Source organism: Cytobacillus sp. Hm23 (genome assembly GCF_051842895.1).
Lineage (GTDB): Bacteria > Bacillota > Bacilli > Bacillales > SM2101 > Nanhaiella.
Genome location: NZ_JBPXRQ010000021.1, coordinates 1 through 57,671, shown reverse-complemented (window position 1 = coordinate 57,671; position 57,671 = coordinate 1). Strand labels below are relative to the sequence as shown.

At 31.8% G+C, this 57,671-nt stretch carries 54 protein-coding genes and 1 pseudogene (1 of these 55 running past the window's edge); 45 read left to right on the top strand and 10 right to left on the bottom strand.

The window, feature by feature from the left end; all coding sequences use genetic code 11:
• From ACSVDA_RS14370 to ACSVDA_RS14300, 15 genes and pseudogenes are all read left to right on the top strand, one after another.
• Positions 1 to 559 carry the 3' portion of a response regulator gene (locus ACSVDA_RS14370; protein ID WP_485884156.1) on the top strand. It extends 143 nt beyond the left edge of the window, so the window shows 559 of its 702 coding nt (coding positions 144–702); its start codon lies off the left edge, out of view; it ends in the stop codon at positions 557 to 559.
• A 122-nt stretch (positions 560 to 681) separates the two neighbouring features.
• On the top strand, positions 682 to 1,530 hold the full coding sequence (locus ACSVDA_RS14365) for a sensor histidine kinase (RefSeq protein ID WP_485884125.1): 849 nt from the start codon (positions 682 to 684) through the stop codon (positions 1,528 to 1,530).
• Positions 1,531 to 1,700: 170 nt separating this feature from the next.
• Positions 1,701 to 2,474: an ABC transporter ATP-binding protein gene (locus ACSVDA_RS14360; protein ID WP_485884124.1), complete on the top strand. Its 774-nt coding sequence runs from the start codon at positions 1,701 to 1,703 to the stop codon at positions 2,472 to 2,474.
• Complete coding sequence (locus tag ACSVDA_RS14355; protein WP_485884123.1) at positions 2,449 to 4,317, top strand: FtsX-like permease family protein; 1,869 nt, start codon at positions 2,449 to 2,451, stop codon at positions 4,315 to 4,317. Before ACSVDA_RS14360 ends, ACSVDA_RS14355 begins: the two co-directional genes overlap by 26 nt.
• Before the next feature lie 37 nt (positions 4,318 to 4,354).
• Positions 4,355 to 4,699, top strand: a complete 345-nt coding sequence (locus ACSVDA_RS14350) for a YxeA family protein (RefSeq protein ID WP_485884122.1) — start codon at positions 4,355 to 4,357, stop codon at positions 4,697 to 4,699.
• Positions 4,700 to 5,095: 396 nt separating this feature from the next.
• Positions 5,096 to 5,476 carry an ACT domain-containing protein gene (locus ACSVDA_RS14345; protein ID WP_485884121.1) on the top strand — a complete coding sequence of 127 codons (381 nt, stop codon included), beginning with the start codon at positions 5,096 to 5,098 and terminating at the stop codon, positions 5,474 to 5,476.
• Between the two features lie 830 nt (positions 5,477 to 6,306).
• Positions 6,307 to 6,690: a BlaI/MecI/CopY family transcriptional regulator gene (locus tag ACSVDA_RS14340; RefSeq protein WP_485884120.1), complete on the top strand. Its 384-nt coding sequence runs from the start codon at positions 6,307 to 6,309 to the stop codon at positions 6,688 to 6,690.
• Positions 6,691 to 6,715: 25 nt separating this feature from the next.
• Positions 6,716 to 8,509, top strand: a complete 1,794-nt coding sequence (locus ACSVDA_RS14335) for a M56 family metallopeptidase (protein ID WP_485884119.1) — start codon at positions 6,716 to 6,718, stop codon at positions 8,507 to 8,509.
• An 880-nt stretch (positions 8,510 to 9,389) separates the two neighbouring features.
• A complete protein-coding gene (locus ACSVDA_RS14330; protein ID WP_485884118.1) occupies positions 9,390 to 9,896 on the top strand; it encodes an Rrf2 family transcriptional regulator in 507 nt (168 codons plus the stop codon).
• A 376-nt stretch (positions 9,897 to 10,272) separates the two neighbouring features.
• Positions 10,273 to 10,654: pseudogene (locus ACSVDA_RS14325) on the top strand (carboxymuconolactone decarboxylase family protein).
• A 222-nt stretch (positions 10,655 to 10,876) separates the two neighbouring features.
• Positions 10,877 to 11,287, top strand: coding sequence for a hypothetical protein (locus ACSVDA_RS14320; RefSeq protein WP_485884117.1), 411 nt, complete (start codon positions 10,877 to 10,879; stop codon positions 11,285 to 11,287).
• A gap of 19 nt (positions 11,288 to 11,306) precedes the next feature.
• Positions 11,307 to 11,888 (top strand): NAD(P)H-dependent oxidoreductase, encoded by a 582-nt coding sequence (locus ACSVDA_RS14315; RefSeq protein ID WP_485884116.1) that lies wholly within the window; start codon positions 11,307 to 11,309, stop codon positions 11,886 to 11,888.
• Positions 11,889 to 11,921: 33 nt separating this feature from the next.
• Entirely contained in the window at positions 11,922 to 12,506 is a 585-nt protein-coding gene (locus ACSVDA_RS14310; RefSeq protein WP_485884115.1) for a succinate dehydrogenase/fumarate reductase transmembrane subunit, read from the top strand.
• Positions 12,507 to 13,011: 505 nt separating this feature from the next.
• Positions 13,012 to 13,692 carry a Crp/Fnr family transcriptional regulator gene (locus ACSVDA_RS14305; protein ID WP_485884114.1) on the top strand — a complete coding sequence of 227 codons (681 nt, stop codon included), beginning with the start codon at positions 13,012 to 13,014 and terminating at the stop codon, positions 13,690 to 13,692.
• A 469-nt stretch (positions 13,693 to 14,161) separates the two neighbouring features.
• Positions 14,162 to 15,181, top strand: coding sequence for a hypothetical protein (locus tag ACSVDA_RS14300; protein ID WP_485884113.1), 1,020 nt, complete (start codon positions 14,162 to 14,164; stop codon positions 15,179 to 15,181).
• A gap of 386 nt (positions 15,182 to 15,567) precedes the next feature.
• Here ACSVDA_RS14300 and ACSVDA_RS14295 read toward each other — a convergent pair whose 3' ends face one another.
• The 3 genes from ACSVDA_RS14295 to ACSVDA_RS14285 all read right to left on the bottom strand — a co-directional run bounded on the left by ACSVDA_RS14295 (position 15,568) and on the right by ACSVDA_RS14285 (position 20,561).
• The gene (locus ACSVDA_RS14295; RefSeq protein WP_485884112.1) at positions 15,568 to 16,875 is read right to left on the bottom strand and encodes an MFS transporter; all 1,308 of its coding nucleotides are present in this window, start codon (positions 16,873 to 16,875) and stop codon (positions 15,568 to 15,570) included.
• A gap of 328 nt (positions 16,876 to 17,203) precedes the next feature.
• Positions 17,204 to 19,924 (bottom strand): class III lanthionine synthetase LanKC, encoded by a 2,721-nt coding sequence (lanKC, locus tag ACSVDA_RS14290; RefSeq protein WP_485884111.1) that lies wholly within the window; start codon positions 19,922 to 19,924, stop codon positions 17,204 to 17,206.
• Positions 19,925 to 20,456: 532 nt separating this feature from the next.
• Complete coding sequence (locus ACSVDA_RS14285; RefSeq protein ID WP_485884110.1) at positions 20,457 to 20,561, bottom strand: class III lanthipeptide; 105 nt, start codon at positions 20,559 to 20,561, stop codon at positions 20,457 to 20,459.
• Positions 20,562 to 21,259: 698 nt separating this feature from the next.
• Here ACSVDA_RS14285 and ACSVDA_RS14280 point away from each other — a divergent pair.
• The 20 genes from ACSVDA_RS14280 (at position 21,260) to ACSVDA_RS14185 (ending at position 39,148) form a co-directional block, all read left to right on the top strand.
• Positions 21,260 to 22,120, top strand: coding sequence for a LysR family transcriptional regulator (locus ACSVDA_RS14280; protein ID WP_485884109.1), 861 nt, complete (start codon positions 21,260 to 21,262; stop codon positions 22,118 to 22,120).
• Positions 22,121 to 22,575: 455 nt separating this feature from the next.
• Positions 22,576 to 25,122, top strand: coding sequence for a hypothetical protein (locus ACSVDA_RS14275; protein ID WP_485884108.1), 2,547 nt, complete (start codon positions 22,576 to 22,578; stop codon positions 25,120 to 25,122).
• A gap of 101 nt (positions 25,123 to 25,223) precedes the next feature.
• On the top strand, positions 25,224 to 25,385 hold the full coding sequence (locus ACSVDA_RS14270) for a hypothetical protein (protein WP_485884107.1): 162 nt from the start codon (positions 25,224 to 25,226) through the stop codon (positions 25,383 to 25,385).
• Between the two features lie 230 nt (positions 25,386 to 25,615).
• Complete coding sequence (locus tag ACSVDA_RS14265) at positions 25,616 to 26,200, top strand: TetR/AcrR family transcriptional regulator (RefSeq protein WP_485884106.1); 585 nt, start codon at positions 25,616 to 25,618, stop codon at positions 26,198 to 26,200.
• Positions 26,201 to 26,294: 94 nt separating this feature from the next.
• On the top strand, positions 26,295 to 27,644 hold the full coding sequence (locus ACSVDA_RS14260) for an SCP2 sterol-binding domain-containing protein (protein ID WP_485884105.1): 1,350 nt from the start codon (positions 26,295 to 26,297) through the stop codon (positions 27,642 to 27,644).
• 437 nt (positions 27,645 to 28,081) lie between these two features.
• Complete coding sequence (locus tag ACSVDA_RS14255; RefSeq protein ID WP_485884104.1) at positions 28,082 to 28,294, top strand: hypothetical protein; 213 nt, start codon at positions 28,082 to 28,084, stop codon at positions 28,292 to 28,294.
• Between the two features lie 836 nt (positions 28,295 to 29,130).
• Positions 29,131 to 29,826: a Crp/Fnr family transcriptional regulator gene (locus ACSVDA_RS14250; RefSeq protein ID WP_485884103.1), complete on the top strand. Its 696-nt coding sequence runs from the start codon at positions 29,131 to 29,133 to the stop codon at positions 29,824 to 29,826.
• A 96-nt stretch (positions 29,827 to 29,922) separates the two neighbouring features.
• On the top strand, positions 29,923 to 30,363 hold the full coding sequence (locus ACSVDA_RS14245; RefSeq protein WP_485884102.1) for a hypothetical protein: 441 nt from the start codon (positions 29,923 to 29,925) through the stop codon (positions 30,361 to 30,363).
• Positions 30,364 to 31,602: 1,239 nt separating this feature from the next.
• The gene (locus tag ACSVDA_RS14240; RefSeq protein WP_485884101.1) at positions 31,603 to 31,797 is read left to right on the top strand and encodes a hypothetical protein; all 195 of its coding nucleotides are present in this window, start codon (positions 31,603 to 31,605) and stop codon (positions 31,795 to 31,797) included.
• Entirely contained in the window at positions 31,794 to 33,959 is a 2,166-nt protein-coding gene (locus ACSVDA_RS14235) for a hypothetical protein (protein ID WP_485884100.1), read from the top strand. The genes ACSVDA_RS14240 and ACSVDA_RS14235 overlap by 4 nt, the downstream gene beginning before the upstream one ends.
• A 113-nt stretch (positions 33,960 to 34,072) precedes the next feature.
• Positions 34,073 to 34,297, top strand: a complete 225-nt coding sequence (locus ACSVDA_RS14230; protein WP_485884099.1) for a hypothetical protein — start codon at positions 34,073 to 34,075, stop codon at positions 34,295 to 34,297.
• A 14-nt stretch (positions 34,298 to 34,311) separates the two neighbouring features.
• Positions 34,312 to 34,683, top strand: coding sequence for an ABC-2 transporter permease (locus tag ACSVDA_RS14225; RefSeq protein ID WP_485884098.1), 372 nt, complete (start codon positions 34,312 to 34,314; stop codon positions 34,681 to 34,683).
• A 335-nt stretch (positions 34,684 to 35,018) separates the two neighbouring features.
• Positions 35,019 to 35,360 (top strand): sigma factor, encoded by a 342-nt coding sequence (locus ACSVDA_RS14220; RefSeq protein ID WP_485884097.1) that lies wholly within the window; start codon positions 35,019 to 35,021, stop codon positions 35,358 to 35,360.
• Between the two features lie 53 nt (positions 35,361 to 35,413).
• Complete coding sequence (locus ACSVDA_RS14215; RefSeq protein ID WP_485884096.1) at positions 35,414 to 35,701, top strand: hypothetical protein; 288 nt, start codon at positions 35,414 to 35,416, stop codon at positions 35,699 to 35,701.
• A gap of 39 nt (positions 35,702 to 35,740) precedes the next feature.
• Positions 35,741 to 35,944: a hypothetical protein gene (locus ACSVDA_RS14210; RefSeq protein WP_485884095.1), complete on the top strand. Its 204-nt coding sequence runs from the start codon at positions 35,741 to 35,743 to the stop codon at positions 35,942 to 35,944.
• Between the two features lie 68 nt (positions 35,945 to 36,012).
• Positions 36,013 to 36,672 carry a polysaccharide deacetylase family protein gene (locus ACSVDA_RS14205; protein ID WP_485884094.1) on the top strand — a complete coding sequence of 220 codons (660 nt, stop codon included), beginning with the start codon at positions 36,013 to 36,015 and terminating at the stop codon, positions 36,670 to 36,672.
• Positions 36,673 to 37,780: 1,108 nt separating this feature from the next.
• Positions 37,781 to 38,011: a polysaccharide deacetylase family protein gene (locus ACSVDA_RS14200; RefSeq protein ID WP_485884093.1), complete on the top strand. Its 231-nt coding sequence runs from the start codon at positions 37,781 to 37,783 to the stop codon at positions 38,009 to 38,011.
• A gap of 389 nt (positions 38,012 to 38,400) precedes the next feature.
• Positions 38,401 to 38,613, top strand: coding sequence for a hypothetical protein (locus ACSVDA_RS14195; protein WP_485884092.1), 213 nt, complete (start codon positions 38,401 to 38,403; stop codon positions 38,611 to 38,613).
• Between the two features lie 11 nt (positions 38,614 to 38,624).
• A complete protein-coding gene (locus ACSVDA_RS14190) occupies positions 38,625 to 38,855 on the top strand; it encodes a hypothetical protein (protein ID WP_485884091.1) in 231 nt (76 codons plus the stop codon).
• A gap of 155 nt (positions 38,856 to 39,010) precedes the next feature.
• Positions 39,011 to 39,148: a hypothetical protein gene (locus ACSVDA_RS14185; protein ID WP_485884090.1), complete on the top strand. Its 138-nt coding sequence runs from the start codon at positions 39,011 to 39,013 to the stop codon at positions 39,146 to 39,148.
• A gap of 181 nt (positions 39,149 to 39,329) precedes the next feature.
• Here ACSVDA_RS14185 and ACSVDA_RS14180 read toward each other — a convergent pair whose 3' ends face one another.
• Both ACSVDA_RS14180 and ACSVDA_RS14175 read right to left on the bottom strand, forming a co-directional pair.
• Entirely contained in the window at positions 39,330 to 40,181 is an 852-nt protein-coding gene (locus ACSVDA_RS14180) for an IS3 family transposase (RefSeq protein WP_485884089.1), read from the bottom strand.
• Positions 40,162 to 40,479 carry a transposase gene (locus ACSVDA_RS14175; protein WP_485884088.1) on the bottom strand — a complete coding sequence of 106 codons (318 nt, stop codon included), beginning with the start codon at positions 40,477 to 40,479 and terminating at the stop codon, positions 40,162 to 40,164. Before ACSVDA_RS14175 ends, ACSVDA_RS14180 begins: the two co-directional genes overlap by 20 nt.
• A 1,186-nt stretch (positions 40,480 to 41,665) precedes the next feature.
• Between ACSVDA_RS14175 and ACSVDA_RS14170 the strand changes: the two genes are divergently transcribed.
• From ACSVDA_RS14170 to ACSVDA_RS14145, 6 genes are all read left to right on the top strand, one after another.
• Positions 41,666 to 42,223 (top strand): DUF5412 family protein, encoded by a 558-nt coding sequence (locus tag ACSVDA_RS14170; RefSeq protein WP_485884087.1) that lies wholly within the window; start codon positions 41,666 to 41,668, stop codon positions 42,221 to 42,223.
• Between the two features lie 1,373 nt (positions 42,224 to 43,596).
• Positions 43,597 to 44,637 carry an alpha/beta fold hydrolase gene (locus tag ACSVDA_RS14165; RefSeq protein WP_485884086.1) on the top strand — a complete coding sequence of 347 codons (1,041 nt, stop codon included), beginning with the start codon at positions 43,597 to 43,599 and terminating at the stop codon, positions 44,635 to 44,637.
• A gap of 640 nt (positions 44,638 to 45,277) precedes the next feature.
• On the top strand, positions 45,278 to 45,748 hold the full coding sequence (locus ACSVDA_RS14160; RefSeq protein WP_485884085.1) for a hypothetical protein: 471 nt from the start codon (positions 45,278 to 45,280) through the stop codon (positions 45,746 to 45,748).
• A 67-nt stretch (positions 45,749 to 45,815) separates the two neighbouring features.
• Positions 45,816 to 45,995 (top strand): hypothetical protein, encoded by a 180-nt coding sequence (locus ACSVDA_RS14155; RefSeq protein WP_485884084.1) that lies wholly within the window; start codon positions 45,816 to 45,818, stop codon positions 45,993 to 45,995.
• 384 nt (positions 45,996 to 46,379) lie between these two features.
• On the top strand, positions 46,380 to 46,571 hold the full coding sequence (locus ACSVDA_RS14150) for a hypothetical protein (protein WP_320208906.1): 192 nt from the start codon (positions 46,380 to 46,382) through the stop codon (positions 46,569 to 46,571).
• A 73-nt stretch (positions 46,572 to 46,644) separates the two neighbouring features.
• On the top strand, positions 46,645 to 48,183 hold the full coding sequence (locus ACSVDA_RS14145; protein ID WP_485884083.1) for a glycosyltransferase: 1,539 nt from the start codon (positions 46,645 to 46,647) through the stop codon (positions 48,181 to 48,183).
• 336 nt (positions 48,184 to 48,519) lie between these two features.
• Here the strand turns inward: ACSVDA_RS14145 and ACSVDA_RS14140 are convergent, their stop codons facing one another.
• A complete protein-coding gene (locus ACSVDA_RS14140) occupies positions 48,520 to 49,293 on the bottom strand; it encodes an SDR family oxidoreductase (protein ID WP_485884082.1) in 774 nt (257 codons plus the stop codon).
• Between the two features lie 262 nt (positions 49,294 to 49,555).
• On the opposite strand from ACSVDA_RS14140, the gene ACSVDA_RS14135 reads away from it, so the two are divergent.
• Entirely contained in the window at positions 49,556 to 50,023 is a 468-nt protein-coding gene (locus ACSVDA_RS14135) for a GNAT family N-acetyltransferase (RefSeq protein ID WP_485884081.1), read from the top strand.
• Positions 50,024 to 50,313: 290 nt separating this feature from the next.
• Here ACSVDA_RS14135 and ACSVDA_RS14130 read toward each other — a convergent pair whose 3' ends face one another.
• Positions 50,314 to 51,696 carry a HAMP domain-containing sensor histidine kinase gene (locus ACSVDA_RS14130; protein WP_485884080.1) on the bottom strand — a complete coding sequence of 461 codons (1,383 nt, stop codon included), beginning with the start codon at positions 51,694 to 51,696 and terminating at the stop codon, positions 50,314 to 50,316.
• Positions 51,693 to 52,367: a response regulator transcription factor gene (locus ACSVDA_RS14125; protein ID WP_485884079.1), complete on the bottom strand. Its 675-nt coding sequence runs from the start codon at positions 52,365 to 52,367 to the stop codon at positions 51,693 to 51,695. Before ACSVDA_RS14125 ends, ACSVDA_RS14130 begins: the two co-directional genes overlap by 4 nt.
• 421 nt (positions 52,368 to 52,788) lie before the next feature.
• Here ACSVDA_RS14125 and ACSVDA_RS14120 point away from each other — a divergent pair, with 421 nt between their 5' ends.
• Positions 52,789 to 53,883 carry a carbohydrate kinase gene (locus ACSVDA_RS14120; protein ID WP_485884078.1) on the top strand — a complete coding sequence of 365 codons (1,095 nt, stop codon included), beginning with the start codon at positions 52,789 to 52,791 and terminating at the stop codon, positions 53,881 to 53,883.
• Positions 53,884 to 54,792 (top strand): pseudouridine-5'-phosphate glycosidase, encoded by a 909-nt coding sequence (locus tag ACSVDA_RS14115; protein WP_485884077.1) that lies wholly within the window; start codon positions 53,884 to 53,886, stop codon positions 54,790 to 54,792.
• Between the two features lie 123 nt (positions 54,793 to 54,915).
• Here ACSVDA_RS14115 and ACSVDA_RS14110 read toward each other — a convergent pair whose 3' ends face one another.
• The gene (locus tag ACSVDA_RS14110) at positions 54,916 to 55,767 is read right to left on the bottom strand and encodes a phosphotransferase (RefSeq protein WP_485884076.1); all 852 of its coding nucleotides are present in this window, start codon (positions 55,765 to 55,767) and stop codon (positions 54,916 to 54,918) included.
• 424 nt (positions 55,768 to 56,191) lie between these two features.
• Here ACSVDA_RS14110 and ACSVDA_RS14105 point away from each other — a divergent pair, with 424 nt between their 5' ends.
• Complete coding sequence (locus ACSVDA_RS14105) at positions 56,192 to 57,469, top strand: S-layer homology domain-containing protein (RefSeq protein WP_485884075.1); 1,278 nt, start codon at positions 56,192 to 56,194, stop codon at positions 57,467 to 57,469.
• Between the two features lie 115 nt (positions 57,470 to 57,584).
• Here the strand turns inward: ACSVDA_RS14105 and ACSVDA_RS14100 are convergent.
• On the bottom strand, positions 57,585 to 57,671 hold an 87-nt coding region (locus tag ACSVDA_RS14100; protein WP_485883345.1), incomplete at its 5' end, for an IS3 family transposase.

The window sequence follows — 57,671 nt, the reverse complement described above, 5'->3', positions numbered from 1 at the left end:
AGTCTTACTTGATATAAATTTACCATATTTTGATGGGTTTTATTGGTGCAGACAAATTAGGAAGCATTCAAGTTGTCCGATTATTTTTATTTCTGCTCGAGAAGGGACAATGGACCAAGTAATGGCGATTGAGAATGGAGGAGACGATTATATAACAAAGCCATTTTCATTTGAAATAGTGACCGCGAAAGTAAAAAGTCTGCTCCGACGAACAATGGGTGAGTATTCATCAAAGCACGAAGAGAGGATTACTAATTTTTGTGGTTTAAAGTATTACCCTGAAAAAATGGTTGTAGAGTTTCAATCTAAAACAGTAGAATTATCTAAAAAAGAAGCATTGTTAATTGAGCTCTTGCTTGAACGGGCTGACAAGGTAACTAGTCGGGATAGATTGATGGAACAGATGTGGGATACAGATACATTTGTCGATGAAAATACGTTAAATGTATACATCACTAGAATAAGAAAACGACTAGGTGAATTAGGGATACATGGAGCTATTGAGACAATTCGTGGTGCTGGCTATCGTATGAAAAAGACGTGGGATGTAGAAACATGAAGATATTTTTCCGTAGCCATTTAGCTCTTTTACTAATAGTTATCATTCAAGGAGGTTTTACTTGGCTGTATTTCTGGCTTCTGGGATTTCAAGGATGGGGTCATCTTATATATGTTTTCCTCATGCAATTATTATTGTTATTTGTTTACTTAGCTTATCGTTGGATTGAGGATAATAGGTTGTATAGATGGATACAATCCTTTGACACAACGAGATTTATTCCTAGATTTGGGTCGAGCTATTTTGCAAATAAGCTACACGAGAGAGTTCTTGAAGAAAAGTCTTTATTTGATCAAAAAATAATGAATAGCGAAGTAGCTATTCAAGAAAGAGTAACCTTTATGAATCAATGGGTACATCAAATGAAGACACCCATCTCAGTTATTTATTTAATGGTTCAAGATCAAGATGAACAAGTGTTCCAAGATATTCGAAAAGAACTCTTTCGCTTAGAACAAGGGCTCAAGACAGTTTTATATAGTTCGAGGCTATCAATGTTTGAAAAAGATTATGTAATTGATTCTTTTTCAGTCCAAACATTTTTAAAGGATCTTATGGAAGAGAATAAACGGTTATTTATTCAATTTGGTGTATTTCCGAACTTGATTTTAGAGCAAGAAGACACTTTGATTGTCTCAGATAAAAAATGGATAAAATTTGTTGTTGAACAAATACTATCAAACGCAGTGAAATACTCGTCTGGACGGTCAAATAAAGTAGATATTAGCATAGAGAACAGTAAAGATAAAGTACTGTTATCTATTAAAGATTATGGAATTGGTATTCCACCTCAAGATTTAAAAAGAGTGTTTGATCCTTATTTCACAGGAGTTAACGGTAGGAATTATCATGAATCAACTGGAATGGGTCTATATTTAGTAAAAGAAATTTTAGAGAAATTATCTCATCATTTCGAGATACATTCCGAGGTTGATGCTGGTACCTCATTCCTCATTAGCTTTAAGGTGTAAAAAAGGAACTATAAACAATAACTTTGGCCTTGCTTAAAAAAGTAAGGTTTTTTACATACCTTTTAGATTTTTCTCCTTACTAAACTGTAAGGGTGAAGTAAGAAAAAGATATCGATCTATATGTAGTTTCTTTTTACAATGCTCGTATAGTCATTCAAGGAGGTTTTTTAATGGAGCATGTACTATATGTGAATGGTGTAAACAAAGTATACGATGCAAAAATACCGTATCAAGCGATAACAAATGTAAATCTACATGTCGATTGTGGAGAATTTGTAGGAGTTATGGGTCCTTCAGGAGCAGGGAAAACAACACTGTTAAATCTAATATCGACAATTGACCGCCCGACTTCTGGTGAAATCACAATCAATGGGAAACAGCCACATAAATTTAAAAAAGAGCAGTTAGCTAAATTTAGAAGGCGTGAGTTAGGATTTGTGTTTCAGGATTTTAACTTGTTAGATACGTTGACAATTAAAGAAAATATCATCCTCCCATTGATTTTAGATAAACATAAATATTCAAAAATGGAGGAAAAAGTCGACCATATAGCTGAAAAATTTAGTATTAAGTCAATTTTGAATAAAAGAACATTTGAGGTTTCTGGTGGAGAAAAGCAACGTACTGCAATTGCAAGAGCGATTATTCATAAACCTGCCTTATTATTAGCGGATGAACCGACAGGGAACTTAGATTCTAAATCTTCAAAAATGGTAATGGAAACATTCCTTCATGCAAATCAAAAAGAACAAACGACAATGTTAATGGTAACCCATGACCCTTTTGCTGCCAGCTATTGTAAACGGGTTGTTTTTATAAAAGACGGAGAAGTATATAACGAAATATACAAAGGGGCTAATCAACAAGTTTTCTTTCAGCAAATCATTGATGTTCTGTCCATGCTAGGAGGGAATACGAATGAACTTCTATCAACTCGCTTGTAGAAATGTTTTGAGGAACATGCGCTCTTATTTAGCCTTCTACTTAAGCAGTTCCTTTGCTGCGATGACTTTCTATATGTTTGCAATGTTTATATTTCATCCTGCTTTAGAAGAAGGCTATATTAATAACATTGCTAAAAAAGGCATGATAGCGGCTGAATGGATCATATTCATTTTTTCTATTTTGTTTGTTCTTTATTCATTCAGTGCATTTTTACACATGCGCAAGAAAGAACTTGGTGTTTTAACGATATTAGGTGTATCCCCTAGACAAATGCGTCATTTATTAACAATTGAGAGCTTATTTATTGGTCTTGTATCTATTATTACGGGTATTGTAGGAGGCACGATTCTGGCTAAGTTATTTTTTGTAGCAGGAAGCTACATGATTGATATGGAGCCACTAGTTCTATATATACCCTTTAAAGCGATAGGTCTAACAATAGGTGTTTTTGTTTTGCTCTTTTTTACCATATCACAATTCACTTATTTCTTCACAAATACAAATGCAACTGTCAACTTATTAAAAGGCTCCAATAAGCCCCAAAATGAGCCCAAGGCATCAATAGTCTTAGGAATGATCGGTTTAGCTTTATTATTAACAAGTTATACGATGTCGATGTTTACAGACATTAATATGTCAACAGCATTTATAATCTTACTTCTTACGGTTGTTGGAACTTATTTGTTTTTTAGTCAAATTAGTGTATGGATGTTAAAGCTACTAAGAAAAAAGAAAAAGTTGTATTGGAGAGGGTACAATGTATTGCTTCTTTCCGATTTAACGTATCGTGTAAAAGATAATGCGAGACTCTTTTTTATTGTGACTATTGTTTCAGCAGTAGCGTTCACAGCCACTGGTGTACTGTCAGTGTTTAAATCCAATATGACTGAGATGAGCACTAAATATGAGATTGAATATCTCTCTTTACCAGGTAATGATAAAAAGACCACTCATATCAAAAATGTAATGGAAAAGCTTGAGGAAAATGGCTTTCAATATGATCTCGATCAAATTGAGACAATTAGCGTACGTTATGAAACAGATGATGGATTAACTCCACCTCTGTTAATTTTTTCGATACAGGAACTTACAGCATTATTCCCAAAATTAAATATTGAGGACCTTAAGAATGATCAAGGAATTTATTTTATTAGTGCGTCAGATGCAAACGGAAAAAAAGATATTCCTTCAACACTGAAATTAACAGATAAACAAGTCAAAATAAAAGTCAAAAAGATAGAGAATCCAATATTCTTCGTAAATCAAGCAATAGTCGTTAATGGTGAGACATATGAAAAAATTAAAATAGGTCATGAAACTTCCACGCTTTTTGGATTTACCTTCGAAGACTGGAAGGACAGTGTTGGACTAACTCAAAAGATAAAAACAGAATTATTTGGAGACTATTCAAATATTGCTTTTAATTTTTTTGCTAAGGCCTCGGTATATTATAATAGCGTACAACTTCCAAGTCTTAGTTTATTTATAGGTCTATTTATCGCCATTGTCTTTTTCTTTGCAGCTGGAAGCTTTCTCTATTTTCGTCTTTTTACAGATCTTAATGATGAGCGTGAAAAATATAAAGCATTATCTAAAATTGGGTTAACCAAACGAGAAATGGAAAGTAGTGCTACATGGCAACTAGGAATATTATTTTTCTTTCCGTTTATTGTTGCAACGATTCATGCAGGTTTTGCGTTAAAAGTATTAGAAAGGGATGGATATAATAATGTTTTTGTTCCATCGATTATAACTATGATTGGATTTTTCATCTTGCAAACTATGTATTTTTTAGTGATTCGTTCTAGTTATATAAAAAAATTGAAGGACAATTTATTGTAAAGTGTATGCATTTGAAATTGAAGGGTTGTGAAGAAAGATGAAGAAAATAATCGGAATCATATTATGTATAACTGTTATTACTGGAGTATTCTTCTTATTACCAATTGAAATAACAGATCAGTTTAACCCATTTATTCGTGAGGACCCAATTTTTGTTCAAATAAATGAAGAAGGAACGCCAAGAAGCCCAGGAGGATATGATTATACATTAACTGGATTCACAAAGGATGGAGAGGAAAAGGAAATAACATTCTACGCCAGTGGCAAACTCCGACAACGTGTATTTTTGAAAATATATGCAAAAGGCAGCTATGTAGAAACATGGGAAGAAGTACAGCCTGACATGTTACCCGAAAAGGTAAAAGAAGCATTTGAAGTCTAGAAAAGAGAGATAAAGACCAGTTCGTTTATGAACTGGTCTTACCTCTGTCAAGTTAGCTAAAATTCCATTGCACTTTCCGACTTTCTAATAATGTACTATATTTACAAATAAGTTCACTTTTAACATGACATATGTCATTTACAATAAATAATAAAGTATTTTAATGTAAATCATAAGGCTCTCCAATAATTCGATAATTAGAAAATTGATGCTTTTTTTAAAAAAACTAGTGTATTAATTTCAAGTGGAAATCAAACGGCGAGTTTAGCATGCTTAAGAAAGTCATATGCTCTGATGAGTCATTACCTCGCAACAGAATAACAAGATAAGCATTGTAAGTAATAGAAGATTTTAATTAATTGGATTTCTAAATATAAAGTTAAGGAGATGAAGGGTTTGAGCAAAAAATTAAAAATGAAACTACTAGACGGTTTATATGGTGTATGTAGATTAGATCCAACTGATAAAATTCCTTCTTGGCTAAATACGGAGGAGTTTTTTACAATAACAAAAACCTCAGATGAGCTTTCTATCATTTGTAATACAAATAGTATCCCAAATGGAATAATATATGAGAAAGACTGGAAAATCATAAAGGTTGAAGGTCCGCTAGATTTTTCAGAAATAGGTATTTTGGCAAATATTAGTTCTACTTTAGCAACAGAAAAAATTAGTATTTTTGCAATATCTACATATGATACCGATTATATTTTAGTACAAGTTGCAGAGATTCATAATGCTATAGATGCCTTGATGAAGAATGGGTATGATTTTTAAACAAATAGAAGAACTTTTGATTTTATTTCACCTTAATCGCATTGTTAGGTGAATTTACCAAACCATAATGTTAAAAGTTGCTGGTTCACATTTAGTTTTTGGGCTAATCAAATCATGATTAGTCTTTTTACTTGAATGGAGGTTAGACAACGGCAAAAATTGCACCTCCAGCTAGGGGGTACCTAAAGACTAAACACGCCTTATTTTGACAGTAGTTCTACATTTTCAATTAGAAATATTATTTTCCTTACTGTTTATTGTTTTAACGATACAATCAGATATTGGTTAAAAGTAGTAGAAAAAGATGTTATACTGCCTTTTTTGTTCCATCGATTAAATGACTGATTTTCACTTTACGACTTATGTAATGTGATTTTAAGCTGGTCTAATCTCTGTAAAATAAGCTAAACTTCCACTGCCCTCTCCTATTTTTTTAATGTATTACATTGGCAAATATGCTCACATTTAACATGACATATGTCATTTACTATAAGTAATAGAATATTTTATTGTAAATCATAAGGCTCCCCAAAAAAAATGAGGCTAATGGTGCCCCTTTTCATTGTTCGAATACTGCCGTATTAACCTTCTTGATTATTTACTTTTTACTCAGTTTAAACTTGAATGTAGACAACTTAGTGAGATTGCTGTAAACACTGTAAACACTGATGTAACCTCCATTATGAGACGAATATAAAAATACTATTATTGGGATATCTCTTTAGTAAAAAATGCTATTGACAAACCCAGTACTACATATGTAATATATATTTGTATACTACGTATGTAGTACATAGTGTTGGGTTACAGAAATTCAGGAGGTGTTTCAAATGAATAGTCAATCAAAGGTATCAGAATCAGAATGGAGAGTCATGGAGGTGCTATGGGAAAGTTCACCTTTAACTTCTGCTGAAATTATTCATCAGTTGAGTAGTACGACAGATTGGAATCCTAAAACGATTCATACCTTAATTAATCGTTTAGTCAAAAAAGAAGTGTTAGGTGTTAAAAAGGGAGAACGATTTAAACTCTTTTACCCACTTATATCTGCTGAAGAATGCCGAAAAATGGAGACAACATCTTTTTTACAAAAAGTCTACGCAGGGTCTCGTCAAATGTTTATCGCAAATTTTATTAAAGATGAGAAATTAACTGAAAAAGAAATAGAAGAATTAAAGACACTTCTTCAACAAAAAAGTGAGAAAGAAGAATAATTCTCTCTGAAAAGTTGGTGAGAAAATGGATGTACAATACTTATTTACACTCGTTATTAAAATGACACTATTAGGCAGTATTATGGCAGGTCTTATTTTTGTTATAAAAAAAGGACTCCATAATAAAATGTCTGCTCATTGGCACTATTACATTTGGTTGTTGTTAATTGGTAGATTAATCATACCTTATAGTTATGAAGCATCGGTATTATTTCCTGATATTGATTCAGATCTTAAAAGCGTAGATGTAGTAGAATTTGAAGAAGCTGTTACTAGTAATCAAACAAGTACAATTGAGATACAAGAAACCAACAACGTAAATGAAAAAGTGTCGATGGTAATAAGTAGTGAAGAAGAAAAGATCGTTCCTAATAAGTCTTTTAAAGAAATATTATCAATTATTTGGGTAACTGGTGCTATCATCACTTTATTAGTTATGTTATTAGCTAATATCCATTTCCATTGGAGATTATCAAAGAAGCAAAAGTGTGACGATTACGAATTATTAACACTTCTAGAAGAATGTATGACCCAATTAAAGATTCATACAAAAGTTCAAATTATTTATAATGAATCAATTGGAACACCTTCTGTCGTAGGATCTTTACGACCAAAAATCCTTATTAATAAAAGCATGTTAAATACCCTATCCAGAAATGAAACCAAGTTTGTACTATTACATGAGTTAACACATGTGAAGCGAAGAGATATTCTAATCCAATGGCTAGCCGTTTTTACTCAAGCTATTCATTGGTTTAATCCAATCATTTGGTACAGCTTTTACACGATGAGGAAAGATTGCGAGATTTCATGCGATGCATCTGTATTATCTAAACTAAAAAGAGCAGAACACATAGAGTACGGAACTACTCTTCTTACAGTAATAGAAAAAATATCAAAGCCAACAGTTATACCGAGATCAATTGGGATGTCAACAAGTCGTTCACATATAAAATTAAGATTGGAGAAAATCACTATGTTTAAAAAGCAATCTTGGAAATGGATCTTTCTTTCGAGTATGTTTGTTGTTGCAATTATTCTTTCAGGCTCTATGACATTTACAAAAGCTTCCTCAAATCATTTAATAGATATTTATGAAAATTTAAATACAGAAAAGGGATATGAATATAGTCGTGGAGAAAATTGGGAGGATATTAAATATACAATTGACATGGGGTTAAAGGAAATTGAAGAACTGAAAGTTACCTCGACAACTATATTATCATATTATGATCCAATTATTGTTAATACAGAAATTAATATTTCAGACCCTATAGCTAAAGAAGTAGATAAAAAAATTAAACAGCTAATAAATGAATTTTTTGAATATGAACCCATTAGTGATAAGTTTTCAGGACCAACTGATGTAATTGTTCGTAGTAAGGAAGATAAATTGATAAACAAACAAAACGAATGGAACAGCATTGCATTTCCTGAACAAGAGGTGAATGAATTACAGAAGCAAGTCGACCAAGGGAGTAATGCATTGCCACTTTTCATTGATTTAAAAAGTAACGAATATGTTGATAAAAAAGATTTAGATTTAATTAAGGGTAAGATTATGAATTTGAAATTACAAAATGGAGACCTAATTTATGAGATTTTTAATGAGAAATTCTCAAATCCAACTTGGACTATTGCTAGTTTAAATAGTACTGTGTTACATTTTACTGGTTCCTATAATGGGAATGAATATAAGATTGATTTCTTAGATTGGAATCGGAAATGGTTGAATATTTCAATCGATAACAGGGAAATAAATGAAGTTGATGTACATGATTACTTTGATAATCTCGTAGAACAACTAACGAATCCATAAATTTATATAATGATGAAGAAAAATTTTATAAGTTTTTGTTCCCAATTAAAAGCTTGAATTCCATAATATTTTAAAGGGTTTAGTACTAGAAAATACATTTTACACCAACTATTCATTCTGATATTCTATAAACCCACAAGAAAAGAGGAGTGTAGAGAAAAAAGAAATTTTTCTCTACACTCTATTTTCTCTCTTTTAATCATTCAGCATAACTGAAAAGTGAATCTAATAAGTTGAAGTTTCTAAAGATCATAGACTGAATATCATCGAATTATTAAATGATGTTAATGTCTTGGGGAATGAGTATATTGAAGAAATTTCTACTGCTTTGGAAAAAAAGTGAGTGGATATTGAAATAAACTGAATTATAGGTGTAGATTATTTATGGAAGACATTACTAATAAAACTATTATATTTTTCACCTCGCTAATTCCAATATATGGTTTGTTAATTTGGATTTTTTTGCATTCACATGAAAGTATATTATTTGGAAGAAGTATTTTATATAGAGGAGAACCAAAATCATCCACAGAAGCAATTATTTATATTAAATTTGTTTCTGTTATTTGTATGTTTTGGCTACCAGTTCTAATAATAAGTTTCATCTTTGATTATTACTTCCTTAATTTTGTTTTAATTATGGCGATGCTTTATATATTAATATTGGGAATTCTTAAATAATTGATGATATCTTGAGTTGAATAATAATTTTAAGCAAGTTTACAATACACGTTGCTAAAAGCTAGTGTTTCTTTTCTTAACTTGGCTCTACAGTCTTGTATAGAATTTTTAGAATGATGAAATTGTACGTATTTATTGACTTCATATAGAAAGAATTTATACAATGTAGACAATCGTTATCTATAAAGGAGAAATGCTGATGCAATACAGCGTAGGTGTTGAGTATGCACTTCATAGCTTAGTGTATTTATGTTCAACCTCAAAGGTCGGACCTATTGGTATTAAGGATTTAGCAAAGCTCCAAGGGTTATCTGAAACATATTTGTCCAAAATTTTCACAAAGTTAGTAAAATCAGATATTATTACTTCAAGTACAGGTGTGAAAGGCGGATATATTTTAACACAACGACCAGAAAATATTAGCTTTTGGGATGTGGTTAGAGCTATTGAGGGTGAAAAACCATTATTTCAATGTAAGAGAATAGTTGATAAACATCTTTTTAATGAAGCAAAAATTGAAGGCGGTTGTTGTTCAGAAGAGATACCTTGTCGAATAAATATTACAATGTTAGAAGCTGAGAATTATATGAGAGACTATTTAAAAAGTAAAAGTCTTTTATGGTTAAAAGATACATTAGACCAGGAATTACCATCTGAAGAGATTAAAAAAACTGAAGAATGGTTTGTAGAGCAGATGAAATCTTGATTTAATGAGTACGGGTTAATTTAACAACTTTTTAACATCATATATAAATATATAACTTAGTTAATTTGTCTTCTTAGACAATCCTTAACTAAGTTTTTTTATGTTTTTTCTTTATGGAATTTTAAAGAAATTAACAATTTTTAATGGGTGTTGACATGTACGAGTAATAATATGTATAATCCAGATAAGGGTTATCTATAAAAGGTGTATTGAGCAAAAACATCATATTTTATTGAGGTAATACAATCTCGCTTTTATTAATTAGTTTTATATACAAAGTTGTTTTGGTTAAATTTTTTTAATTCCAATTATAGATAACACTTATCTAAATTATATTTTAAGAAGAGGTGTTTAATGATCAAAAACAAGATTTGAAATGGGAGATGTTGAACCAGGAGCATTTGAAGCTATGTGTGTTTTAGAGGGGTATGTTACTAATATGTCAATTGACAAAACAACTTTAGAGCTTATTAAAATCCGTGCTTCGGAAATTATCGGATGTGCATTTTGTATTGATATGTACGAGAGATGCTAGAAAAAATGGAGAGACAGAAGCGAGAATATATGCTCTAAGCATGGTGAGAAACAAATTTTTATTCTGATAAGGAAAGATCAGTATCAGTATTAGCATTAACAGAGTCAATTACATTAATATCAGAAAATCACGTACCTGATGTAGTTTTTAATGAAGTGAAGAAATATTATCCTGAAAAGGAAATTTCTGAACTTATTATGGCGATTGTACAATAAATGCATGAAATCGAATTGCTATATCTACAAGAATGATGCCAATGGATGGGAAGTAATAAAGTCTGAACCCTTACGCAATCAAGTGGAATATCTACTCCACCTGATAAAAATTACTCTGTAATGGTAGAGATGGGGTAGGGGTAAAACAGTATATAGCTCTTTCCTTACCACTTAAAGAGTGTTCATGTGATTATCTTAGAAAAACTAAATTAAACTAGGTGAGGATTAACATGAAAAATATAAGAAAGCATACTGCGATATCGACATTGTTGCATTTTGTTGTTGTACTAGTTCATGCAACAGCACATACAGTTTTAGCAATTAATATGCTTGTATGGCAAAATGCGTATATTGTTTCGGTAATTTTATTGCTACCTTTAATAGCTGGGTTTTTAATTATAACGAAAAAATATAAGATCGGTTTGTTAATTTTATTATTTTCAATGTTAGGTGCATTTTTGTTCGGAGGATCATACCATTATTTGGTGAGTGGGCCAGATAATATATCGTACCCAAGAGAATTTAGCTATTGGCTAGTTGCCTTTCAAGCTTCTGCAATTTTACTGACAGTTACTGAACTATATGGAATAATTGTTGGCTTTCTAGGTTTGTCAAAGATTAAAAAATTGAAAAAATCATAATAAATGAGGAGGATGTAAAATGGCAGAAAAGATATTAGTATTTCTAGGTCATCCTGATAACAATAGTTATTGTGGAGCTTTAGCAGATAGTTATGTTAAAGGAGCGAAGGCAAGTGGAGCTGACGTACGTTATTTACGAATAGGTGATATGGATTTTAAGACTAATTTAAAGCATGGCTACAATGTAGTAATGGAATTAGAAGATGATTTGGTAAAAGGTCAACAATATTTAAAATGGGCTGACCATATCGTTTTTGTTTTTCCAACTTGGTGGGGGTCGCTACCAGCGAGTTTCAAAGGTTTTTTTGATAGAGCTCTGCTCCCTGGCTTTGGATTTAAGTATCCAAAAGGAGCTAAATTTCCAGACAAGCTACTCAAAGGAAAGACGGGTAGATTGATTGTAACAATGGATACACCACCATGGTTTTACAAATTCATGTACAGCTCTCCTGGTATTAATGCAATGAAAAAGATGACCTTAGAATACTGTGGAGTTAAACCAGTGAAAGTTACCCAAATCGGGTCAGTAAAGGAATTCTCTAATGATAAGAGAGAACATTGGATAGAAAAAATAGAACAGTTAGGTAGAACTAAGGGCTAGGCCTATTGCATACTTGCTAACTGGGGGATTGAGATGAATTTCTATTCAATTAAAAGATTGCATTCAATATTAGGAGCATTTCCTCTAAGTGTCTTTTTAATACACCATCTTTATATTAATTGGTATGCAACTAGAGGAATGGAAATTTATTTTGAAAAATTAACAATATCAAAAGATTTTCCCTTAATGTTATTAATCGAAATTGTATTTATTTATATTCCAATTATATTGCATGGTGCTACTGGAATTTACCTTGTTACTAAAAGCAAGCACAATGTTAGGTTTAATAGATTCACATCAAATATCCTATATTTCTTTCAGCACATTACTGGGACAACTCTTTTATTATTTATCATATACCATCTTATTCAACACTACTATTTAAAATCATTTTGGAGCGACTTTTCAAGACCGTGGATGACACCAGTATATATTCTTGGAATATTATCAGCAGCCTATCATTTTGGAAACGGAATACGTTCTTTTTTAATAACTTGGGGAATAACTGTAACAACAAACGCGCAAAAGGTAGCATTGTTAGTAGGGTTGATAGCATTTTTTATTGTGACATATTTAGGGATTCATGCTTATTATAGTTTTTATATCCAGTTGACTTAACGATAATCAAAACCTTTTGAGGTGTTGTGCCATGCTAGGTAATACTTCTATATAAATGAAAGATGCACCTCCATTTATTTATACAAAGGGGGGTGCTTATCGATGAGTAAAAGAAATTAGGACAAGGATATAGAAAAAATGACCAACGAAATGGTGTATATAATATCTAGGTTAAAGCAATTATTTCATTAAGATTTTTATACAGGTGGTATATTTATTTTTCTAAAAGTTCAGTTCATAGATATGTAAGGTGCCCTTAAGATTAATAAAATTCTTTCTTACAAAAGTGTAAGAGTCAAGTAAGAAAAAGCTATCGAATCAGTTGGAGCTTCATTTTACAATACCAATATCATATATATAAGAAAGATTTTTATTAGAATATGTACTTGAAGTTTACCCAAATTAACAAAGCTTACGATATAAAAGTAGTCAAGTACTATATTAATCTTTTTGTCTTATAATTTCCAAAGGGTACAACTCCCTTGAAGTAGGAGGGTAGAAATAAATGAGAAAAGTCGATAATGAAAAGGTAATAGAATCGCTAATTAATAAAAAAATCTATAACCAACAAATTAAGAATCTCATCTCTTCGTACCAGTTTTTCTTAGTTGAAAAAGGTGATATGATTATTAACATAAATGAAAATCATAACTATTTATATGTATTGGTGACAGGTTTTGTGAAAGTTTACAGTATCCATAGTAATGGGAATAATTGCTTTCATGGATATTTGAAATCTGGGATGATATTTGGAGAAATGGAATTGATTACGAAAAAACCCTCTTCTAGTTATTATCAAGCTAGTTCAAGATGCTATTTACTTAGGGTTCCCTACACTGAACTTTCTTCACAAAAACTAAACTATAATCCCGACCTTGTAAATTTACTTAATTATAGTTTAGCTGTGAAGTTATATGAATCGATTGAATCAAAGAAAGACTATGTATATAACTCGTTAGAGGAACGTTTAGCGAGTTTAATATTAAAGGCAAAAACGTCTCAAGGAGAACTAGACCAATTAAATATGTTAACAATTCATGAACTAGCAAACCTTCTTGGTACAAGTACTAGACATTTGTTTCGTGTATTAGAAAAGTGGAAAAGTAATAATATTCTTAGTAAAGAAAAAGGGAAGTTGTTAGTGATTAATGATAAAAAAATAGAGGAAATAGCTAATTTATATTAGTATGAACAAAAATTTCTAGTGGCTAACATGAAAGCTTTTATTGAATTTAATACAAATTAAAAATCACTCTCAACATGTTCCTCGTATTGATAGCCCAATTTATTTACAGTGCAAATAATTTCCTTAAAAATTTGTACTTAATACTACCCTACAGGATGCCCTAGAGTGCCTTTTAGTAAGTAGAGCGAATAATAACAGATGGAATTATTATTCGCTTTACTTTTTCTATTCCCAAATCATAATTTCTAAGCATCATGGACAGTATTGTTAATTTCTAACCTCTTAATTATAATTAAGTCCCTCACATTACCTTAAGTCAAATTATTACCAAAGTTATAAAACATGACATATGTCAGCTGTAAAACTAAAACAATAGATTACAATCGTATACATAGGAGTTAGTATAATTCAATATACTCTGTTGGAGAAAATACATTTAATTAAACACACCAGTAAAGGAGAGAAAAAAGTGACTAAAACAAGGTTGATTAGAACTACTTTATTGTTGTTACTACTTTTAATAGGGTTAACAATGGGATTTATAAAAATAACTGAAAGTGAAAATAGAGATTTAGAGAAAATAACAACTAAAAGTATCGAAAAAAACTACTTAAGCAACATTTATAATGAACAAACTGAAGTAAGGCCTAAAATGTGGGATGAGGTATTTGATGAGACTAAAGACACTTTAAAGATGAATAGCCTTGAAGGGCGTGTGGAAAATTTTTCAGTAACGGGCAAATATGTAAAAGTTGCAGTTGTAGCTCCTGAGCAGACTATATATGAAATCAAAGGTGAAGTAATCAAAAGTATTGAAAATATCTTAAATGCCTATGACTATGAAGGATTCGATATTACATTATTTAGAAAAGAATATATAGATGAACCTGTTAAAATTGATAGTGAGATTCAAGATGAAAATACTGTGATAGATGATGTCCTTCAAGAAATATTGGAAAATCATAAAATTTGGAGGTATGGCACCACTTTTAGTGACAACCACAAGTATAGCATGATTACCCTAGGGATTTCTGATAATGATGAAAGAAATGACTTGGATGTCAAGGAATTGTTTCAAGATATTGTGCTAAAAAATGGTTTTTTAGATCCATTAATAGTTGAAGTACAAAGGTTTGATGTAAAAGAACATGCTGTGAAGGACATTTATTTAAAAATGGAATCTACACTAAATGAAGGACTATCAAATAAGAGTAAAGAGCTAAAGATAGCTAATATCTCCTGGTCAGAGATCAATCCTTCTCAAGTTTCTGTAAAAACATCTGTACTTTATGAAGATGAAAATGCGCAAAAATTAGGAAGTGAAATTGAAACAATAATTAGTGATTTTTTACAGGACCCTATAGTTAATCAATTTGTTCTAGAAGCAAACGAATTTCTTGCCTATATGGGGGAAGAGAAGTTAAGTATTGATGCAAATGAGATTTTTGAAATTGTTGTTCTAGATAAAAATAACAACCAAATTAACTAACATTTCCTTCTAGAGTTGCTAATTTCAGTAGAAGAATTATTACAGATTCTAGGTGCTGAAAAGAATATTCTATTAAAGTTAAAAACGCTCAGACTAAATTCTGAGCGTTTTTAATGTTTCTTAAATGTTAGTTAAAGGGTGGAATTAAATATTAAACCAATTAGAAAAAATGTCTAATACATCCTTTGAATATCTAATAGAAACATATAAAAAATAAAAGAGATTATAGAGTAAATTAGTTAACTTTTGATTGCAGACTACATGCAATAGATTAGAGAATGATATGTCATTTATACGATTGTTGACTTGATCTACATTGAAAACCGTTAAAAATAATTGAGCATATAATAATAAGAAGTAGCTTTTATTAATGTGTAATAAACATTTTAATTTGAAACGGAAACAGATGTCTTAGTGTCTGTTATCGTTGCTTCTCTAAAGTGAGGTATTAGAAATCCTAAGAATGACACTAGTGCTATCCATACACCGGATATAATAAAAAGAATTTGTATACCAAAAAAATCACCGAACCAACCAGCAATAAGGGTGCTGAGGGGTATTGCAATTGTGGCAAAACTTTTTAGCAAACCGTCGACTCTTCCTCTATATTGAGAAGAAACTAAAGACATTTGTATGGTATATAGAGTAACAGAACTAATAGTAATAAATAAAGTTCTTATGAATAACAACAGCATAGTGATAATTGTTATATTAGAAATTCCTATCCCAATTGTACATAACCCAGCTAGTAACCAACCCAGTAAAGTTAAGCTCCCGGCTCTAAACTTCTTACCGATTAATCCAGATAATAATCCACCCGCAATCCCTCCAAGCAAAGACACTACTTGAATCATTCCAAAAATAGAAGCTCCACCATTTAGTTGATCGCTTACTAGTGCAGGATATAATGGTCCGATAAAGGAAGCAAGGTTAAGGAGTAATATAAGTAAGACAATAGATTTTAATAGATTATCTCTTCTTATATATCTTCCTCCCTGAACAATACTAGTTATTAATTTGAAATTTTTTCTATTTGAAGACTGCTTTATTTGAGGTTTATGTGCATTTGGAATTTTAGCTATCCACATACAAAATGCAACTACAAAAAATGAGAAGGAGTCTATAGATAAAGCCCATCCACTTCCTACAAATGCTATAACAAACCCAGCTAACACATTACCTAAAAGTGCAGATAATCTTGATAGTGTAGTAAAAACTCCTGCCGCACTTAATAGTTGCTTACTGCTTACTAAGTCTGGTAACAAAGAAGCTTGAACGGGGTTAGAAAATATGGAAAGTGCATTTAAAACAAAAATTGATAAGAACGCTTGCCAAAGAGGTAAGTATCCATTAATAATTACATTAATTGCAACAATAAATGTAACTGATCCAGATAAAAGATGAATAGTCACTAACAATTTCTTTCTATTAATAAAATCTGCCAAAGCACCAGCAATTGGCGAGAAAACTGCACCTGAAATGTGCCATATCACTCCTACTAATGCACTTTGAAACACAGATTGACTTTGTTCGTATATAACCCACATAACTGCTAGACTGAAAAAAGTGTCACCCATAATTGAAATTGCTTCACCAGTCCAAATAATCATTAATGGTTTATTTCTCCATAGTTGTGAAGTTAGTAAATCTTTGTTTTTAGTTTTACCTATCATGATTTTGACTTCCTTCCACATATAAAATATGTCATACAGCCAATCCTCTTTTAACCATTACATTTTATTTCTAGAAAAAATGACTCATTTTTTCTTTATTTTTAAATTGTTGGTATTATAGCTCTTAGTATTCAAATGTAAATATATATTTTGTAGATTCTTTTTAGGAAAATAGTTTTGCTAAAAAGAATCTACTCATTTAAAAAGTTCCTTCATAATCCTAAGAAACTTGATTCAGAAGTATGTAGGAAATTAGTTGAAGTTCTATTAGAGCGTATGAGAAACTAAACTTATACATCATAATAACGTTTTTTAATTAGAAAAAGAAACTGAAACATGTTAGATATTTTTAGAGTTTTGTGAGAGTGGTTTTTGAACGAACTCCTATCAATTCATCTAGTGTGAAATTTAAATTAGTAGTTTGTTTCCCCATTTTCGCTTGTATCAATCTATGAAGAAAAAGTGCAATACCTGTAGAGCCTGTTGCGAGATCTGTAGAAGCCCTCAATAATTTATCTCCTGGAAAAACAATCCCTTCAGGGCGTTCAATTTTAAAAAGGTCTACACCTTCTGCAACCTTATTTGCTTCATAAAGAAAGCTGTTATCTTCAAAGATTTCATAGGCATCTAATAAAACATTACCTAGACCAGATAGACCTCTAAATAAATTAGGAAAGATTGTGATGCTCCTTTTTGCATCATCTAACAAGCTATAAGCGACTTCCTTATATTTATTTTGTTTTGTTACCATCCAGTATCTAAGTATAGTTGTTGCTACACCTGCACTCCCGTCAAGCCAATAATGACTTAAAACATTTTCTCTATTCTCTCCTTCATTTAATGTACCTCTTCTTAGTATTGAAAAGCCTTCTTCTGACTTCTCTAAGTGGGAGATTTCAAATTCAAGCGCTCTGGCTCCTAGTTCTAGGTAATTTTTTTGCCCCGTTATTTCCGATAGATACAAAAGAAAAAGAGAAATTCCAGCAGATCCTTTTGCATAACCAGTCCATATATCTCCTGAATGATCCAACCAATAGTAATTTCCATTTGAATCTTCATTTTTAGAATTATTTAACCAATTTCCTATTTTCACAGCATTATCTAACCAATATTGATTTGATGTATTATTATAAAAGTAAAGGCAGGATAAGCCTACACCAGATGCTCCACTATAAAGCTCCGCTTGAGTGAACAGTAATTTATGGTCAAGTGCATTAGTTAGAACTTGTATAGCTCTTTCTTCTAAGCCAATATCCCATAGTCCCCATGCAATTCCAGATAAACCTAGATATAAACCCGGAGAATAGGTGTCATTACTAATATTTTTCATTAGAATCCACGACTTTATTGAACTGGGAACTTCTCCTTTTATTTTTGAAAGTGCATAACCTACACCTACAGCCCCGTGTGCTAGGCTTAGTGGGTTTGTTCTAAAGACGTTTAGGTCAGAAGGAAAAAGTCTGTCACTTCTATGGTAGTCTGAATGTTCTTCAACATAACTTATGATTTTATTTAATGTAAGTTGGTGCTCGGGAATGTTACTTTTATTATTATCTGGAAGATGTGTCTCTTTGTCTGTAGTTAATTCTAGAATTGATTTTTCTATTTCTTTTAAAGATGGTCTGTTATTTGGTACATCATCCATACATTTCTTTATTAGAGATAATATAGATTTAGGTAACCCTAAGGTTCTACCTAATTTATTAATAAAAACTTCATTTTTAGATTGGTCAAGCTCTAATAATTGATTCATAGGAAATAATGTAGATAGCATAATAGCTCCAACCGCATAAATATCGCTTGAAGTACCTTTGTTATTGTAATCGTCAAATTTAGAAGAGTATCCTGGTGTTCTAATTTCTGAAGGTTGATCAGATCCTGGTTTCCATGCTCCTTCAAAATCAATAAATCGGATATCGATAGAATCATTCTCACACACCATCACATTCACACTCGATAAATCACCTATGATTATGTTTCTTTTATGAAATTCATTAACTCCGTTTAAAATTTGCAACCATATATTTTTCACCATAGACACATAACTTTGGATAACATCATTTGTCGGATTAACTAATCTAAATGGAGTGTTTCTTGTAACAAATGGTGCAAGGTTTGTTCCATCAATAAATTCTTCAATTAAGAATAAATGCTCCCATTCTTGTACCAAGTCGATTGGTTTAGGGGTTATTCCTATACTTTCCATTTCTTTTAATACTTTGTATTCTTTCTCTAACCTTGCAACTGCATCACTCCCATCTTTAAAGACAGAGGTGTGTGGTCTAGCTTCTTTTATTAGTACTCTTTTGTTTGAATTAAGGTCGGTTCCTTCATATATACCCCCGGTATTTGAAAATTGGATCACTTTCTCAATTCTATATCTTCCGTTCTTAATAGTATGATCTGTGTTATTTACCTTATCATCATCTTTAAATGGATCATTAATCCAATCAGGAAGATTATAGAAAGGGTATCGGTTATCAGGAATTAACTCACCATCAGGACTCATTATTTTATACTCTTGCTCACCATGAACATTAACCGTTTTTATTTCTTTAAAAGCGCCATATCGATAATAAACAACATTAGAGTCTTTGTATCTCATATCTGACAAAATATAAGGACCGTTAAAGTCTTTAAGGGCTAAGTATAGTTGTTCAATTATTTCTTTAAACTCTTCTTCACTGTTTGGATAAATTGTTATAAACTTTCCACTAGACCCCCTGGCTTGAGTTTTACTATTGGAAAAATTGACAATACTTTTATCAACTAAAAATTTAAAATTAATATTTGATGATATTAATATTGGTACTGCTTTTTGTAATATATCATCACAGTTTATCTGTGTTGCAGATATATGGATTTTCCACCCTTGAAATGGCATATTGGTGATTTTAAGTGGCTTCGCATGAAACCAAACATCCTTTCGACTAATAGTCCAATTGATAGGAATAAGAGCACGAACAATTTTTAATAACTCATCATTTGGGTGGAAAAATAATGAAGATTCATAATGGTGGTCATGAAATCTTAAATATCGATAATTTTGAGAAGTTTTATCAATTCCCAATTGTTTTCCCTCCTGTTCAATTTGACACTCTAATTAGATAAAGTATAACGATAAGGGGAGTGTTTTGAATTTGATAGAACGATTTATGGTATGCTGTTCTAATCTTTGACATTTTTTATGTTAGACATTAGTAACTAATAGTATAGTTATTCAGGAGCTTTTCTAGAGCTCCTGAATATTTTGTTGTGAGCTTTTAATTGCAGCTATGGGTATCACATGATGTAAGACTTATAGAGTCTGCAGTATCAAAGTTATTACGAACTTCCATGTTTTGTAAAATAAGAACGTTTGGCATAGAGTTTCACCTCCTTTACGTTAAATGTTCTATGATTCAATTAAAATTTAAATAGATTTATTTGAAAAAATTAATTACAGCTATGATGATCGCATGATGTAACACTAATAGAGTCTGCAGTATCAAAGTTATTACGAACTTCCATGCTTTGTAAATTAAGAACGTTTGGCATAGAATTTCACCTCCTTTATGTTAAATGTTCTATGGTTCATTTAATTCTAAATTATTTATTTAAAATTAATCATTACAGCTATGGGAATCACATGATGTAACACTAATAGAGTCTGCAGAAGAGCGATTATTACGAACTTCCATGCTTTGTAATTTAAGAATGTTTGGCATAGAGTTTCACCTCCTTTATGTTAAATGTTCTATGGTTCAATTAAAATTTGAATAGATTTATTTGAAAAAATTAATTACAGCTATGATGATCGCATGATGTAACACTAATAGAGTCTGCAGTATCAAAGTTATTACGAACTTCCATGCTTTGTAAATTAAGTACATTTGTCATACAGCTACACCTCCTTTATCTTAAATGTTCCATCGAATATTTTAAAAAAACTGAATAGAACTTTTTAAAAAATTAATTACAGCTATGATGATCACATGATGTAACACTAATAGAGTCTGCAGTATCAAAGTTATTACGAACTTCCATACTTTGTAAATTAAGTACTTTTGGCATAGAGTTTCACCTCCTAAACTAATATTTACTTTACTTTTTATCGATACCACTTTTGAAAAGTAGATTCAATTGGTATCTGACATCATTCTACAAATAATCAGAAAATTTGTGAAATGAATGTTATTAATTATAGGCATGAGCTTTGTTCATGCTTTAATAATTTCTCATACTAGAACAAGTCTATTCATGTGAACAATTAACAACCTTTGTTTCAAAATGACATATGTCAGCTACAAATATAAAACCATATATTACACTAATTAGTAATAAAAAGGTGGTGCAAGTCAGTTTTCACTGATGTTAAGTACAAAGCTATAAGCAATCATCAGTTGTGGAATAGGGGAGGACATTAATGGTTACAATTGTTCAGTTAGAAATCTTTCTTACAGTTACAGAAACTAATAACTTTACAAAAGCTGGAGAAATAGTCGGATTGAGTCAATCAGCGGTAAGTCACTCTATTTCAAATTTGGAGGAGAGCTTGGGATTTAAACTATTTAGTAGAGATCGTTCAGGAATTAAAATCACGAAAAATGGAGAACGAATGCAAAATTATGCAAAAAAAATTTTAATTGAGATTAAACAAATGAATGAGGAAATAGTAAAGATTAATAGTGGGAATAGTAAAAAGATACGTATAGGCTTTTTGAACCATACTATAAACGAATTCTTTTTGAGTAGGTTAAAAAAGTTTCAGCAAAATTTTCCTGTAATTGATATTGAAATCTGGGAAGGAAGTCACGAGGAGGTAGTGAATTGGATTTCCAATGAGACTATTGATTTAGGGACTGTATTCTTACCAGTAAATAATACAACTCTAGATGTTTCAATTTTAAAAAAGGACGGTTACTTCTTAGTTCTGCCACACGATCATCCCCTTTGTCAAGAATCAGAGCCTTCATTAGATAAAATCATTTCAGAACCTATTATCCTCTTACAAGAAGGAGAAAATGGACCTATGAGTAGGTTAATTAATCAAAGTAACATTGCATTGAACAAACAATTTATGGTGAATAATGTGAATTCAATCATTAATATGGTGCGTTGTGGAATAGGGATAGGTATTATACAAGAATTAATGATACCTAATACAAATATCGTATATACTGCACCTTTCCACCTAAGTTTACATAGGACAATTGGAATAGCTATTAAGGCTTCTAAATCGATCCCAACAACTATACTAAAGTTACGAGAAATATTAATAAATTGATTAATAACTTATTCTGATGAACAGAAAATACTACAAAAGAACTAGGCTAATTTCAATAAAATACAATGGTATGTCAACTGTTTAACATTATTGTCCTTATTAAAGAAGGACAGCGTGCAAAGGGGGAAGTGAATAAACAATATGCATCCCTACTTTCCTCAGTTATTTAACAATTTAAAACCGATTCCGCGCCTGTTTAATTTTTTATTCCTAAATTTATCTAGTTCCGTCTTTATATTTTTAAATAATATCTTTCTTAAAATAAACATTCTTCATATATAATCCAAAATTATCCATGACAGATGTCATCACAAGCTAATTTTAAAATCCCTTATACTAAGTTCGTAAATTTCTAGAAAGGATAAATCATCCTTAGTAAACTATCAAACTCGTAACCAGTTACCTAATCAACCTTGTCTTCGTTTTAATAAAATAATAATCAGGAGAGGATCTAAATGAACAAGAAAAAAATAAGAAATTCATTAATAGCTGGATTAATTCTTTCAATCCCAGTAACACAAAACGTACAAGCTGAAGATTTTTCTTCACAAGCAAATCAAATCGTAGAACAAAGGTTACAAGCAAGCGAGCATTCAATGGAAATAGAAGACGGTGTGAATATTGAACTTTTTGCTACAGAATCTCTAACAGGTATTACAAGTGAGCTATTTAGGTCAATAACAAATCCACTTTCAATTCCATTTGGTGTTAGTGCTAATTTTGATATTTTATCAATTAGTACAAACTCAGATTTAACAATTAATAATGTTCCGGTTAACGCTGGTGAATCTTTTACGGTAGATTTAGATGTTGGAGAAAATAAATTTAAAATCGAAACTAATAATGGTACGATATTCGAACTTATAGTAGTAAGAGCAGATCCTATAGCGCAAGAAAGGGACACTTTACAAAAAAGAGTATCTGAAACACGCAGTGCCTTAGTCGATAAGTTTGTGGAGATTAACGGAAGTTCTACCATTGACAGTGAATTAATTAGTAGTGTAAATGAACTTATTAATAATTACAGTAATGCTTTAAATCATTTAGAAGTTTTTTATGAAGACAATGATATATCAAATGAAGCATTAACAAATTTTAAAAATTATTTACAAGAAGCGGAAGCAACGCTAGCAGTCTTGAAATTAGAAAAGGAAGTACAAACTTTAACCGATGCTAATCTTAGTGCTGCAAATGAGGCGTTATCAATTGCATACACAGCTGTGTCACAGCTTCCTGATATATTATTTGACGAAGAAAATGCTAGTAAAGCTTCACTAGAAAATAGAATAAGTCAAGCTGAAGAAAGCATTAAGTTATTTAATAATCAAACTGACGATGCCCCAGCATCACTATTTTTAAAAGCCGTGCAACAAGTTAAGGATTTCGATTGGAATGCTCAATATGATCTAGAATCTGCAAATGTTGTTCTAGAAAATGCAGAAAAACAATTAAGTATTTTAGAGAATACGGATGAAGATTTGTTACAACAACAGGAGATGATTGAATCTATTCAATTCCTAAAGCAACAAAGAGTCTCATTTGAAAAGAACATGTTAGTTGGGAACTTGGAAAAGTTCAATAATGCTAACGACTTAACCATTGTTGAAGGAAATATTGAGGAATATCGTGATCATACGAATCCATTAGGATCATATTCACAATTACAGCAATCAATTATTTCTTCAGCAGAAAAGGTTCAAGATCTAGAAGCATTTTATACGGAATATAGCATTGAAAATAATGACTTTGTTGCTGAATTACAAAGTATAAATAAAATGATACAAGAAGCTAAAGTTGATTTATTTGCCAAAGTTTTAAATTTAAGAATCCAGGATTATATTGATCATCGCCATAGTTCTACAGAGGACAAAGTTAAGCATATGGTAGAAGGGTTGGATACTACAATTGCTATAGCAGAAGATTTAGTAGATTCTTCAGATTTATTAGCTCCTGATTCAGAATCTATTACAAATTTAATAACTGCTATTGAACAAGCAGCAATTGTATTGGAAGGTCAAGAGCCTGGTACAGGAGTTGAAGAGCCAGGCACAGGAGGCCAAGAGGCGCAAATTCAACTGTTTAGTGACAAAGTGGCAGTTATAAAAAATATAGATATGCGTAGTGTACTTGCTTTTGTAAATGGAAATAAAAAACCTGTACAAGCTGCATCAAAGGCTTTACTTGAAGCAGAAAAGGCTTTGGAAGAAATAACGGATGAAAGTGTGTTACTTACACTCGTAGACGATATTAAAGTTCTAAAGGAAAAGAGATTAGAATTCCAATATTTCCTACTAGAAAGTTATTTTAAATTAGCTGAAAGAGACTATTATGGTATTGATAAAGATGGAAGTCTTCAAAACGCTTCGTTAAGAAATGCTTACTTGAATAGCTTATATGATGTAAAGGATGCACAGAAAACATTACAAGATTTTTATGAATACCGCAATATAACAAATGATACTAATAAATATAAGGGAACCTTGGATACAATTAATATTGTCATAGCTAAAACTGAAGCAGAAATTTTTAGTAAAGAGTTAGAAATGGCAAATACAATTGATAAACACAATTGGGAATCAGATGAATTTTATGCAAGTATTAAAAATGTAGATAATATTAGTGAACTAGTTGAAAGAGCACAAGAAGTTGTTGAATCTTTAGATAGTTTAGGTCTCTCAGAGCAAAAATCAATGCTAATTAATAGTATTGAAAACATAAACGATGAGCAAACAATGGAAGTAGATTTGAGAATGAACCTTATTTTCGAAGAGTCTGAAACAGGCTTTACTAAGACTATGTATTTTCCTATTCCATATCCAGTAACTGTAAATGCTCATACAGATATTTTAACATTTTATCCTAACAGTGATATAACCATTAATAATGAAATTGTAGTACAGGCAGCTGAAAAAGTATCAGTAGATTTATTATTAGGGGAAAATAAATTTGAAATTGAAACTACCGATGGTACAGTATACGAAATAATTGTTCATAGAGGCTAAATAAGTTGAAGATCTATAACACAAGAAAGAGATAGTTTACAACAAAGTGCATCTGAAACGCGGAGTGCATTAATGTAATAGGATACTATTGATAAATACAATTGGGAATCGGATGTGTTTTTTTAGGTATTAAAGATGTAAATAATATTAGTGTACTAGTTGAAAGAGCACAAAAAGTTGTAGAATCTTTAGATAATTTAGGTCTCATAGAGCAAAAAACAATGCTGATTAATAGTATAGAACAAAATAGCAACAAAGCTTAATATGATTGGTACCACACATGTTTTTAATTATATGTGTGGTGTTTTTTTGCAATTAATTATTATTGTTCTATGTTGGATTAATTAACATATAATAACGGTTTCGACAGCTGTTTGAATGTAAAAGGGTGGAGAAGGTTTAAAGAGATAATAATATTATTGACATGGAGAATGCGTACATCTATAATAAAGAGACTGAATGGTCTTTTATTTAGAAAGGTGCTAATAAATAAATGAAAAAAGGTACAAAAACAAAACTAATGATTCTTCAAAAGTCATCCAATTTGTTTAATCAAAAAGGTTATATGACAGCAACAATTAACGATATAATGACTGAGACTGGACTGAAAAAGGGTGGAATATACAGACATTTTTCAGATAAAAACTCATTAATGATTGAGGCATTTCTTTTTTCAGCTAATATTCTGAAGAAACATTATGAAGATAAAATATCTATTAAAACTAACGGCAAAGAAAAATTAGCTGCTTTTATTGAGGGCTTTATTGAGCTTATAAATAACGAGCCATTAGCTGGTGGTTGTCCTATAATAAACGCTTCTATAGAGATGGACAATTTAGACAACGATGATATGCTAAGTCACATTCAGGATTCGATGAAATATTTAATACAACTATTAAGTGAGATTATAGCAAAAGGCCAGGAAAATGGTGAGTTTTCAACTGAGGTTGATGCTGAGCTCAATGCAGTTTTTATTCTTTCATCTTTAGAAGGGGCATTAGCAATGAGTAAGTTATTTAAGGATCAATCTTATGTGAGAAATGTAGCCAATCGTATTATTGATTCTCATTTAATATAATAGTTTAAGTTTACGGCATTTCATGTCGTTTTTTTATAACACATTTTGAGACCGAACGGTCTTTAATTTATCTTTGAATAGGAGTGAAGTCTGAATGAAAAACGAAAAATTTAAAAATCATCCGACCGTAATAAATTATTACACAAATCAACAGAGGGATAATGATAAAAATGAAAATAATCAGGCCCTTGATTTGGATTGGCTAAAGAATTTAGCAATTAGATGTGGGGCTGACGATGTTGGAATTGTATCCGTAGACTCACCCGATTTATTGGAACAAAAAAGTGAAATTTTAGAATTATTACACGATGCTAAAACTTTGATTAGTTTTGTCTGCAAAGTGAATAGGGAGCCTGTTCGTTCCCCATCAAGATCAATTGCAAATACTGAATTTCACCATACAATTGATAAAACTAATGAAGTGGGGCATAAAATAGCATCTGAGCTTGAGGAAATGGGGATTAGGGCAATGAATACATCATCTTCATTTCCTATGGAAGTTGACAAAGAAGGTAAGCCATGGATTATATCTCATAAACCAATTGCTGAAGCAGCAGGATTAGGGAAAATCGGTTTTAACCGACTTGTTATACATCCTAAGTATGGAAATTTCATTTTGTTAGGTACAGTAATAATTAATAAGGATGTGAATAACTACTCTGAGAAATTAAACTTTAATCCTTGCTTTGAGTGTAAACTTTGTGTTTCAGCATGTCCTGTGGGAGCTATAGAACCAGATGGCAGCTTTAATTTCTCTTCATGTTTTAACCACAATTACAGAGAGTTCTTTGGAGGATTTAATGATTGGGTTGATCATGTTGTAACGAGTAAAAATCGAGAGGAGTATCATAATCATTTTACGATAGGTGAGACTTCTTCAATGTGGCAAAGTCTTTCCACCGGCGCAAATTATAAAGCAGCTTACTGCATGTCAGTTTGCCCGGCTGGAGAAAATGTAATAGGGCAATATATTGAAGATAGGAAAGGATTCATAAAGGACGTAGTTAAGCCCTTACAGAAAAAAGAGGAAACTCTTTATATATCTAAAAATTCAGATGCTATAGAGTACGCTAAAAAAAGATTTCCTAATAAATCAATAAAAATAGTTTCTAGTGGACTAAGAGCAACCACAATTAAAACTTTCAAAATATTTTTACCTGATTTATTTCAAAAAAATCGTTCGAAGGGTTTGCAAGCATCTTACAATTTTGAATTTATTGGAAATGAAGAGGTTTGCTTTTCTGTAGAAATAAAAAATAAAACGATTAAAGTAAAGGATGATCTATTAGAAAATCCAGATGTCAGAGTAACAGCTGATAGTGAGACGTGGGTAAAGGTTCTTAATCAAGAGAAAAGTTTAATTCAAGCACTGTTGTTCGGGAAGCTTAAGGTGTCAGGTCAAAAAAAATTATTACTACAATTCAAAAAATGTTTTCCATCTTAATGAAAAGAAATTTAATTAGTTCACCTTTTCAAAAAAGGAATTGTCTTTTTTAGGAAAAAGATCTATTAGACTATAAGGTCAATGAACGAGTAGTAGTTATTCAGTTTATATAATAGAAGAATCTATGTTCAGATGGATATGAAAAGACTACGGGATCTAGTTTTTTATAGGGTAAGGGAAAAAAGAATAATGATATATGATATATTTAGAAGATTTTAAGAAATAAATGATAATTGCCCAATGATGAATTATCTAATATTGAAAGGTACATTTATTATAGATTTATTTTCACCTTTTGTAGATTTTCATCCCCCTGCCAAAACAAGATTATTTTCTGCAAAACACTTTAAAATATGACATATGTCATCAGCAAAAGTAAAAACAATGGCTTACAATAACGGGAACCTGTTTGTATCTTATTATCAGGGGAGATTTAGGTGTATCATAAATCAGCAGGGTTCAAAGTTGGTTTGTTTGCATCATTATTGGTCCTATTGTTAATCTTATTGCCAATAGGGTTAGTTAGCTATTTTTTATACGGATTTGAAGGACTCAGTATTTTTCTTCTTTCGTCTATTGTACTTGATTATATTGCCAGTTTTATGGAAAGGCTATACAATCGGCAAAAAATAGCTGGAGTAAAATTGTAAAAAAAGCTTTAAATGGTACCTTTCAGAAAATGGTATATCGCATAAAAATAGTACTTATTGTATATGTTTTATCGCTTGGAATTGGGTGTAAAATTAGTCTTTTTATAATCTTACTTTATAAAGATAAGCGAGCGATAGACGACTTTAACGTATGAACATATGTAACTCATGATAAGCATGAAGAATTATTAAAATAATAATTAATATGATCGTAAATTGGGGTAAACCTTAATCGGTTGATTCAAGTATTAGTAACTTAGCTGTTGGTAATTTCACTGCGGATAAATTTTTATAAAAAAGACCGAAAATCTTTTTTAGTGGAAAGATACCAATGCCAGATGAACTAAGGCAAATTGGAGAATGTGATCTCAAAAGGCATTTCCTTTTAAGTGAAAAGAGAATTAAAACGGAAAGGGCGTGGGAAGCTTTTACTACACAGTAAAATATGAAAATAATAATATATAACAAATCATACCTATGTAGCATCATCTAGAGCAGGTTGGTTAACCCTAAAGAGTTTGGAATAGATTCATTTTTATTCTCCTTGATTAATTAGGGGTTGACGCATTTGTCGTATATTTGTACAGACATGAAATTTTCCTGCTACAATTCAATCACATAAAATAATCCAAGGATATTAAAGTACCTATATTTCGTGAAAATAGGGACTTGGAACTTCAATCACGGTACAATTCCTATAATATTCCTTCATTCAGTAGTAGTTTAAATATTAAATCCACATTTTGTAGGTGATAAGTAACTTAATCAAACACGGTCTTATTCTTAAGCAAGATTACTAAAATAAAATGGTTTTATTTAAAAAAGGGGAGAGCAGTTTGATAATAATTGATGACATTAAATTAAAGCAATCCTTTATTTCACAATGGTCTATTCATAATATGTTACCAGAAGAGATTATTTCAAAATTTATATTATGTAAGTATGGCAACGGGGAGTTAATTATTGATTCTAAAGATAACCTTAATGATTTATATTTTTTAGTAGAGGGGAGAGTAAAAACTTATTTAATAAATCAGGAAGGTAAAGTGTTTCTTTATAAATTTTTTAACCCACTTAGTTTATTTGGAGAATTAGAATATATAACTAATCAATCAAGATGTTCTTTTTATCATGAAACAATCATGGAATCTTATGTTCTAAAAATAACAAGCACTCATTTAGCCCAGTTGAATGATAACGATAATCTTAAATTTTCGAAATATTTAAATGGAATTTTAGCCCATAAACTTGCATCCACAACGGATTTATTAAGTCTTTTTGTCTATAGTTCATTAGAAGAAAGACTAGCAAGTTACCTATTTCATATAAGTGAGGAAATAGGCAATTTTCAATCAAGTTATACTGTAAAATTTAATGAATTAGCTCATCTTCTAGGAACGAGTTATCGACATCTTTTACGTACACTCAAAAAATTAGAAGCCCAGGGTTTGCTTATGAGAGAAAAAAGCAGGATAAAAGTAATAAATGAAATGAAATTGAAGGAAATGGTTATTGTGGATTTATATGAGTAACCTTTTACTTATAAACAACTGTAGCTATAGCCTCTTAAATTAACTTGGAAATTGAAAGATGGTTTTTACGAAGATTTAGTAAAGTGGGTGAAACATATGGAAAAATTAATAAGTTTAATTCAAAAAAGAAAAAAGTTATTTTGGTTCATTACTATATTTTATATCGTATTTAATGGATGTTTTATGTTTCCAATTAATAGAGGAGTGATAAATACTGAGGGCTCTTTAGATTCTTTTTTATTTGTAGTTATAATTGCATATGTGGCAATAGCAGCGTTTTTTGTAGGGTTGCTAAGAAAAAAAGTATTGACAGTTTTTCTCATTACCTTCTTTTTAAATGTCGTTGGTATGGGTTTTAGGTATATCTTAGAGTATGGTGAAGTATCTAATACTGTCAATTTTATAACTAGCAATATATTCTTCTCGGTATTAGTCATACCTCTTTTTGTTACATTGGTTTATTTTGTATTTACATATGAATCTAAATTGGACAAAGGGAGGGGGGTAGCAGCCAGTTTTCTATTAAGCAAGTCGTAATAAATAAGGAAAGAATTGATCTTCAGGATTATTTGATCAGTATCAGTATCTCTCCCATTGACTTTTTGTAGGGTTTAAAAATAAGATGTATATGGTGATCTCTTATATATCGTTATCATAATATGTATCGATAATTAGCTACATATTCATTTTTTATTTTTTTCAAGTATTACATCTACTAATTCATTTCTTTTTAGCTTTTTTTAGCAGGCAGTATACAAAAGAAGAAATTTTGAAGACTATGGGGCTACTTCGATAAAAAAGATAAATATATATTTAAACAGTTTTTTTCATTCCTATCAACAATAGGCTAATTTCATATAAAACTAAGGCAGCACCCCATATATGGGGTGCTGCCTTAGTTTTATATGTTTTTGAAGGGAGTAAAATTAGTATGTGATTATTGGTAGAAATATAACCCATGATAAGTTTGATTAATAATTATTATAAGTAAAGTGAGTAAGATAGACTTTGTAATAGTAATATTATTAATTATTTTTTGGAGCAAATGCTCATTTGGTCACAGCATGAAGATCAACATGTAAGAGCGACTTTCAAGTAAGGGATGTCGTGCAATATAGCCTTGGAACATTGCTTTAAGAAACTTGAAAATGATCCATCACCTGTTTTATCTATTTTTGAACATTCTAAAAATCATTTATTTGAATATGTAAGGAAAAGTGTTGCGAAAAATTTATGATATATCAAAAGGTCGTCCTGATGTTGTTAAACATATTGCGTTGTATAGTTGGTTTGGGCAAAATCCAAACACAAATTAGATAGTAAAACATGGTTGTCGTAAATTGTTGAAGAAATGTGAACGAGATGCTTAGGAAGATAACGATGACGTTCATAATATAACTATAAAACATTCACATTTTTAAACTACAAAAATGTTGTAGTAAGAAGAAATCTAAAGGTACCTCAAAAAAATTTTTAAAACTATAAAACTTTTTTCAAAAAAAATTTGTATTTTTCAAAATATATAAGGTTCCTAACTCCTATTACTAATAGGCTGTATTGGATATTGAAATAATGATATAAGGGGTTTGTTATCAAAATAATATACATTACTACAAGCGAGGATTTGGCATCATAACAGCAGTTACCTCATCGAATGGAGAAAATTGATAATAAATCATTATGTGACTAAAATAAGGACTTTCTGCTCTTTCATTATCTTCAGTAAATAGAGTATAAGGTCAGTTTTTGTGGTAAATTTCGGTACCTAAATAAAACATGACATATGTCATCTACGGTTTTAAAAAAATCATTTATGATGAGTCATGTGAGAATGAGAATGTAGTTTATTCAAAAGGGAATGTTGTCGAATACCATTATCCGGATAATAACATTACTGAAAACAACCCGCCCTCACAGTTAACGGATTTTTTACATCAAGCTTTTGAGAATAGGAAGGAGAATGAAGTGTGAAGAAAACAACAAAATATATAGTTTTATCTGGAATCATGATGGCTTTGCCATTCACTCAAGAAGCACAGGCGGAAACAAATATAAATACGACTCTGCAACAACAAATTGTACAAGCTGAAAAGGTAGGCCTAAACATAGAGGCAACTTCAATTGATTCAATGACCCCTCAATCGTATGAAGTAACATTTAATAGTGATGATTATAGTGAGGTTACTATTTTTGTTGAAAGTTTTTATGATAGTATTGATATTTATGATATTGATACTGACGACTTAGTAAAATCTTTTAACTTAGAAGTATTAACAGCGCTTAGCGATAATGTACAAGTTGATGGGGAAGTTTATGTATTTACCGCTTTCAAAGAAGGCCAAGGATTCAAGGTGCTAATAAACAGATATGAAACGAATAATGAAGGCACAGAAGCGGAAGATTCAGTTACTTCACCTGAAGAGACTCCAGTTGAAGTAGTAAATCAACCAGTAGTGTCAGATGACTTACAAAATAAAATAGATGAATTAGAAGAAGCAGTTGCAAAGGATTTAACTATTTTAGAGAATCTAGAAGAAGCAGAAAATCTTCTAAATGAAGTACACAATGAAAGTGATGCTTCTGAATTAAATACAGAAATTCAACAAAAATTAATTGCAGCAGAAACAACAATTAAAGAAGCAATAGCACAGGTTGAAATTAATAGATTGCAAAAGGCAACGATTGATCTTAGAGATGGTTACAACGTTGCTTATACTCCTGATGGAGCTTTATATACTGAAGGATCTGTCTATAAGAGGTTATTAAATGAAAGATTAGCAGCTACAAAAACAGCTAAAGATGCTTTAACAGCATACTATGCAACAACAAGTGTTGAAGAAAACATAGAGTTGCAAAATAATTTAACTAAAATCGTTGCTGTAGCAGAAGGTTATAGTAAATTAAGAGAACTAGAGATAGCAACTATATTTCAACAAACAGCTGTTACTGTTCAATATACAGAAGCTGTGAAAACTACTCTGGATGAAGCAATACTCGCTCAAGAAAACTTGGAAGCAGTGTTCCAAGGAAATGACATTAAGCCAGGGACACAAATATTGTTGGATAACTTAACTAATGCAATAAGTGTAGCACAGCAGTTACTTGGAAATGGAAGTGAACCAGACCCAGGTACTGAGCCAGATGAAACTAATCCAACAGAACCAAATCAACCAGACCCAGGTACTGAGCCAGATGAAACTAATCCAACAGAACCAAATCAACCAGATCCAGGTACTGAGCCAGGTGAAACTAATCCAACAGAACCAAATCAACCAGACTCAGGTACTGAGCCGGATGAAACTGATCCAACAGGATCAAATCAACCAGACCCAGGTACTGAGCCAGATGAAACTGATCCAACAGGATCAAATCAACCAGACCCAGGTACTGAGCCAATTGAAACTGATCCAACAGAAAATGATAATATCCCAACAGATCAAACACCAGAAACGACAATAGGTGATTTTAATTTTAAAGCAAGTCAATTTTATAAGGCATTAAGAGCTAACTTATTTACGTATTACAATACAAGTGAAGGTAGAGTAGCACCTAACCTTGTTACAGCAGAAGAAGCTTTATTAGAGTTAACGAATGCGACCTTCTATCTTTCTGAACAAAATAAACTTAATTTTGCGGAAGCAATCCTAGACATTGAGTCAAAAGAAAAATACCTTAAAGGTGTGCGTGCGAGTTTTGAAAAATCCGCATTAACTGAAGCACTTCAGATTCATTTAAGGGATACACGAGTTACGCAAGTATTTATTGGTGAATATCAATCGACATCTCAAGCTTTATTAGAAACAAGACTAGAAGTAGCGAAAAAAGCACAAGATTCATTAGCAGAATATTTTACTGTTGATAATCATAAAACTTTAAATGATTTGACTAAAATGATTGCGATAGCTGAAGCGAGAAGTGCATCAAGACAATTAGAGATGGTAATTAATTATAATGCTAAATCGTCTACTTATCTAGAAAGTTTAAATACGACTCTGGAATCAGCAACATCTGCAAAGGAAAGATTAGAAGAGTTATTTGAAGGTCAAATAATTAAATCAGCTACGCTAGAAATCTTAACTAACTTACAAGATATCACCCAAGAAGCAGAGGATATGAAAGAAAGATTATCTTAAGTAAGTACACTTTCCTTGTATTAGTGTAATGATAGTGAAGTTTCTATAGTCTCCCAAAGTCAACTAATTCATGATATTTTAATGAGTTAGTTGACTTTTTTTGTTTAGTTATATTGTTAAACATTCGGTCGGTGCAGTCGACTGTAGAAAAATCGAATAATGTAGATGGATTTGAGGTTACTATGGTCTCGTTAATGTTCGTTCTTTCCTCTTTTATCGGTTCTATGATTATGAGCATTAATGTATATACTGTTTCATCAAAGTTAAAAAAAGACTTTAGTAAATGGTCAATCTTTTCAGCAGTACAAGTTATTAATGTGGAACAGCGATTATTTTAACAAGATTCACCTTATTGTTCTTACGCATTTTCAATATTGAATTGGACACTGCGCTAATTGAGACAGGGGTATTACAATTATTAGTGTATTTCTCCTTCTTAAGCTTAACTCAAATGTTTGTAGTTATATTCGGTTCTGCTGGTATGTTCTTTAATATTCTTTTTCTTTCGTTACAATTAGTAACTTCAGGAGTAATCGTCCCGAAAGCGATGTTGTCTAGTTTTTATCAAACGATTGGTTCCTACTTGCCAGCAACATATGCATCAGAAAGGTATTATACAGTTGTCTATGGTGGAGAAAGTTCTATAACAAATATTTTTAATTTATTGCTTATCTCTGCAGTGACCCTAGTAGTTATATTAGTTGAAGTAATTCCATCACTCTAATATTAGCATGATAATACTGTCTTATTCTCGAATCATTGGATTAAATTTCTATGATTACTACAAAAAATACATAACATGACATATGTCATTTCAAGTAAAAAGATAATCCATAAGTAGTTCCAGTTTTTCAGAAATGAAAAGCTGGAACTTTGTTGTTTTATCTAAAGATCTTTTGATATTTTAGACATATTTCTCTAATAAGATGTACACCCAGACAAATAATATATAAGAAGCATATAAAATAGATTACTAAAAATTAACTTGAAAAAAATGAAGCTAAATTTTGAAGGTGTCCGTCTAATGTTTGTATGTGATATAGGAGGAGGTGTAAGAAATTGATTAAGTTAGTCGAACAGGCTCAAAAAGGAGATGAGAATGCTTACTTAAAACTATTTCAACTTTACAAAAAAGAAATCTATCAAACGGCTTTTATTTATGTAAAAAAGGAAGAGGACGCTTTAGATGTTGTTCAGGAAACTGCCTTTCACTCATTTAAGTCTATAAAAACTTTAAAAGACCCAAAATATTTTAAAACATGGTTGATGAGAATTACGATAACTTGTTCTATAGATTTGCTTAGGCAGCGTAAAAAGGTCATTCATTTAGATCATTGTATTACTGAAGAAATAATTAACGATGAGGATAAAAATGTACCTCAGTACTTCAATTTGAGGTAATTAATAAAATAGAAAATCAAACAAAAGAAGAAATTGATCTTGTACTTAAGGAAATGGAAGAAAATTATAATGTAGTTCCGTATTCTATCCATTACTTAGATAGAGTTAACATTAATGAGGTTACGTTAGTAGTAGTATCTACCAATGAAACCCGCAGTGATAAAGAGATCACTGAATTGTTTAACAATATGTTACAAACGAATGGTCAAATATTAGTTAACATTGTTGATGCTAAGACTCTAGCAATGAAAAATCTTTTCTATCATTATATTGTAGGATACCTAAATGAAGGATTTGAGGAAAAATCAGAGCTTGAAGTTTCTAACATAACATTGAATTAAGATAATGATCAAATCACTGTAGTTACAATTATTCAAAGTTTGGATAAAGATGCTGAAATCAATGCAAAACAAATTGAACAAATTATTATTGAATTCTCCCAATCAGAGGAAGCTGCAGCATTTGTTGAAGAAGTATATGAGTTTCTAATAAGTAAGTTTGATGATGAGGAACCATTAAGTAAAGATGTTTCTCAAATATTTGACGTAGTTGATTTAAATAAGGATAAGAGTCGAATTAATTAGTATCTAAGAATAAGTTTAGGACTACCACCAATCAACTAATATACAGTAAGCAATGAGGTGCAGTAAGTTTGAGGTATAAATTTTGGATTATATTTGTATTTATCATTTCGATAGTCTTAATCTCCTCTGAAATAAGAGGAGCAGAAAAGATAGAAGTACCTGTTTTAATGTATCATACATTCGATGTTGAAGGGAAATTTAATTCCATTAACACCACTCCAGATAGATTTGAGGAACAAATCAAGAAGCTGAAAGAAGAAGGCTACTCAACAATCACATTGGAGCAATTTGTTAACTATGTAAATGGTAATGCTGGTTTGCCAAAGAATCCAATAATGATAACAATTGACGACGGTTATGAAAGTGTCTATACCGAAGCTTATCCCATCATAAAAAAGTATAATATTAACGCCACAGTGTTCCCGATAGGAAGCGATGTTGAATCTGGAGAAAGGTTTGACCTTCCTATGATGGATTGGGGTCAAATGAAAGAAATGTATGATGAAGGGTTAGTAGAGATACAAAGTCATACTTATGATTTACATTGGAGACTTAATAACGAGGCAGGAAAAGAAGCATTAGTGTATCCATATACTAAAGATGGGAAGAAAATGAGTGAAAGTCAATTGAAAAATAACATAATGACGGATCTAAAAAAGGCAAAAGCTACTATCGAATCTAACATTGGCAACAAAGGTGTGACACGTTGGCCTATAAGCTTTTCTTGAAAGTGAAAAGGTCGGTTATATATTTTTAACTAACTATTGTTTCGAATTATGAAATGAAGGAGTTAACCGCCCTGAAGCATAATCGCTGAGACTCCTACATGCATTAACTAAGCCAAATGAATTAATGTATGAAGCTAGGTGAAGTCGGCAGAAGTACATCCCAATGCTGAAAAGTAATGGAAGTATGATATGCCGGGCGTCTATAAAAACATCTATGGTGAGAATGATTCAAATGAAACTGACGAACCTTCGAAGGTACGCATCTAGAGCCAAAATGGTTAGGAATAACCATACTGTAATAGCAGGGTCTGTGAGGATTAGTAAGATTTTTTGTTATGAAAATCCTTAATACCAAAAAGGGGTATTCAAGCAGACAGGTGTAAAGAAGGCACCTAAAGGTGTATGTATAGATAGAGACAATGGAACGTGGGAAGCGGTTGACGTGGAGGATTTGGCTCCTGTGAAGCGGTTCTATGGAAAAGGTGTGTCTATAACATAGATTGGCAATCGTGAAAGTGGTGGCATAGTATTGTTGAAACTATAGAAATATAGATGAGAGAAGGCCACTAGTCTGATTAATAATAATAATATTCTATCGGCAAACAATCTTGTTGAGTATCAGTAGATGAAGTCCTTTACCCAACTATATACAGTTATATCTTTAAATTCTTCCATCTGTCTTAGAGTGTATACTATTTTACTACTCTATCAACTTAATATTAATAGAGATAATCTTCAACTGGCAATAACGATTTCATTAAGAAAGTAGTTAGTTAGCATTCAAGATTGGTACTCGATTCAATTTCATTAATTAACAGAATCAGTAATTTTTTTAAACTAACGGAGCGTGGAGGACCTAGAAAACAATCACTGCCTGTGATAAACCCTCAATGTCTAAGTAGGACTGATGAATTAACTAGTAGTCTTTCATCAACTTGATCATATCCTAGTCCCAAATCATTAAGAACAATATGAAAATATCATAATTTAATGATGTACAAATTGAGAAAATTAAACAAACTGAGTTTAACAACTAAAATAGAATTATAATCAGATGGAACGCCGTATGAAGGGAAACTTTCACGTATGGTGTGAAGCGGGGGAAAAGGTGGAGATAGCATCAAAACCTTACCTATCGCTATTAATAGCATTTGCATATCCGTATGGTGCTTATAATTTGGCGGGAGAGAAAACAGTAGGTAATATCCACCAAATGGCTTTTACTACGGAAGAAGGATTAAATTCCGAAGGGCATAACCCTTTAAGAATAAAACGAATCAATATAAATGATAATCTTTCTGGTGATGATATTATTAGGAAAATTAAGTCATTAAGATAAGAAAATGTCATATAAGTGTTTTTTCAATCCCACTAACCTTTTATGAATCCAGGCCAATCTCTGGATTCATACTGTTTTACATCTCCTCCTAGCCCCTGTCTATCTTGTAGTGTCATAGCTTTGCTTTGTTATACGAGGGTAATGCTTCAACCAGCCTCAAACATGTTTCTACAAGTAGGAGGTGAACAGTATTGCCGACAAGATCGATTTTCAATGGCGCTAATCTGAAATAAAGATTAGTGCCTTATTTATATTTGGGGCAGATTTCTGGAGTAAGGGCGAGTGGACAGATAGCATTGTATATGGAATGCTGGTTTCGGATTTGGGAAACCGAGAGCTGTAGAGGAAGGACAAACCCAATATTGGGGTATTGATATCCCATATATAGAATGCAGCCGAGTGGAAAGCGATATAAATCAGGTGCCCAAATAAACCAAACAGGTGGGGACTACGGGAGAAGTGTATCTCCTTCTTATTTAGAAGACGTTATCCGAAATACCCAACCTGTTCATCAAAAGAATGGGAATCTGTCTTATACATCTGAGAGTTTGCAAGTAATAACTAATAAAGATGGTGCTGTAGTTACTGTAATTACAAGGTAGGTTCTAATAATATGGAATACAAAACCAAACTTATTCAACTGTGTGAAAAATTCAAAAGTAAAGAATACGATCTAATCGAATTTCAAAGAAGATTAGCAACTGCAATTTTTCCAGAAGAACTATTTGAATTACAACAGTCGGTATTAAATGATCTAGAAGAAATTCGTTTTACTGAATTAGAGGAAAATTTTTATTCTAGCTTATTAAAAATAATTGCTAAAATACAAATCATCTATAGATAATATTAAAGAAATGGGGGAATTCCTTGTATAATGGGGTTCCCCCATTATTTACATCAACTTATAACCACTTATCATAGCCTTATTTAAAAATGGAGATCAAGTAACAGACTGTTTTTGAAGCTAAAATCATACAAACTTTTAGAAGAACACAAACTATGAAGACATTAAAGATTTGGGATGAAACAATAGTAGTTACATACAATAAGCTGCGTGATGGCGCACTAAAAATATCAAACGGTTGGGTGGGAAAAAATGATAAAAGAACAATTGAAGTCCATCATATTACAGGGTGAATTCACAAAAGCAAAATCTTTGGCAGTGGACATTTCTAAAGAAGACTTAGAAGGCTTATTATTAGAACAAGCTTATGAAACTGAGAATATGTCAATCTATCATTTTGTATTACATCTACTGAAAGAAGAGGAGTCTGTTCAATTACATGAGTTTGCAATAAATGCAATCAGTGTTTTATATTCAACTGGACTTATTGAGTTTCTTTTGAAATCTTTCATGATTATAAAAATAAATATAGTGTTTTATTGCCTCTTTCACTTCTTTAGGTTTTTTATAAGTAAAGAGATTAAAACATTCAGTTTTTAAGTGACTAAAAAAACTCTCCATACTTGCATTATCCCAGCAATTACCTTTTCTAGACATACTTACTTTCATATTGTATTTCTTAAGTAGTTGGTTATAATTATGGGATGTATATTGGTACCCTTGATCACTATGAAGAAGAGTACCTTGTACATTCCGTTTTTTTACTGCTTTATGAAGAGTATCCATAACCAGTTTATAATCATTCTTTTTACTTATCTGGTATGACACAACTTCGTTGTTGTAGAGATCCATAATGGCAGACAAATATAATTTCTGGCCATTGAAAATTAAGTAGGTAATGTCAGTTACCCACTTTTCATTTGGTTTAGAAGCATGAAATTCTCTATTTAGATAATTGTTTGAAATCAGATAAGCTTCTTTCCTTCCATAATAAGGTCGTTTCTTCCTAATGACAGATTTAATACCAAGATCCTTCATTAATCGTTGGACTCGTTTATGGTTTATATGAATTTCATATGTAACTTTTAACCAAACTTGAATCCTTCTATAACCATATATACCTTTATACTTACGGTGACACTCCATTATTTTTTTCTTAATTTCTTTATCCTCTCTTTGCTTTTCCGAAGGAAATGTCTCACGTTCTAACCACTTGTAATAACCACTTCTAGATACTTCCGCCACAAAGCATAAAAGATGAATTGAATAATTCATTTGAGCTAAATCATAAATGATCTGATATTTATTATTCGGTGATGTGTTCATTCCCCCTTTTCATCGATAAGAGCTTTTTTAGAAATTCATTCTCTGCTTCTAATCGTTTTATTTTCTGTTTTGGATGTTCGTTGCGAATATGAGTGACTTTACTAAACTCTTTTTTTCTTCCTCGCCATTCCCGTAGTCCTCTTGTTCCTTCATTATTGTAATGATTGACCCAGCGTTGTACATTTTTACGATGTATGTTAAATTCCCTAGCAACTGCAGAATAGCTCTTTTTGATTTGGTACTGTTCTACAACTTTTTTCTTAAAGTTAATATCATAAGTTTTTCTATCTTTCTCCATAAAAAAATCCCCCTTATGGTAGACAAGCATACTGCGCTTTAATGTATGTGTCTACTATAAGGGGATCATAACAATGTAGCCTAGGCTTTTTTTAAAACTGTCCTTTACAAAGGGTACACTTTATGATAAGCGGAGCTTATTTTTATTTGTAAAACTTGATTAATTCTTATTCTAATTCTTTACTTAGCACTGTTCATTCTTCTTTACATCCATATACTCATTTAACTTTTTGTTCACCATCGAATCTTCTAACTATGTGATAGAACTCGTTTTAACCACAACGGGTGAGTTACCAGCGTGTATAAATATTAAATTATGTGCTTTTACATCAATGATAGATCAAGTACCACTATCTCCATAAGTCACCTAAGCAAGTTTTCTATCTGGCGAGAAGATAGACTTTAAAAATCAAAATCTAGAAGCCATTCCGATTGGTAACGAAGTAAGTTACGCTATGTGTTTTCACATCAATCACAGCCGTCATCAAAATTACCACCTCTTTTTTGAACTTGATATTATAATGATATGGATAAATGAAGTGGTCAATTCTTTCTATGCAACAGAAGTGATAGCGAGCTGATTATTTCTAATTATATACAAATGAAAAATTTGAACTTTTTCATTTTACTTTATCAAAATCTACATTGCGGTATATCGTAGCTTAGCTCCCTTTACCCCTAATTCCCCTTTTTCAGAAAATGTGCAAAAAGACCCGTAACTGAATGTGATTTTTCATCACTCAAATATTTACCATCGTAAAACAGTCATACTCTAGCCTATAAAGTAATTGGATTAAAATCCAATGATTACTGAAAAAAATTCATAGATATACATGACATATGTCATTTGAAATTAAAAGATAATCCTTTAAATTAATTATGTAGGTTGGATTTATTAAATAAAGTTTTTCGACAAAAATTGAACTGAGGAGCAGTGTGTGTATAGTTTTTAGGGAGGATCGACAATACGAATAAAAGCTTAATATCTTACTATTTATTTTTGTTCATTGTATTCCGGTTTGTTTGGAGGGAGAAAAATATAACATTAAGAAAGCATCCCAAAACTTTATTCATTATTCATTAGTTAGCTAGTTTTATTATATCAGGGCTTCTTATTTACCTGAAGAAGAGTATTGCTAAATTATCAGTATTGAGATGACTGTCATTGAACTTAGAACGGAGGGGTTATGATTTTAATTCTTTTGGGTTTCTTAACATTTTTCGGTACCGCTATATTATTATTGATTTTATGTGGAGGGATAATAATTTCTTTCGTCAAAAAGAAACCTTTTCCTAAAAAATTACTGATTACAACATTGTCAGGGGTTATTTTGGTTTCTTCAATTTATTTATTTGAAACATACTTTTTTACCTTTAGTGAAATTAATAGAGAAAACATCCAAAAGGGACCTGGACCTGTAACATCACCCACTGAAGAATTTACAGCTAGTGCTTATTATGAACCATACGGTGGTGCAGCAGGTGGTGTTAACGTATGGGTTGAAATCACAAACAATTATGGGGAAAATAAAGTTCAAACTGTATATTATAGTGATGCAAAAAGTAATTTTTCTATGAAATGGATGGATGAAGATACACTGTATATTCTAAATGCGGAGCCTGATTATCCAAGTTCAAATAGAAGTATCCAGTTAGAAATCGGTAAAGAAATTTATCACGAAAATGGTTTGGCTTGTAAAAGTTTGTTAATGAAAAACAAATATGAGATTTGCTACCAAAACTAATGCTCTCTTTTTGCACTAAAGGGTTGCATTCAAGGGAGCCATTAAGTAGGTTTGTTTGAAGATGTTGATAATAACATTCCAGTTTAGAACTTTCGGTAGCAAGAGATGACAATTATTTTGATGAAGTTTTATCAGCCTTAAAAGATATCCATGATAAAAACCCTACAGTTGAACCTGGGGATATTGGGATTGTCTTCCTCGAAAATAATGACAAGAACTATGATCTTGCTGAGAGGTTAATTATTAGTGTTTACCAAAATTTTGTTTTTTCAGCTATTAAAGGATATAAACTAAAAAACAAGCAAAAAGATACTTTATTCATAAGTAATCGAAACAATATCAAAAGGCATAGAGTTTCCCTTTATCATAAAGTTAATATGACGAGGAATTTGAGTTAGCATCAAATTCAATTAGAACAAAAAATCATTTTATTATGCTTTTATTATAAGCTATCCCCATACTAAGATACGGAGAAATACTGGAAAAACCATCTGATGATTACATGTTACTAATAATTGACAAAATAAAACGGTTATTTTTTGTAATTTCAAATAAGATATCTTCCTTTAACTTTCCTTTTAATATTGAAGTTAACCCTGAGTCAGTAAAACAAGTGAATTAAAGAGTCTTAATCTATAATTTATTCATGCACAAATGATTAATGATAGTATATGCTCCTTTTTGCTTTTGTCATATTTGTCCGTTTAAGCAAATTCACCGATTTTCCCCTCCTTTAGAACATGTCCTTGCCAACCCATTGATATAACAATATCCTCTATTATGTTCATTATACTGTTATGATTTTATAGAAACATAATCTTGCTAGAAGTTATATATTAAACCATATAGTTGTCATAAGTATATATTTTAGTTATGTTGCGGGTGAATTTTGAAGATATAATCAGTGTGAGTATCTATTAAAAGTTGTGGGCAAGCCTAATTCCTAGGGTAGAATTTGTCTACCAATATACAAGTTTAGACATAATTACGAGCTCTTTTTTAAAAGATTATTTAGTTTTATGTTAATATTTAACAATAATGTTGAAATTTTATATGACAGATGTCATTTATTAAATTATTTAGAATTTGATATATTTTAATAACATCTTAAAGAAATGGAGTGATAAATAATTGATGCGTAATTTTTGATAACGATATAAAGATAATCAAACCTTTTTATTAACAGAAAATACTGCATATTAAAAAATTAACAACTAGAAGAGAATAATTTCAAAAATGACTTTTATCTGGGCTTATTGTAACAACATAGGAGCTTTTCTTAAGGCAAATCGTGGTTCAGCAAAATTATGAAATATAAGGCATAATAATAGGCTACCAAAAATAGCAGGATGGTTAAGGGAGATGTGATGAACTTGGAAATTAAATACAGGAATGTTACTAAAACTTTTAGAAGGTTAAAATTAATAGGTATAACTTTAATTAGTATCATTCTACTTACATTGCTAGCAGGTTTTTTGTATGAAAATACTAGTTATAAAAATGTAAAAAACAGCTTTCCTCCTGATGGAGAAATGGTCAATGTCGGAAATCGAGAAATACATGTGAATATTCAAGGGGAAAAAACGAATAAGCCAACTGTTGTTATTGAAACAGGAGCTGGTTCATGGTCATATGATTGGTCATACGTCCAGAAAGAGCTATCAAAGTATACTGAAGTAATTACTTATGACCGAGCAGGATATGGGTGGAGTGACCCACATCCAAATGGATTTAATGTCGATACGACGATTGATGATCTAAATGAAATTCTCGAATATTTTAATATTGATACCCCTGTAGTATTAGTGGGCCACTCCCTTGGAGGACTTTATTCTCGTCTCTTTACAGATAAATATCCTGAAAAGGTTTCAGGTTTAATTCTTGTTGATGCACGAAATGAATATTTCACAGAAAAAGCTAAAGCATTTAATGATGTGATTTTTGATACACAAGACCAAACAAAATATCGTTTATTATCTAAATTTGGAATTATACGACTATTCGGGGAAGGGTTGATTGATGATAAAATCCCCGATTACCTTTCCACAGAAAAGCAGGTCAATGTTCAATTCGATTCTCGATTTTTCAAAATATACGATGAGGAACTTAAACAAATAAGAATATTAGAGAATTTACTAAAAGACACTAAACACTTAGATGATAAGCCTCTACTAATTCTTACACCAAGTAATGTAAATAAAGAATTGGTATTAGGTGCAATCGAATTAGGGTTTTCAGAACAAGAGGCGAATGTCATTGATGCCCAATGGAAAGAAACTCAAAGACAACAATCAGATATATCCAATAATAGTAAGTTTATTTTTGTCCCAAATAGCGGTCACAATATGATGTTTGACCAACCTGATGCAATAATTAAAGCTATTAGGGAGTTCTTCCTGCGATATATCGAATAATAAATTTACAATTCAAACATAGTGTCTAAAAGGAGTGATACATTTATGAGTTATTTTAAAATATACATAAGTGCTATACAGGGGACGAATACCTAAGTCAGTGATCTAAGTAGAACACCTACTAATGGAAGGTGGAGAAGTCCCTCTACAGTGGTTGATACAAATAAACAAAATCAATCGTGGTCCGGATATTTAGATGAAATATGCTAAATTGAAGTTGAAACTAGAAGTAATCGCTGAATAGAGTTTGGCCATGAATTGGTCAAATCGCTTAGAAATCCTGAAGCTACTAGGTTATTGCTCAATAATTATAACGGGTACACCAACTGTTGGACAATGACATTGTAATACTATTTAGATATATATGGAGCCACGTCAAAACCTGCTACTTCAATAACATGAGGTTTGTGACAAACGTTTAAGTAGTATCAGCTTGAGTGGGAGTGGTAGGTTTATTCTTTTAGTCCAACTCCCACTCATTGTTTAGAAAGCATTATTATACTATCTAGCGTACTATATCATTTAGATGTTTGTCTTATATTATGAAGAATATCTTATTCTACGTACTTGGATAAGATTTAGCAACTGAAATCATTTGACATCTACGGTACTACAAGTTAAAAGGAAAGGTATGATATATATGAAGAAAAGATCGGCTTTACTATTTATACTTTTAGTGTTTTTAATTAGCACTGTTGCTTGTAATAAAAAAGAAATAAATAATGAAGATATTCAGAAACTAGTATGGGGTTACAAAAAAGAACAGTACACTATTTCAAGTCCTTATGATCCTCCGACAGGACTTGAAATCTCTGATAAGGTAAATAAGTATTTATCAGAAGAAGCTTTGAATAAGCAAAATGAAAGCCGAATCTTTGAATTAGCACCTAACCTTGCTGTGAAATTGAGCGAAAGTATTGAATTAGTCGATGTTATTGTTGAAAAAGGGGTTGAAAATGATGATGGGACAACGGATTATCAATACACATTACAATTAAAGTTTGGTGAGGATGACATTGAGGAAGTAAGGGGTGAATTAAGTATTTCCAATAAAAAGGGGGTGAAAATCATTCGTGATTTTGACCACTTTAAAGAGATTTGGAAATCCTAAACTTTGAAATAATAATATATTTTCCTCTGAATTTTACTCTAAAAGAAAGCCAGTTCGTAACACTTACTTGAAGAAAACAAGTATTAATACTTCAGATCCAATGACTAAAGAAGTAGAAAAAAGATATTTAACTCATTGGAGAATCAACCTATATTATAAAGCGTCTCCAACCTCTCAACTGCTAAACTTAAAGAAGCATTCAGATTATTACGGATCTGAAAATATTAAGCAATTATCATTATATTAATTAATTCATCTAACATTATCATATCTCCTACTAAAAGACCAAAGTAGTAGGAAATCGAAAACTAGATGAAAAATTATTAAATCTATTATATAGTTTCAAAATATGTTGATGAAGGCATCCTCAAATATAAAACGAAAGGGGCCACGCATAATTGCACCGAATATAAACAAATTCACTGCCAACAAATAAGAAATTTTTCAAGTACTTAAATACAAATATAAAGAGAGGTGAATTTGGGTACTCTTAATTCACCTCTCTCATTTTTGCTAATTATGTCCTAGCCTTATCTTGAATTAAAAAAGAAAAAAATTATAGAATATAATGTAACTGATGAAGACAAGGAAAAATTTGGTCTCTTTTATTAATTATTTATAGCAAAGAGTATTGTATTGGAAAATTAGATCGTCAGATGAATCAGAGTTTGAAGAGTTAGTGGCAGACATACCAAATGAGGTGCAAAGTTTCATTAACTCAGAAGATATCAGGAAGACTATTAAAGATGACCAGTATAAAATAACTATAACAAGTAAAGATGATAAAGACGTAGTAATATTAAAGAATTTGCTTGAAGGATAAATATATTTGTGTAACTAGTTAAGCGCAAAGTTTATAAGGAGGGGTTCTTCTGTTACCTAAAGAGAAAGTTTTAATGGTAGTCCATAATATCGAAGTTGAACGCGGAGGAATGACGTCTGTAATGCTTAATCGCTCTAGAGCATTAGCGGAAAAAGGATATAATGTAAGCCTTGTAACTTTAGATGATAACAATAGATATCAGTCTATCTCCGAAGAACTAAGAAAAATAGGGCGATTGTCAGATAAAGTCGGTATTCTAAATGTTTATGATTATTATAAAGATCTTAATACAAGAAGTGGAGTTTCTGATGAACAATTAAGGTATTATGGTGAAGCTTCAGATATTTACGAAAAGGGATACGACATCCAATCGGATGAGTTACAGGCAAAATTTTACGCTAGATACTTTAAAGATGGAGTATATGTCAAATATAAAAAATGGAACAAAGATTTCACATTAAGCCATATAGATTACTTTGACAATCAAAGAAACAGAACATCACGAGAAATATTTAATAAGAAAGGTTATATCGAAAAAATAATATTCTTTAATGTAAATACCAATAAACAGCATCAAGTTATTTTCAAAACAGAAGACGGATTTACTTATTTAAATAAGTGGTTTAATCCTGAGAAAGGGAATCTTCAACAGCAATTTCTATTTACACGTGATACTAACCGTGTTTCTTTGTTTAAAAATAACATAGAATTGCATTCACGTTGGTTGAATGAGATCTGCGAAAAAGAAGAAAGCAAACCGTTTGTAATATGCGATGGCATAGGGTCTGCAGATAAAATTTTATCGATGGATAAAGCCTTAGCATATAGAATTTACCCTTTGCACACAAACCATTTTCAAGAGCCTTACACATTCGGAAGTGAGATAAAAGAGAAGCATAGAAAAATATTGACAAATTTGATTGATTTAGACTCATTAGTTGTCTTATCTGAAGATCACAAGATTGATATAACTAATCAATTTGGCAATTTTGGAAATGTTGATGTAATACCGAACTCAATAACTAAAAAAAATCATGACATAGTCAAAGATGACTCTCAAGAAATAGCGATTGTAGCTAGGTACGACAAAATAAAACAAATTGACCATGCCATTAAGGCCTTTGCAAAAGTAGTTAATGAATTCCCTAATGCTAAGTTGAATATATATGGAAATGGCGCTGATGAGGAAAGATTAATAAAATTGATTACACATATGAATCTGCATGCCAATGTATTTATAAAAGGTTACAGCAAGGATGTGTCTTCGGTTTATAATAAATCTCTTGTGACACTTCTAACATCAAAATCCGAAGCATTTGGCCTTGTAATTGCGGAGTCAATGCTTAATCAAACCCCTGTGATTAGTTATGATATTAATTATGGGCCAAGAGATATTATAACTAATAATATTGACGGATTTCTTGTCCCTAAAGACAATATAGAAAAACTTGCGGATAAAATTATATTTTCACTAAAAAATCAGGATGAAATCAAAGAAATGGGATTAAAAGCTAAACGAAATATTGAACTTAAATTTACAAACGAAATCATCTCAAAAAAATGGATTAATTTATTCGAGACATTGAAATCAAAAGATCTTATTGAGTTATAAATTAATAAAAAAACGACCTTTAAGGTCGTTTTTATTTTAAAGGAGGAGGTTTATGTCAAATCTTGTAGCTACATTATCAATAACTAACTGGCCGTCTCTTTTAAGTGCATTTGATATCAAGGCTTGGTTTGAAGTTAAAAAAAATCTTATACACGTTCCCTTATTAAAGTAGTAATATTAAATCTCTTATAGATTATCATGCGGCAATAGGAGCATTTGTAGCCTACCTAATATGCCGCAACAAAGGATTATCACGAAAAAAAATGATGACTTTAATATTTTTTGGGCTTTTAGCTGGGACTTACTCCTGATTTAAGAGAGGAGTCTTTAATCAGATTATCTTCTAAATCCACCCTCTGAATGGATGATTTGACCTGTTATCCATGCTGCTTCTTCGCTTACGAGAAATTTTATCGTCTTGGCAACATCAGTAGGTTCACCTATTCTACCGAAAGGAAATGATGGTTTTAGGTCATTCCTAATATTTTCTGTCATCCATCCAGTATCCGTAGGCCCTGGATTAACGGCGTTTACTGTTATTCCTAAGGGAGCAAGTTCTGCTGAGAGAGTAATCGTCAGTGCGTCAACTGCACCTTTCGTCGTTGCATAAGCCAATTCACCAGGCATAGGCCCTTGAAATTGCCCTGAAGTCAAGTTGACAATTCTTCCACCAAATTGTTTATCAAACTTTTGTGCAAACTGAATACTCAATAAAGTTGTCGCACGAATATTGACCTTATAATGTTGATCTAGTTCTTTTGTAGTTAAATTAGCAAATGTGTTATTCGTAGAATATGTAGCATTATTAATTAAAACATTAGGATACCCAAGTCGTTCAACGACCTGACTTAAGAGTAGCTCGGGTGCATCAGGATTTGATAGGTCCAACTCCATACAGGACACGTCGATACCTTTTTGTTGTAGCTCTTCTTTTAATTTCAATGGTTCATCTATTTCGATGCTCCAAGGCATGCTTTTATCGTAATCCGTCCAATAAGTGAAAAATACATGGCATCCTGTTTCGGCTAATTCTCTACAAATTGCTGCTCCAATCCCTTTAAGCCTACTTGCTCCTGTTATAATAGCAATCTTGCCCTTTAAGTCATTCATAGATATGTCCTCCTTGCGAAAAATAACGATGTAGTTATGCGAGTAGATAGATAACTAAACAATGTTTTGCAGACTGCTTAGATAGATAGTCATAAGATTGTTGGTATAATAATAGACAATTATGTTAGTGTCACAATTTTTTTAGGTTGAACTGTACACCTACGTTAACTACTGTACAAATTTAGCAAATAAAAAAGAATTTCACAATAACATTTAGTTAAACAAGACAGTAAAAACTTTATGTGAAAGGAATGAAAGCGATATGAATATTAGACTTGCAGAAACAACAGATATTGAACAATTAATTAAGATGAGATGGGATTTTACATTAGAAGATGATGTAAGTGGAAAAATACAAGATAGTGAATATAGTAAGTTTTACACAGAGTGTGAGTCCTTTTTAATAGAGTCATTAGCAAGTGACAAGTGGTTTATTTGGGTTGTAGAAATTGAAGGGGAAATTGTTTCACATATATATACAGAACTTGTACAAAAAGTACCTAGGCCAGGGAGAGTAACTTATCCATTTGTATTTATGACCAATGTATACACTGTTCCAGGCTATAGAGGAACAGGTATAGGAAGTAAACTATTATCAACGATTAATAAGTGGGCAAAAGAACAAAAGTATGAGTTTATTATTGTTTGGCCAAGTGACCAAAGTGTAGATTATTATAGCAGAAATGAATTTGAGCATTGTAAGGGAGCAATGATGAATACGATTAACTAAGACATTGTAAATATGGTGCAAAACCATTTTCTAGACAGATAACTTGGTACTGTTTGATATATACATATACACCTTATCTTGTTTTAAACTCTGACTATTCATTTTAGCGTTATATAGCTTTTCATAAAATTAAGCTATTTTCGCATAGATTGTTATTTTCCGTACTAAAAAAATACAACTAGATTTCGTGGCACCTTTTCTTCTATAGAACGATGACTTTTACGTAAAATGACATCTATATCTGCTAGTTCAGTAACAATAAAAAAGAAGGGTGGAACTATGTGTCCACCCTACAATGTTCTGTGATCCCTAATATAGTCATTTTGTGATAGATAAAATATTGTACCGTGTTCATCGCTTACTTGCGACACAGAGATTTCCATTTTTTGTAGCATTAAGTGGACGATGGACAGTCCAACTTTTGCACCTTTATGCTGAGATTCAGCGTTCATACCTGGACCCTTGTCTTTAATGATGAGCATGTCTTTTCCTTGTTTATTTATGATGCTAATCCCTACATACTTACCTGCTTGTGCATGACGGTATATATTTTGTAGTAAATTATCAAGTATGCGTGTAAACCATTGTTTATCAACAACCCATTGTACTTGCTGCTCAGGTAAATTTACTTCGATTACAAACCCTTCTTTTTCAAAGATTGGATACCATGAAGCGACCGAGGAACGAATGATACGTAATATATCAATCTCTTCTGGATTGTATGGGTATTTATTAGACGAAATGAGGGTGAACGAGAGGAGATTATCAATTAATTGACTAAGGTAATCTATTTTATCATTAATGATCATAATAGATTGTTCTCCTTCTGTACTTAGTTCTTCTTTATTCAATGAATGTGTATGACCTCTAATCGTAGTAAGTGGTGTCCGTAAATCGTGAGATAGGTTTGCAATTAATTGTTTTCGCAATTGTTCTTCTTCTTTTTCTTTTTCTCGACTTTGTTTCAGTTCGTAAATCATTTGATTGAATGCTTCTTCAAGTTGTGCAATTTCATCCTTTTTTTGAACGAGTATTGGTTCAGGGATACCATCTGCTGTTTGGTGTGTCATCACCTGTTGTAGTGAGATAAGTCGTTTACGAATACTTCTGAAAAAAAGCCATGATACAACAATAAAACCAATCATTAAAATGATTACTGCAAAATAAATAATATATTCAAGTTCATCTCTGTTCTTTTCCCATTCAGTTAACATGAGGTCTCTTTGAATTTGAAATACGATAAATCCTTCTGTAGTGGATTCACCGATAAATGCAATGATCGTAAACGGGTCTTTATCATACGTTTGCTTAACAAATGCTATACTATTTGAGGCTGACCATTGATTTTGAATGTCCACATCAATAGGTATTGTCAGCCTGGTTTTTCCTGTTCCATCAACCCAAAACATCGTAGCATCGGGGTATGCTTTGCTTAACTCGTGTATGCGGGTGTCAATTGTTTCATCGGAGGAACCAGCAAGTTTAGCTGCTTCTTCATGCCACATATTTTCAAGATTTATACTGTTTGTATAAATGGTCTCATCATTATCAAGTGTATTTGTAAAAGGTAAATTAATGAGAATGATCGTTAAAGGAAGAGCAAAAGGTACGAGCATGATTGCCAAACAAATAATAATGATGTATTTAGCTTGAAGTGAATGACGAAATTTCATTGCTTTATCCTATATCCAATTCCACGGATTGTTTCTATAACCACTGGCTCACTTGGGTTCTGTTCAATCTTTTCTCGAATATAGCGGATATGTACCATTAACGTCTTATCTCCTTCTATATATTGCTCGCCCCAAACCGCTTCAAAGATTTGTTCCTTTGTTAAAATTTGATTTAGATTGTCCAATAAATAAAAGAATATTTTATGCTGTTTTCCTGTCAAAATGATTTCCTCATTATTGTAAGTATTGAGAATACGTGATTCCTTAATAAATACATCTAGGTGATGAAGCTTAATCATTTGCTGTGAAGCTTTTCCAAATCTACGAAGTAATACTTCGACTCTAGCATGCAACTCATCAATATGAAAAGGCTTTGTCACATAATCATCTGCAAAAGATAGTCCTTGGAGCTTATCTTCTACAGCAGTTCTTGCTGACAACATCATAACTGGCGTATCAGGAAACTTCATTTTTAAACGCTGTCCGACAGTAAATCCATCGAGCCCAGGTAGCATAACATCTGAAATAACAAGATCAATTTGTTCTGCGTAAGTTATTGCCTCATCCCCAGATTTCACCCAAGTGATGTCATATCCACACTCTTTCAAGCATGATGATACCCAAGTACCGATTTCTAAATCATCTTCTATATATAGAATTTTTTTAGCCATACAATTGCTCTCCTAATTTACCTTAATCTATTTTAGCTTTAGACCACAGAATCTACGAATCAGATGGAATAGAGTCTCAACCTAGTTCATAGGTTTTCAAATATAAATGAATTATTTCACTCTTATTGATACACTCTTTTCGTCAACTTTGTTGCTAGTGATATCAATAGAAGTGCAATAAGTCATCTTATACGGTTGTGATCGTATTACAAAAAAAGCTGCCACGAACTTTAGACGTGAACGTTGTTTATTCATAGTATGTAAAACAACGATTAATGCGAAAACAGCCTATTAAACTAATTTTATTTTATCATACATATTCTTACAAGAAGTTTGTGTTTATGAGATTCATTGACAAATAACCAACAAAAGTCTATTGTTAAGACAAATGTTGTTATTTTGGAATATGGGGTGTATTTTAATGAATGAAAAAGAAAAATATATTTTACATTTGATAAGTAAAAACCCTTATATCTCGCAAAATGAGCTAGCGGAAACGATGAAGTTGTCTAGGTCAGCAATAGCAGGCTATATTTCATCATTGACAAAACAAGGAAAAATTCTTGGAAGAGCGTATGTTTTACCAGAATCGGCTCGGATAACATGTATAGGTGGAGCGAATGTAGATCGGAAAGCACAATCACAAGAGAGCATACAGTATGGCTCGTCTAATCCAGTTTCCGTTACACAATCTAGTGGTGGTGTAGCAAGAAACATTGCAGAAAATATTGGGCGAATTGGCAGTGCTGTCTCACTTGTATCGGTCGTAGGGGATGATCAGGAAGGTGAATGGTTGATTGGGTCAACAAACTTATACGTTGATACAAGTCAAGTTATGAAGCTTCCAAAGATGAACACAGGAACATATACAGCTGTATTAGATCAAGAAGGTGAGATGGTTATCGCCCTTGCTGACATGGCAATATATGATTCAATCAATGATGGTTTTATTGAAAAACGTTGGAGTCACATCACATCATCATCCATTGTCTTACTAGACACTAATTTACCTAGTTATTTAATACAAAAAATCATTGAGCGCTGCCGCCAAGAAAACATTAAACTTTGCGTTGCTCCTGTCTCTGCTCCAAAGATGAAAAAGCTACCTAAGGTCCTTGATGGAGTTACTTGGCTTATCTGTAATCAACAAGAGGCGATGACATTAGTTGGAGAGTGTAGAAATGATCGTGTTATGTGTGAAAAAATTCAGCAGCTAGGTGTAGAGAATGTCATTATTACACGTGGTGAACGAGGAATTGTCTACCAAACAAATGATAGCGCTTACGGAGAAATTATTGCACCTACTATAGGTGCGATAGATGTTACTGGAGCAGGAGATTCGTTTGTAGCTGGATTCCTATATGCAATGAATAAAGGAAAAAATTTTAGGAAGTCATGTAAATACGGTATGACCTGTTCAATGCTTACGTTGCAAACGCAAGAAACGGTTAACAGCGAATTGCATGAGCAGTTATTGCTGAAAACATATCAACAATATTTTGAGGAGGATAAGTAAATGAACTTACAAGACGTGCTAGTGTATTCAGAGGAAGTGACAAAGGCAATAGAAGAAAAAAAGCCGGTTGTAGCATTAGAATCGACAATCATTTCGCACGGTATGCCTTACCCGCAAAATGTAGAAACAGCAAAAGAAGTAGAAGCACTAATTCGAGATAATGGTGCTGTACCTGCTACTATTGCCATATTGGATGGAAAAATAAAAATTGGATTAAATAATGATGAGCTTGAGCTATTAGCTACTAGTAAAGAAATAGAAAAAGTAAGTAGAAGAGATTTACCGTATATCGTTGCAATGAAAAAGCACGGTGCAACAACGGTGGCAGCTACAATGATTTGTGCGCATCTAGCAGGCATTAAAGTATTTGCCACAGGTGGAATCGGTGGTGTTCACCGTGGAGCAGAGCAGACGATGGATATATCGGCTGACCTTCAAGAACTTGCTCAAACAAATGTAGCAGTCGTATGTGCTGGTGCTAAGTCAATATTAGATTTAGGACTAACGTTAGAATATCTAGAAACAAACGGTGTACCCGTTATAGGTCATGGCACAAAAGTATTGCCAGCATTTTACTCAAGGACGAGCCAATTTGAAGTAGATTATCAAATAGATTCACCGAAGGAAATAGCTAGTTTAATTCAGGCGAAGTGGGAGCTCGGACTACAAGGTGGTCTCGTCATTGCTAATCCGATCCCAACTGAGGATGAATTAGATGAAGCGTATATTACATCAATCATTGACAAAGCGCTCGTTGAAGCAAAAGAGAATGGAATTTCAGGAAAAGACGCAACACCTTTTTTACTAGACAAAGTGAAAGCATTAACAGACGGAAAAAGCTTGATAGCAAACATTGCATTAGTAAAAAATAATGCGATTGTCGCTGCTAAAATAGCATCAAATCTATAGAGAATAGATACATCTTTAAGTTCAAACAGCACCGGAATATGGTGCTGTTTGACTTTGATTTTACTTAATAAAACACTTCTTCCTATTTTGAAGCTATGAAAGAATAGGCTCATTCAATAGGTACTATAGCTTTCTCCTAGTTAATATTTCTTTCCAGTAATACCAAGCTTTTTTATATTCTTCGAAATCGTCTGGATGATGTTTAATGCATGCTGCTATCCTGAGGTATAAAACAATAAGTACATCTTTATATGAAAAGCAATCTCGATCATCAGTTGTTAAATGCAGCATAGCTGAATCTATCGACTCTGCTGTTAACTCTGTTGGTGAGGAACAAAAAGCATAAATCAAATCATAGTAGCTTTTTCCTAAAACTGGAGCTGGATCAATCACTCCTTTTAATTCTGCTATGTCAAAAATAAAGTTATGCATACCACAATCTCCGTGAAGAAAGTACGGTTGATTCTTAGTAGATGATTTAGGAATTAGATTTAAAACAAAATCATATTCAGCTCTACCTAAATAAGGGGTTATATGAGTGTTCGCACGAGTGATTTCACTCTTAAGAAAGTCTCTCCATGATTCCGCCGGGTCATCTGCCCATCCCCAATTTTCCCTTGAGGTGACTGTTTTATAATTATTTATAAGCTCTAACACAAGTTCGATAAGTAAGTCTTTTTTACTCAGTGGGTTATAGTTTGTAGTGCCAGGAATAAAAGAATAAACGATATATTTGTAGGATGGCTCTACAAAAATAAGTTTAGGTATTAAATCGATATTCTTATAATACTTAAGATATTCAGCCTCTGACTTTACTATAGTTGGCTCATTAATTTTAATAACATAATGTGTGTTATCTGCATTTTTTATAAGGTATAGTTCACTAACAGTACCACCAGTTAATGGTTCATATTCTGGTTTTGGTGGGATTATACTATTTTCTATTAATTGGTTAATAATTTTTGTTACATCCATATTTCTCAACCCTTCTTATTATGGTCCAATTATTACTAAATTTAGTGATGTTAACAAATATGACCCAATATCTATTTATTTAAGTGATTTGTAACGGAAGTGGTGGCATGTAAAAACAAATTTATCTTTTTTAACTGTAATTGTCAAAGCACACACTGTTCCTTTAGATGCACTGTTAGCTAGTAAGCCTACAAGAGATGAGCGAAAAAAAATAAACTTGAACAGCCTTGCTGAATCTTTTTAAGAGAAAGTCCATTATTTAAATGGATTTGATCCTTCGGTAAGTTCTATTAAAAGTTCTCTGACATTTCTATATTTGTAAATTGAGCTACACAAATGGAAATTTTTCTGTTGACATCTAGGATAATATACCTAATAATGTACAAGTTGGAAAAAATTAATGACAACAAGGGGGAGACATAATTTGAAAAAGCAACACTTTTTTTGGAAAACAGTTGTTATTTCTATGCTGGTCAGTTTAGTAGTACTTATTCAGCCTACTATTGGTCATTCAGCAGATGATAACTCAAGAGCTGATGGTTCATTTTCTGATATAACACAAGGTTATTGGGCATCCGAAGAAATTACATTTCTAACTTCAAAAGGTATAATTAAAGGCTACAATAATGGGGGATTTGGTCCTAAGGATAATGTTACAAGAGCACAGGCAGCAATAATGGTTGCGCGCGCCTTGGAATTAAATACAGATAATATTACAGACCCAAAATTATCAGACGTAAACGATGAACATAGCGCTTATAAAGAGATTGCAGCTGTAATTGATCAAGGTATTTTTGATAGAGTAGACAGCTTTTACCCAAACGAGCCACTTACAAGAGGAGAAATGGCTAAAATCCTTGTTCGAAGCTATGAGTTAAAAGGTAACTATGGAGAATACTTTACAGATGTTTCACTAGAAAATGAATATTACCCATACATAAATAAGTTATTTGCTAATGGAGTCACTACCGGGTTTTCAAACAAAACTTTCAAACCCGATCAATCAGTTACAAGAGATCAATTTGCTGTATTTTTTGCTAGAGTATTAGATAGCAAGTTTAAACCATCTATAATCAATAATAATTCTCTAGAATTAGCGAAGAATGGGATATTAAATGGATGTAAGTATTCTTTGAATGATTATGTAACGTCAAAGGACATTCTTGATGATAATGGTGAACCTGACTGGGAAGGTTATAATGGGGGTGCCAAAGGGAAACTTTTTGAAAATTGCTTGTACTATACAGGAGATTATGTTGATGATTCAGACAAATTAATCACTGCAATTGATTATCATACGGATGAAAGCACTAATATTTCGATACAAGATATTAAGAAACTTCTTGGTGAACCTTTAGAAGAAGGTAACGATGAAATGAATGGGTATAGCTACATGACATATAGTGATGATGCATATTTCCTAAACTTTATTTTTAGTGATGGAAGTCCAATATTATCGACTATTGAGTTAAGATATAAAATGTCTGAAGAAAAAGCATTCTATCATCTTTTGAAAGAGCTAGGGGTGTTAAATAATCCTAACATATGGTACGACGGGGGTATATACGATGAAACTTCACGTGAATATTCTTTTGATGTCTGTCAATATGTACAAGACTCTGAAGACGAGGGACATTGTGTACGATTAGGATTTTATTATGTAGGTGGATTTACTGGGCAAATTAGGCAGTTTACCTACTAGCATTCTGTAATATTAGCTTTGTTATAAACAAATTATTAATACTTTATTGAGTTGTTACAAAGGAGGAAGGACTGTAGTTGGAATGATCTGAACCCAAAAAGTTAGACACAGATATTTAGGCAGCTACTAGTGCATGATTTCGGTATTGAATCGGACTCATGCCTTTTAGTTTTGCCTTAATCCGTTTGTGATTATAGTAATA

Excerpts from the sequence above, each read along its gene's own strand:
- ACSVDA_RS14365 (WP_485884125.1), top strand. The coding sequence starts at position 682 with ATGCAATTATTATTGTTATTTGTTTACTTAGCTTATCGTTGGATTGAG.
- ACSVDA_RS14360 (WP_485884124.1), top strand. The coding sequence starts at position 1,701 with ATGGAGCATGTACTATATGTGAATGGTGTAAACAAAGTATACGATGCA.
- ACSVDA_RS14355 (WP_485884123.1), top strand. The coding sequence starts at position 2,449 with ATGAACTTCTATCAACTCGCTTGTAGAAATGTTTTGAGGAACATGCGC.
- ACSVDA_RS14350 (WP_485884122.1), top strand. The coding sequence starts at position 4,355 with ATGAAGAAAATAATCGGAATCATATTATGTATAACTGTTATTACTGGA.
- ACSVDA_RS14340 (WP_485884120.1), top strand. The coding sequence starts at position 6,307 with ATGAATAGTCAATCAAAGGTATCAGAATCAGAATGGAGAGTCATGGAG.
- ACSVDA_RS14335 (WP_485884119.1), top strand. The coding sequence starts at position 6,716 with ATGGATGTACAATACTTATTTACACTCGTTATTAAAATGACACTATTA.
- ACSVDA_RS14330 (WP_485884118.1), top strand. The coding sequence starts at position 9,390 with ATGCAATACAGCGTAGGTGTTGAGTATGCACTTCATAGCTTAGTGTAT.
- ACSVDA_RS14320 (WP_485884117.1), top strand. The coding sequence starts at position 10,877 with ATGAAAAATATAAGAAAGCATACTGCGATATCGACATTGTTGCATTTT.
- ACSVDA_RS14315 (WP_485884116.1), top strand. The coding sequence starts at position 11,307 with ATGGCAGAAAAGATATTAGTATTTCTAGGTCATCCTGATAACAATAGT.
- ACSVDA_RS14310 (WP_485884115.1), top strand. The coding sequence starts at position 11,922 with ATGAATTTCTATTCAATTAAAAGATTGCATTCAATATTAGGAGCATTT.
- ACSVDA_RS14305 (WP_485884114.1), top strand. The coding sequence starts at position 13,012 with ATGAGAAAAGTCGATAATGAAAAGGTAATAGAATCGCTAATTAATAAA.
- ACSVDA_RS14295 (WP_485884112.1), bottom strand. The coding sequence starts at position 16,875 with ATGTGGAAGGAAGTCAAAATCATGATAGGTAAAACTAAAAACAAAGAT.
- ACSVDA_RS14285 (WP_485884110.1), bottom strand. The coding sequence starts at position 20,561 with ATGCCAAACATTCTTAAATTACAAAGCATGGAAGTTCGTAATAATCGC.
- ACSVDA_RS14280 (WP_485884109.1), top strand. The coding sequence starts at position 21,260 with ATGGTTACAATTGTTCAGTTAGAAATCTTTCTTACAGTTACAGAAACT.
- ACSVDA_RS14275 (WP_485884108.1), top strand. The coding sequence starts at position 22,576 with ATGAACAAGAAAAAAATAAGAAATTCATTAATAGCTGGATTAATTCTT.
- ACSVDA_RS14265 (WP_485884106.1), top strand. The coding sequence starts at position 25,616 with ATGAAAAAAGGTACAAAAACAAAACTAATGATTCTTCAAAAGTCATCC.
- ACSVDA_RS14260 (WP_485884105.1), top strand. The coding sequence starts at position 26,295 with ATGAAAAACGAAAAATTTAAAAATCATCCGACCGTAATAAATTATTAC.
- ACSVDA_RS14245 (WP_485884102.1), top strand. The coding sequence starts at position 29,923 with ATGGAAAAATTAATAAGTTTAATTCAAAAAAGAAAAAAGTTATTTTGG.
- ACSVDA_RS14240 (WP_485884101.1), top strand. The coding sequence starts at position 31,603 with ATGACATATGTCATCTACGGTTTTAAAAAAATCATTTATGATGAGTCA.
- ACSVDA_RS14215 (WP_485884096.1), top strand. The coding sequence starts at position 35,414 with ATGGAAGAAAATTATAATGTAGTTCCGTATTCTATCCATTACTTAGAT.
- ACSVDA_RS14195 (WP_485884092.1), top strand. The coding sequence starts at position 38,401 with ATGCAGCCGAGTGGAAAGCGATATAAATCAGGTGCCCAAATAAACCAA.
- ACSVDA_RS14190 (WP_485884091.1), top strand. The coding sequence starts at position 38,625 with ATGGAATACAAAACCAAACTTATTCAACTGTGTGAAAAATTCAAAAGT.
- ACSVDA_RS14185 (WP_485884090.1), top strand. The coding sequence starts at position 39,011 with ATGAAGACATTAAAGATTTGGGATGAAACAATAGTAGTTACATACAAT.
- ACSVDA_RS14180 (WP_485884089.1), bottom strand. The coding sequence starts at position 40,181 with ATGAACACATCACCGAATAATAAATATCAGATCATTTATGATTTAGCT.
- ACSVDA_RS14175 (WP_485884088.1), bottom strand. The coding sequence starts at position 40,479 with ATGGAGAAAGATAGAAAAACTTATGATATTAACTTTAAGAAAAAAGTT.
- ACSVDA_RS14170 (WP_485884087.1), top strand. The coding sequence starts at position 41,666 with ATGATTTTAATTCTTTTGGGTTTCTTAACATTTTTCGGTACCGCTATA.
- ACSVDA_RS14160 (WP_485884085.1), top strand. The coding sequence starts at position 45,278 with ATGAAGAAAAGATCGGCTTTACTATTTATACTTTTAGTGTTTTTAATT.
- ACSVDA_RS14145 (WP_485884083.1), top strand. The coding sequence starts at position 46,645 with ATGGTAGTCCATAATATCGAAGTTGAACGCGGAGGAATGACGTCTGTA.
- ACSVDA_RS14140 (WP_485884082.1), bottom strand. The coding sequence starts at position 49,293 with ATGAATGACTTAAAGGGCAAGATTGCTATTATAACAGGAGCAAGTAGG.
- ACSVDA_RS14135 (WP_485884081.1), top strand. The coding sequence starts at position 49,556 with ATGAATATTAGACTTGCAGAAACAACAGATATTGAACAATTAATTAAG.
- ACSVDA_RS14130 (WP_485884080.1), bottom strand. The coding sequence starts at position 51,696 with ATGAAATTTCGTCATTCACTTCAAGCTAAATACATCATTATTATTTGT.
- ACSVDA_RS14125 (WP_485884079.1), bottom strand. The coding sequence starts at position 52,367 with ATGGCTAAAAAAATTCTATATATAGAAGATGATTTAGAAATCGGTACT.
- ACSVDA_RS14120 (WP_485884078.1), top strand. The coding sequence starts at position 52,789 with ATGAATGAAAAAGAAAAATATATTTTACATTTGATAAGTAAAAACCCT.
- ACSVDA_RS14115 (WP_485884077.1), top strand. The coding sequence starts at position 53,884 with ATGAACTTACAAGACGTGCTAGTGTATTCAGAGGAAGTGACAAAGGCA.
- ACSVDA_RS14110 (WP_485884076.1), bottom strand. The coding sequence starts at position 55,767 with ATGGATGTAACAAAAATTATTAACCAATTAATAGAAAATAGTATAATC.